Genomic DNA, 56,728 nt, shown 5'->3' on the forward strand with positions numbered 1-56,728 from the left:
CGGCACCGCCATGATCCCGATCGTGGACGCCGAGTAGAGCACCGTGCCCAGCGCGCCCGGGGTGAGGAAGGTGCTGGTGACCACGCTGAAGAAGGCGAACACCGCCACCGCGCCGACCAGCGCGCCCAGCTCCGGACGACCCATCAGCCGCCGCAGCGCGGACCGCGGCGCCAGCCGTTCGTCGTTGGCGGCCAGCACCTCGGGCCCGCTCAACGGGTGCCCCGGGCGACGTAGGCGGCGAGCGTCGGCGCGTCCTTCCCGGTCAGGATCTGCGGACCGGTCGCCACCGGGCTGCCGCCGCCGAGCACATTGAGGTTGTAGCGGTAGAGCCACAGCAGGTCGACGCCCTCGTAGCCCTGCAGATAGGGCTGCTGGTCGACGGCGAAGCCGATGGTCCCCGCCTTCAGCCCGCCGACCACCTGGGTGCTGAGGTCGAAGGTGTCCTCCTCGGTGCTGCCGGCCGCCCGGCCCGCCTCGGTGATGCCCTGCAGCGCGGTGGCGGCCAGCGGGGCGCTGAGGGTGAGCACGGTGTCGATCGAGCGGTCCGCCTGGAGCTTGGCGGAGATCGCCGCCTTGGCGTCGGGCAGGTCGGTGCCGTTCACGTAGAGCACCTGCCAGGCGCCGCCGAAGGCGGCCTTGGCACCGTTGCAGCGCTGCTCCTGGCCGACGTTGCCCTGCTCGTGGATCACACACAGGACGCTCTTGCGCCCGCGCTGCTTCAGTTCGGCGCCGGTGGCCCGGCCGGCCGTGGACTCGTCCTGGCCGACGTGGGTGAGCGCGCCGAACCTCGCCGCGAACTCCTCGCCGGAGTTGACGCTGACCACCGGGATCCCGGCCGCCTCGGCCTTGGCCAGCACCGCCTTCATGGCGTCGCCCTTGGCCAGGGTGACCAGCAGGCCGTCCACCTTCTGGTCGATCGCCGCCTGGACCAGCTGCACCTGGTTGGCGGTGTTGGCGTCGTTGGAGTAGACGAAGTTGATGTTGTCCTTGGCGGCGGCCTGCTGGGCGCCCTTGCGCACGGTGTCCCAGAAGGAGTCGCCGCTGCCCGCATGGGTGACCATGGCGAAGGTCCAGCGCGGGGTGCCCACCCCCGAGCCCCCGCCCCCGGAGGCCGCCGACCGCGCCGCCTGCTCGGCCCGCAGCCCGCCGGTGGCACTGCACCCGGCGAGGAGCAGGACCGCGGCCAGGGCTACGAACACGGGCAGGGGACGGCGCATGCTCCGAGTCTGCGGTGACGGACGGTCACCCGCCGCCGGGGTTGGCCCGGGCGGGTGACGTGACGTTCCGTCAGGAGAGCTCCAGGGCCAGGTAGAAGTCCACCCGGTCCTCCAGCTTGGAGAGGTCACGGCCGGTCAGTTCCTCGATCCGGCCGATCCGGTAGCGCAGCGTGTTGACGTGGACGTGCAGCGCTGCCGCGCACCGGGTCCAGGAGCCGTCGTAGCGGAGGAACGCCTCCAGCGTGCGGACCAGGTCGGCCTGGTGCTCCAGGTCGTAGCCGATCACCTTGTCCAGCAGCCGGCTGCGGAACGCCCGCCGGACCTCGTCCGGCACCGCGGCCAGCAGCAGCACGTGCGAGGCCAGCTCCTCCGGGCCGCTGACGCAGATCCGGCCGACCCGGGAGGCGGCGATGCGGCGGGCGTGCCTGGCCTCCTCCAGGGCGCCGCGCAGCCCGCCGGCCGAGGCGGCGGGGGCGCTGGCGCCCAGCGTCAGCCGTCCCTCGGCGCCGAGGCCGGCCTCCAGCGGGCCGAGCAGCTCCCGCAGCCGGTCGGCCATCGCGGTGCCGTCGACGGCCTCGGGCACCAGCAGGATCGCGCCGGCTCCGCCGCCGCCGATCAGGGCCCGGATGTCCGCCCCGGTCAGCGCCTCGACCAGGGCCTCGCGGACGGCTCCGTCCGGCAGCCCGACGCTCTCGGCGGAGACCACCACCCAGGACTCGGGGCTGCCGGTGTCGGAGTCGGCGCCCGGCTCCGCGGGGGACATCGCCATCGAGGCCTCCAGCGCCCGGCGCAGCTCCTCCGGCGGGGCGTCCCGCTGCAGCAGGGCGATCACCTCGTCGGCGAGCCGACTGCGCAGCCTGCGGCTCTCGTCCCGGCGCTCGCGCTCGGCGGAGGCCAGCCGGGCCAGGTTCTCGGCGAGCTGCTGCCGCTTGGGGGTCCATTCGGTGACATCGCCCTCGACCGCGAGCAGCCACTGGGCCAGCAGGCCGGTCCCGCCGCCGGCGACCGGCAGCACCGAGAATTGCCGTGCGCCGACCCGGGCCCGGACCGAGGGACCGGAGCGGCGGCGCTGGCCGTCCAGGTGGGCCCGGACCAGTTGCTCGCGTTCGGCCGGACTGAGCCGGTCGGGTGGTCCGGCCACCACCCGGCCGCTGGGGGTGAGCACCCAGCAGTCCAGGTCCAGGTCGCCGCCGAGCAGTTCCAGCACCGCGTCGAGGCCGGCCCCTCCGCTGGCCTGGACCAGCACCCGGTGCCGGTCCACCAGCGCGGACAGGTCGGCCGCCCGGTCGGCCGAGACCTGGCGCACCACGTACTCGGTGACCTGCGCGAACGCCACGTCGTCGGGCACCGCGAAGAGCGGCATCCGGTGCCGCTCGCAGGCGGCGACCAGGTCCTCGGGCACCGGGCCGACCTCGGCCTCGCCGGCCGCCAGGCCGACCGCCCCGGCGGCGGCGAGGCCGCGGACGAAGCGCTCGGAGTCGTCCGCGCCGCTGCGCCACAGCATGCCGGTGAGCACCAGCTCGCCGCCCTGCAGGTAGCGGCCCGGGTCGTGCAGGTCGGTGGTCACCACCCCGGAGACCACGCGGTCCAGCTCCTCCCGGCCCGCGAGCAGGCGCAGCCGGGGGGCGGCTGGGGCGAGCAGTGCTCCGATCCGCACGTGCGGTACCTCCGGGACGACCAAGTGTGGCAGGGGTGTTGCCGCACGTTACCCGAAGAATCCCTCAGCACGGCAACCCTCCGCGACCCGGGGGCCGCGGAGGGACGCGCGCTCCGGCACCGGCCGTCAGGCCACCAGTCCCCGCCGCACCAGCAGCGGCGCGATCTCCGGGGCCCGCCCCCGGAACGCGGCGAACGCGGCCATCGCATCGGTGCTGCCGCCCTTGGCGAGCAGCTCGCGGCGGAAGATCTCGCCGCTCTCGCGGACGGTCTTGCCGTTGCCCTTGAACCACTCCACGGTGTCCGCGTCCAGCACCTCGGACCAGATGTAGCCGTAGTACCCGGCGGCGTAGAAGCCGCCGGAGAAGATGTGCCCGAAGTACCCGGTGCGGTAGCGCGGCGGGATCTCGTCCATGGCCACCTGGTAGCGCTCCAGCGCCGCCGCCTCGAACGCCTGGGCGTCGCCCGGGTCGGTCCCGGCCGGAAGGGTGTGCCAGGCCCAGTCGAGCAGGGTCGCGGCCAGGTACTCGACGGTGCGGAAGCCCTCGCCGAAGTTGGCGGCCTCCTTCATCCGGGCCACCAGCTCGGCCGGCATCGGCTCGCCGGTGACATGGTGCTTGGCGTAGTTGCCGAGGACCAGCGGCCAGTCCGCCCACATCTCGTTCACCTGCGAGGGGTACTCCACGAAGTCGCGCGGTACCTCGGGCCCGGAGACCAGCGGGTAGCGGACGTCGGAGAACAGGCCGTGCAGGGCGTGGCCGAACTCGTGGAACAGGGTGGTGACCTCGTCCCAGGTCAGCAGGACCGGGTCGCCCGCCGGGGGCTTGGCGATGTTGAGGTTGTTGACCACCACCGGCAGCTGGCCGAGCAGGTGCGACTGCTTGACCAGCTCGTTCATCCAGGCGCCGCCGCGCTTGGACTCGCGGGCGTGGAAGTCGCCGATGAACAGGCCGATCGGGGTGCCGTCGGCGTCGCTGACCTCGAACACCCGGGCGTCCGGGTGGTAGGCGACCAGGTCGGGGCGCTCGGTGAAGCCGATCCCGTAGACCTGTCCCGCGGCGAAGAAGGCACCGTCCCGCAGCACCGCCTCCAGCTCCAGGTAGGGGCGCATCACCGAGCCGTCGAAGTCGAAGCGGGCCTTGCGGACCTTCTCCGACCAGTACTGCCAGTCGGCGGCCTCGATCGCGTCCACCCCGGCCTCGGCGGCCAGCGCCGCCGCCTCCCGGCGGGCGTTGGCGACGGCCGGGCCGACCAGGCGGCCCAGCATCTCGTCCACGGCGGCGGTGGTGCCCGCGGTCTGGTCGGCCACCTCGTAGGCGGCGTGGCTGGCGAAGCCGAGCAGCGCGGCGCGCTCGGCGCGCAGGGTGGCCATCCGGACGGCGAGCCCGCCGTTGGACTCGGTGCCGCGTCCGAGCGAGGCGGTCAGCAGCCGCCGCCGGACGGTGGGATCGTCCAAGCCGGCCAGCTCGGTCTGGTTGGAGAAGTTCTTCAGGCTGATCACGAATTTTCCGTCGTGGCCCAGCGCCCGGCCGTTCTCCTCGGCGGCGGCGATCGCGTCCGCGGAGAGCCCGGCCAGCTCGTCGGCGCTGTCCAGGATCAGCGCCGCCGCCCTGGTGTCGGCGAAGACGTTCTGCTCGAACTGGGTCTCCAGGGTCGCCAGCTCGCCGTTCAGCTCCCGCATCCGGGCCTGCTCGGCCTCGCCGAGCCGGGCCCCGGCCCGGACGAAGCGGGCGTGGTAGCGGGCCAGCAGGTAGTCCGACTCGGCGTCCAGCCGCAGTTCCTCGCGCTGCGCGTACAGCGCGTCCACCCGGGCGAACAGGGCGGGGTCCAGGTGGATGGCGTCGCGGTGGGCGGCCAGCCTGGGGCTGATCCCGGCCTCGATCTGCTGCACGCCGGGGGTGGTGTCGGAAGCGGACTGGTTGAAGAAGACCAGCGACACCCGCGCCAGCACCGCGCCCGAGCGTTCCAGTGCCTCGATGGTGTTTTCGAAGGTGGGCGGCTCGGGATCGGCGGCGATGGCCGCGACTTCGGCCAGCTGCTGCGCCATTCCGGCCTCGAAGGCCGGGAGGTAGTGCTCCTCGCGCAGGTCCGCGAAGGGCGGCAGTTCATAGGGGAGGGTGCTGGCGCTGAAGAAGGGGTTCTCGGTTGTCATCCGCCAGACACTACGCCCGGTGGTGTCACCGCATCGCGCGAATTTCCCGGCGGGTCTGCCGGATGACGCTCCGGTGAACGCGCAGCCTCTACTTGGAGAAAACTACAGCGCTCGCGGTCGCTCCGTACCAGGGGCTCATGCCATCAGTGACTGCCGACACACCCCCGGCCGATTGTGTACTGCTCACAACCCCGCACGACTGACAAAGGAGTCACCGCATGGAGTTCCTGCGGCCCGCCACTTGGGACGAGGCACTCGCGGCGAAGGCCGAGAACCCGTCCGCACTGCCGATCTCCGGCGGCACCGACGTGATGGTCGAGCTCAACTTCGACCGCCACCGCCCCTCCGCGCTGCTCGACCTGAACCGCATCACCGAGCTGACCACCTGGGAGTCCGGCAGCTACGAGGGCCAGCAGGGCGAGGTCATCCGCCTCGGCGCCGCCGTCCCGTACGCCAGGATCACCTCGGAGCTCGCGGGGCCGCTGCAGGGCCTGTCCATCGCGGGCAACACCGTCGGCTCGCCGCAGATCCGCAACCGCGGCACGGTGGCCGGCAACCTCGGCGGGGCCTCCCCCGCCGGTGACGCCCACCCGGCGCTGCTGGCGGCGGGCAAGGACGTGTTCGTCGAGGCCGCCTCGGTGCGCGGCACCCGGCTGATCGCCATCGACGACTTCTACGTCGGCGTCAAGCGCAACAGTCTGGAGCCGGACGAGCTGATCCGCGCCGTCCGCATCCCGGTCGCGTCAGGACCGCAGCAGTTCTCGAAGATCGGCACCCGCAACGCGATGGTCATCGCGGTCTGTGCCTTCGGCTTCGCGCTGCACCCGAAGAACGGCACGGTCGGCACCGGCATCGGCTCCGCGGCCCCCACCCCGCGCCGGGCCGCCGAGGCCGAGCAGTTCCTCGCGGACGAGCTGGCCGACCGCGGCCTGTGGCAGAGCGGCGGCCTGATCGGCCCCGCCGCCACCCAGCGCTTCGGCGAGCTGGTCGCCGCCGCCTCGTCCCCGATCGACGACGTCCGCGGCAGCGCCTCGTACCGCCGGCACGCGCTCGCGGTGATGGCCCGCCGCACCCTGACCTGGACCTGGAACGAGTACACGCAGTCCCTGAGGAGCGCAGCATGAGGGTGACCTTCAACGCCAACGGCCGCCAGGTCGAGGCCGACGACGTCTGGGAGGGCGAGAGCCTGCTCTACATGCTGCGCGAGCGGCTCGGCCTCCCCGGCTCCAAAAACGCCTGTGAACAGGGCGAATGCGGCTCCTGTACGGTCTATCTGGACGGCGCGCCGGTGTGCAGCTGCCTGGTCGCGGCGGGACAGGTGCAGGACCGCGAGGTCCGCACGGTCGAGGGCCTGGCCGACGAGGAGACCGGGCTCGACCCGGTGCAGCAGGCGTTCATCGACGCCGGGGCCGTCCAGTGCGGCTTCTGCACCCCGGGGCTGCTGGTGCAGACCCACGACCTGCTGGAGCGCGAGCCGCAGCCCAGCGACAACGACATCCGCGAGGCCCTGTCCGGCAACCTCTGCCGCTGCACCGGCTACGAGAAGATCATGGACGCCGTGCGTCTCGCCTCCGCCCGCAAGTGCCACGCCACGGAGGTGTCCCAGTGACCACCAGAACCATTCGCGGCGAGAAGAACCTCCAGGACATCACCACCGCCCACCCGGACGGCATCGGCGGCTCTCCGCTGCGCCCGGACGGCACGCTGAAGGTCAGGGGCGAGTTCGCCTACTCCTCCGACCTCTGGCACGAGGACATGCTGTGGGGCATGGCGCTGCGCTCGCCGCACGCCCACGCCCGGATCCTCTCGGTCGACATCTCCGAGGCGCTCACCCAGCCCGGCGTCTACGCCGTGCTCACCCACAAGGACATCCCCGGCAGCAAGTACTACGGCCTGGAGATCCAGGACCAGCCGGCCCTGGCCATCGACAAGGTGCGCTACCACGGCGAGGCGATCGCCATCGTCGCCGCGGACCACCCGGAGACCGCCCGCCGCGCCCTGGCCAAGATCAAGGTCGAGTACGAGGTGCTCCCGCCGATCACCACCGAGGAGCAGTGCCTCGACCCGGAGACGCACGGCTACGTCCACTCCCCCGAGGAGTACAAGGGCCACGCCTCCGGCAACATCGTGCACCAGCAGAAGGTCGTCTCCGGCCTCGGCGTGAACGAGGACGTGCGGGCCCTGGCCGATGTGGTCGTGGTCGGCGAGTACGAGGTCGGCATGCAGGACCAGGCCTTCCTCGGCCCGGAGTCCGGCCTGGCGGTGCCCGCCGAGGACGGCGGCATCGACCTCTACATCGCCACCCAGTGGCTGCACGTGGACCGGCAGCAGGTCGCCCCGGTGCTCGGGCTCCCCGAGAACAAGCTGCGGCTCACCCTGGCCGGCGTCGGCGGCGCCTTCGGCGGTCGCGAGGACCTGTCGATGCAGATCCACGCCTGCCTGCTGGCGCAGCGCACCGGAAAGCCCGTCAAGATCGTGTACTCCCGCGAGGAGTCCTTCTTCGGGCACGTGCACCGCCACCCGGCGAAGATGCGCTACGAGCACGGCGCCACCCGCGACGGCAAGCTCGTCTACATGGACGCCCGGATCGTCCTGGACGGCGGCGCCTACGCCTCGGCCTCCCCCGCCGTGGTCGGCAACGCCTCCTCGCTGAGCGTCGGCCCGTACGAGATCCCCAACGTCAATGTGCTCGCCGTCGCGCTCTACAGCAACAACCCGTCCTGCGGCGCGATGCGCGGCTTCGGCGCGGTGCAGGCCTGCTTCGCCTACGAGTCGCAGCTCGACAAGCTGGCCACGGAGCTCGGTATGGACCCGGTGGAGCTGCGGCAGCTGAACGCGGTCTCGCAGGGCTCGTTCCTGCCGACCGGTCAGATGATCGACGCCCCGGCCCCGGTGGCCGAGCTGCTGCAGAAGGTCAAGGACCTCCCGCTGCCGCCGGCCCTCGACACGACCCACCTGGACATCCGCGAGCTGCCCGGCGCGCTGTCCAACACCTCGCACGGCGAGGGCATCGTCCGCGGTGTCGGCTACGCGGTGGGCCTGAAGAACGTGGGCTTCTCCGAGGGCTTCGACGACTACTCCACCGCCCGGGTCCGGCTCGAGGTCATCGGCGGCGAGCCGGTGGCCATGGTGCACACCGCGATGGCCGAGGTCGGCCAGGGCGGCGTCACCGTGCACGGGCAGATCGCCAGGACCGAGCTGGGCGTCGAGCGGGTCACCATCCACCCGGCGAACACCGAGGTCGGCTCGGCCGGCTCCACCTCCGCCTCGCGGCAGACCTACATGACCGGCGGCGCGGTGAAGCTGGCCGCCGAGGCGGTCCGCAACGAGCTGTTCGCGCTGGGGCGTTCGCGCTACGGCTGGAGCTACAACGACCTCTCGCTGGTCGGCGGCAAGGTCGTCTCGGCCTCGGCCGGCGTACTGATCTCCATGGTCGACCTGCTCGGCGACAACGCCATCGACCTGACCCGCGAGCACCACCACCGGCCGACCGTCCCCTTCGACAAGGAGACCGGGCAGGGCTTCGGCCACGTCCAGTACACCTTCTGCGCGCACCGCGCGGTGGTGGACGTGGACGTGGAGCTGGGCCTGGTCAAGGTGGTCGAGCTGGCCGCCTGCCAGGACGTCGGCAAGGCGCTGAACCCGCTGTCGGTGATCGGCCAGATCCAGGGCGGATCCACCCAGGGCCTCGGCCTCGCGGTGATGGAGGAGATCATCACCAGGGACGGCAAGGTCAGGAACCCCTCCTTCACGGACTACCTGATCCCCACCATCCTGGACACCCCGCCGCAGCCGGTGGAGATCCTCGAACTGGCCGACCCCAACGCCCCGTACGGGCTGCGCGGTGTCGGCGAGGCGCCGACCCTGTCCTCCACCCCGGCCATCGTCTCGGCGATCCGCGCCGCGACCGGGCTCGCCCTGATGCGGGTGCCGGTCCGGCCCGAGCACATCACCGGGACCTGAGAGACCGTCATGAGACTTCCCCGGGGCAGCTGTCCAGTCTTCCCGCTTCAAGGCTGCCCCGGGGAGCACCAAAGAGATACCCACCGCAGCACCACGCACGACCGGATCCGCACCACGGCCGGTGCACCGCCCTCGCCGGGGCCGTACCGACCGACCAGCAAGTCAGCGAGCCGAACCGTCCCCTGCACTCCCTACCTGACGGGCCCCAGGACGGCCGCGAGCCCCACCCCAACCCCCTTTGAACCTTGGGAGTGGAACCCGTGACCCAGATCCCCACGGAATCCAGAGTTACCGCCGACGACGAGTCCTACTCGACCGAAGCGACCCCCGCACCGAAGAACGCGATGGACGCGTACTTCCGGATCAGCGCCCGTGGCTCGTCCATCGGCAATGAGATCCGAGGCGGCCTCACCACCTTCATGGCGATGGCCTACATCCTGCTGCTGAACCCGATCATCCTCTCGGTCGGCGACGTCAACGGGAACCATCTGAACGCGGGCCAGATCACCACGGCGACGGCACTCGCCGCCGCGGTGACCACCATCCTGCTCGGCGTGGTCGGCAACGCGCCGCTCGCCGCGGCGGCCGGGCTGAGCGTGTCCAACACGCTGGCCGCGGTGATGGCGCCACATGTCACCTGGCCGCAGGCGATGGGCCTCTGCGTCATCTACGGACTTCTGATCGTCATCATGGTCGTCAGCGGACTCCGCGAGATGATCATGAACGGGATACCGCTGGCCCTGAAGCACGCCATCACCATCGGCATCGGCCTGTTCATCGCGCTGATCGGCCTGGTGAACGCCGGCTTCGTGACCCGGGTCCCGGACGCCAACCACTCGGACACCCCGGTCCAGCTGGGCAGCATCGGCAACCTGGCCGGCTGGCCGGTGCTGATCTTCAGCATCACCCTGCTGTCGATCTTCGTGCTGCAGGTCCGCAAGGTCCGCGGCGCGATCCTGATCGGCATCGGCATCGGCACCGCGCTGTCGCTGATCGTCCAGGCCGCGCTGAACCTGCCCGCCTCCACCTGGGGCCTGTCCGTGCCCAAGTGGCCCGGCAACCCGGTCGCGGCCCCGAACTTCGGGCTCTTCGGCCATGTCGACCTGTTCGGCGCGTTCGGCAACAACGGCATGGGCGCGCTGAGCGCCGGCTTCGCGGTCTTCACCCTGGTCCTGGCCGGGTTCTTCGACGCCATGGCCACCATCATCGGCATCGGCACCGAGGCCGGGCTGGCCGACAAGCAGGGCCGGATGCCCGGCCTGTCCAAGGCCCTGTTCATCGACGGTGCGGGCGGCGCGATCGGCGGCCTGGCCGGCGCCTCGGGCCAGACCGTGTTCATCGAGTCGGCGACCGGCGTGGGCGACGGTGCGCGCACCGGCTTCTCCAGCGTGGTCACCGGCGGCGTGTTCGCGCTGATGCTGTTCTTCACCCCGCTGGCCGGCATGGTGCCCGGCCAGGTGGCCGCCGCCGCCCTGGTCGTCATCGGCTCGATGATGCTCTCGCAGGCCCGCCACATCGACTGGGCCGACCGCGAGGTTGCCATCCCGGCCTTCCTCACCATCGCGCTGATGCCGTTCACCTACTCCATCACCGCGGGTGTCGGAGCGGGCGTCATCTCCTACGTGGTCATCAAGGCCGGCGCGGGCAAATGGCGCGAACCGGGCATCCTGATGTGGGTGCTCAGTGTGGTGTTCGTGGTCTTCTTCGCCCTGCACCCGCTCAAGGACTGGCTCGGCATCCACTAGCCCGGCCCCCGCACCGCCCCCTCCACCCCTACGACCGCAACAACCGCACCGAAGGAGCAGCACCATGCAGGACATCGCCGAGCAGCTCAACGCCTGGCACGCTGCTGGACGCTCCTTCGCCGTGGCCAGCGTGGTGTCCGTCTCCGGGAGCGCCCCGCGCGACCCGGGGGCGGCCCTGGCCGTGGACACCGAGGGCGAGGCCGTCGGCAGCGTCTCCGGAGGCTGCGTGGAGGGGGCGGTGTACGAGCTGTGCCAGGAGGTGCTGGCCTCGGGCGAGCCGGTGCTGCACCGGTTCGGCTTCTCCGACGAGGACGCCTTCGCGGTCGGCCTGACCTGCGGCGGCATCATCGACGTCTTCGTCCAGCGGGTCGTCCCCGGCGCCTCGGACGGGCTGGACGCCGCGCTGGCGTTCATCCGCTCGGGCCAGCCAGTCGCCCTGCTCCGCGCCGTCTCAGGACCTGAGCCGCTGCTCGGCGCGTCCCTGGCCGTCACCGGCGACACCCACCACGGGACGCTGGGCCGTCCGGCGCTGGAGCAGGCCGCCGTGCTGCAGGCCAGGGCGATGCTCGACAGCGGCCGGACCGGGCAGTTCACGCTCACCCAGGACGGCCGCCCCTGCGACCCGTCCACCGGCACCGACCTGGTCGCCTTCTTCGTCGAGTCGCATGTCCCGGCCCCGCGCATGATCGTGTTCGGGGCGATCGACTTCGCCGCCGCGGTGGCCCGGATCGGCGGCTTCCTCGGCTACCACGTCACCGTCTGCGACGCCCGCCCGGTCTTCGCCACCCAGCGCCGCTTCCCCACCGCCGACCAGGTCGTGGTGGACTGGCCGCACCGCTACCTGGACGCGGAGACCGCCGCCGGACGCATCGACGGCCGCACCGCGCTGTGCGTACTGACCCACGACGCCAAGTTCGACCTCCCGCTGCTGGAACGCGCCCTGCGGATGCCGCTCGGCTTCGTCGGCGCCATGGGCTCCCGCCGCACCCACCAGGAACGCCTGGACCGGCTGCGCGAGGCCGGCCTGACCGAGGTGGAGCTGGCCCGACTGCGCTCCCCGATCGGCCTGGACCTCGGCGCCCGCACCCCGGAGGAGACCGCCGTCGCCGTCGCCGCCGAGATCACCGCCCACCGCCGCGGCGGCACCTGCCTCCCGCTGAGCGCCCACGGCGGCCCGATCCACCACGACCACCCGATCCGCGCCGAGGACCTCCCGCGCCGGATAGCCTGACCGGCGGGTGCACCGGGTGGCTCAGCAGGCTCCCGGCAGGCGCACCATGCGGACGTCGATCGGGTCCTCGCCCTCCACCGTGAAGCCGTGGCGCTCGTAGAGGCGGCGGGCGGCACTGCCCTGCACCACGTCCAGGCGCACGTTCAGATCCTCGGCATCGGCCTCGGCGAGCAGGGCGCGCAGCACGGCCGCGCCCAGGCCCCGGCCCTGGTGCCGCGGCGCGAGATAGAAGTGCTCCAGCCACAGGCCGTCCCCAACGGGCCGCACCGTGACGCAGCCGGCCAGTTCGCCGTCGACCTCGATCACCGAGGTGTACTCCGGCGAGAGCGAGTCCCGCAGCCGCTGCCTGACCCGGTGCTCGTCGAAGCGTCCCAGCCGCACCAGGTCCGCGCGCATCACTGTCGCACGCAGCTCCACCAGCGGCTCGACGTCGGCCGGCTGCACTGTGCGCAGCGCCCAGCCGGTGCCGGCCGGGCGTATCCGTTCCGCGGTACTTCCTTGATCAACCATGGCACGATTATGCCCATGCCGGCACCGCCCGCGGGGCCTGGGAACGGCCTCGCGGGCGTGCGTGCGGCTGTGTGCGGGCCTGGGATCAGGCCGGGTTGTCGGTGGACTCGATGATCGAGAAGACCGCGCCCCAGGGGTCGCGCAGCGCAGCCATCCGGCCGAAGGGCGTGTCCGCCGGGGGCATCAGCACGTCGGCGTTGCGCTTGACGGCGGCGTCGACCGTGCTGTCGGTGTCGTCCACGCAGAAGTAGGTCATCCAGTGCGAGGGCGTCCCGGCCGGGAACGGCGGGTCGGTCAGCTTGTTGAGGCCGCCGACCGGCCGCCCGCCGATCTGGAAGGTCTTGTACTCCATCTCGCCGGGCATCTCCTCGACGCCGACGCCGAAGGCCGCGCTGTAGAAGGCGCCGGCCGCGGCCGTGTCGCTGGAGTTGCACTCGTTCCAGGCCAGCGCGCCGGGCTCGTTGACCAGTTGGGCGCCGATGAAGTCCTTGTGCTCCCAGACGCCGAAGACCGCGCCGGACGGGTCCACCGCGACGGCCATCCGGCCGAGGGTCATCACGTCCATCGGCGGCATCATCACCTGGCCGCCGGCCTTGCCGATCTTCGCCATGGTGGCGTCGGCGTCGTCACTGGAGAGGTAGGTGGTCCAGACGGTGGGCGTGGACGGGTCCATGGTCGGGCCGATCCCCGCCACCGGGAGGCCGCGGAAGGTGCAGACGGCGTAGCCGCCGGTCTCGGGATCCCCGGGCTCGCCCTGCCAGCCGAGGAGATCGCGGTAGAAGTCGAGGGCGGCCTGCTGGTCGGGGACCATCAGGTCGACCCAACAAGGAGTGCCGGCGGTGTAGGGAGCGGTGATTTCAGGCATCGGTGCGAGCCTCCGGGGTCGAAGCGTGCGGACGGTCCCCCTGGAACCACTCTTCACCCTGGGAAGTCGTGTGGCTACCGGAATGGGCCAAACAGAGCGGGCCCCCGGCGCGACACTGCGCCGGGGGCCCGCTGGTCCTGTTCTCGGTACCGCTCCGCTACGCCTGGTCGGCGTTGCGGATCGCCTCAACGGCCGCCTGCAGCCGACGGCCGTAGTCCGCGTCGGCGGCGTGGAAGAACGGGAGGACCCGCTCGACCACGTCGTCCCGGCCGACCGAGCCGATGGAGCCGGCCAGGTTGGCGATCAGACGGTCCTGCTCGGCCGCCGACATCAGCCGGTAGAGCTCACCGGCCTGGAAGAAGTCGTCGTCCTTGGCGTGCGCCTCGGCGGCATGGGCGCCGGTCCAGCCCTGGACCGCGGTGGGGGCGGCCAGCGCCCGGTCGGTCTGCCGCGGCCCGTCGTAGGAGTTGGGCTCGTAGTTCTTGGCCCGGCCGGCCGGGTTGACCGCGCCGAGGCCGTCCCGGCCGTAGTTCTGCGCGGTGGTGGCCTTGGGGGCGTTGACCGCGAGCTGGGTGTGGTTGACGCCCAGCCGGTAGCGGTGCGCGTCCGCGTAGGCGAACAGCCGGCCCTGGAGCATCTTGTCGGGCGACGGGCCGATGCCGGGCACGAAGTTGTTGGGCGAGAAGGCGGCCTGCTCGACCTCGGCGAAGACGTTCTCCGGGTTGCGGTTCAGCACCAGCCGGCCGACCTTCTGCAGCGGGTAGTCCGCGTGCGGCCACACCTTGGTCAGGTCGAACGGGTTGAAGCGGTAGTCGGCGGCCTCGGCCACCGGCATCAGCTGCACATACACGGTCCAGGACGGGAACACCCCGCGCTCGATGGCCTGGTGCAGGTCGCGCTGGTGGCTGTCGGCGTCCTGGCCGACCAGCTCGGCGGCCTGGCCGGCGTCCAGGCTGCGGATCCCCTGGTTGGTCTTGAAGTGGTACTTCACCCAGTACGCGGCGCCGTCGGCGGCGACCCACTGGTAGGTGTGCGAGCCGTAGCCGTTCATGTGGCGGTAGGAGGCCGGGATGCCGCGGTCGCCGAACAGCCAGGTGATCTGGTGGAGGGACTCGGGCGAGTAGGACCAGTAGTCCCAGACGTTGTCCGCCTCCTGGAAGCCCGTGAACGGGTCGCGCTTCTGGGAGTGGATGAAGTCGGGGAACTTGATCGGGTCCTTGATGAAGAACACCGGGGTGTTGTTGCCGACGAGGTCGTAGTTGCCCTCCTCGGTGTAGAACTTCAGCGCGAAGCCGCGGGGGTCGCGCACCGCGTCGTTGGAACCGAGGTTCCCGGCGACGGTGGAGAAGCGCAGGAACACGTCCGTGCGCTTGCCGACGCTGTCCAGGAAGTCGGCCCGGGTGTACGGGGTGACGTCGTCGGTCACCTCGAAGTAGCCGTAGGCGCCGGAGCCGCGGGCGTGCACCACGCGCTCCGGGATGCGCTCGCGGTTGAACCGGGCGAGCTTCTCGATCAGCTGCTGGTCCTGGATCAGGACCGGGCCGCCGAGGCCCGCCTGCGCGGAGTTCTGGTTGTCGGCGACCGGTGCGCCGGACTCAGTGGTCAGGATTTTCGACATGGCGGTACCTCGGTGGTGGCTCGAAGGTGAAAATTGACTAGTAGTTTTTGGGAGGCAGCTGCTGGGCGGGCCGTCGTCTCAGACGCCCAGCAGCCGCCAGATCGCGGCCCCGCGGCGGGTGGTGTCCTTGCCGTCGGGGGTGTCCTGCGGCTGCAGCGCGTCCACTGCCGCATGCGCTGACGCAGCGTCAGCGAACGGGCGGGCAGCGGTCACTGACGCTGCCTCAGGCTCGGAGAGCCCGGCCTCGGCCAGAGCCTGCGCAGCCTCCGCGGCCGGGACCAGGTTCAGCCAGCGCAGCGCCAGCGCCGCCCGGCCGGACTCGGTGAGCCGTCCGGTGAGCCGCAGCCGGGCCACCCCGCCGTCCGGGAAGACATTGAGCCGGGCCGCGGTGACCGGGCGCTGCGGGACGACCCGCAGCCGGTGCCGGGTGTCGGGCTGCAGCCGGGTGCGCGGCAGCAGGTCGAACCACTCCCCTGCCTCGTCGCGGCCCGAGACCGAGGCCCAGCCGGGGCAGTTGGCGACGAAGTGGGTGGTGTCGACCTCGACCGCCAGCACCTCGCCGGTGCCCGCGAGGTCCAGCTCGACCCAGTCGTTGTCCTTGTTGCGGCGGCGCCGGGTCTCCCAGCCCTCCCCCATGACCGCGGCGCGGCCGAGCGAGTTGAGGTTGTGCGGCGAGGAGAAGTAGCGGTCGGACGCGCCGGTGGCGACGCCGCCGAACTCCTGGGCGGCCAGGTCGAAGGTGAGCCCGTCCAGGTCGCGCGGGTCGGCGACGACCTCGCCGTGGACCCGCAGCCGGGCCACCCCGCCGTCCGGCCAGATGTTCAGCCGGACGTGGGTGAAGCGCTGCTCGACCTGGACCGGGAACTCATGGGCGGTGTCGCCCTTGAGCGCGCTGCGCGGGACCAGTTCGGTCCACTCGGCGGCGGCGAGCTCCTCGGGCGAGGGGGTGCCGGGGACGGACGCGGCCTCGATCGAGGCGGTCTCCGGGTAGTTGCCGGTGAAGTGGGCGGTGTCGACCACCACGCCGCGTACCACGCCCGGCACCCCGAGCCGGACGATCGCCCAGTCGTGGTCGTTGTCGGTGGGGTGCGGCTCGTCGATGCCGGCGCCGCGGCGGCGGCGGGTCTCCCAGCCGTCCATGATCTGGCCCTTGTGCCCGAAGGTGTGCGGCCGGAACTCGGCGGGGGCCGCGACGATCAGGTTCTCCTTCTCGGCGAACAGCTCGTCGTTGGCGGCAACCACGCCGGCGCCGAGGGTGCGGGCGGCGAGGTTGACCAGCTCGGTGAAGGCGGCGTGGCTCGTGGTGTCGGTCATGCTTCTCCTCGGACGATCAGGCGGCCGAGCGGCTGGGCGTCAGCGTCAACGTTCACGACCCGGCCGCGAAGCCAGGTGGTGCGGACAGCGCCGGTCAGCGTGCGGCCTGCGTAAGGGGTGACGGGGTTGCGGTGGTGCAGGCCCTCGGGGTCGACGGTGAAATCGGCGTCGGGGTCGAAGGCGACCAGGTCGGCGTCCATGCCGGGCGCGATGGCGCCCTTCGTACAGAGGCCGGCCAGGGACGCAGGCCCGGCGCTCATCCAGCGGACCACGTCGGTGAGGGCGAAGCCGCGGGCGCGGGCCTCGGTCCAGATCGCGGGCAGGCCGAGCTGCAGCGAGGCGATGCCGCCCCAGGCGGCGGCGAAGTCGCCGTCGCCGCCGTAGCGGGCCAGGTGCTTGAGGTCCGGCGTGGACGGCGAGTGGTCCGAGACCACGGCGATGAACTCGCCGTCGGCCAGGGCCTGCCAGAGCAGGTCACGGTTGGTCTCGTCGCGGATCGGCGGGCAGCACTTGAACGCGGTGTCGCCGTCCGGGACCTGCTCGGCGGCGAGGGTGAGGTAGTGCGGGCAGGTCTCGGCGGTGACCTGGACGCCGTCGGCCCGGGCCTGCCGCAGCAGCGGCAGTACGGCGGCCGAGGAGACATGCAGGATGTGCACCCGGGCGCCGGTCCTGCGGGCGGTCTCCAGCAGCCCGGCCACCGCGGTGGCCTCGGCGTCGTCGGGACGGGAGGCGAGGAAGTCGGCGTAGTGCGGGCCCGGCTGCTGGGGCGCGGCGTCGAGGACGGCGGGGTCCTCGGCGTGGATGATCGCCAGGGCGTCGATCCGGGCCAGTTCGGTCAGCGCCTGCTCAAGTTGATCACCCGTCAGATGCGGGAACTCGTCCACCCCGGAGGGGGCGAGGAAGCTCTTGAAGCCGAAGACCCCGGCCCGGTGCAGCGGTTCCAGGTCACCGGTGTTGCCGGGGATCGCGCCGCCCCACAGCCCGACGTCGACGAAGATCCGGCCTTCGGCGGCCTTCCGCTTGGCGTCCAGGCCGTGCAGCGTGGTGGTCGGCGGGATGGAGTTCAGCGGCATGTCGATCACCGTGGTGACCCCGCCCGCCGCGGCGGCGCGGGTGGCGGTGGCGAAGCCCTCCCACTCGGTCCGGCCCGGCTCGTTCACATGGACGTGGCTGTCGACCAGGCCGGGCAGCAGCGCCAGGTCGCCGAGGTCGACCAGCTCGCCCCCGGTCGCGGCCCCGTGGGGCAGCACCTCGGCGATCTTCCCGTCCCTGACCACCACGTCGGCGGCACGCGAGCCGTCCGGGAGGACGGCGCTCCGGGAGCGGAACACGGTGTAGGACGGGGCGGTCAACAAAACCTCCGGGCTGGTGCGGCTGGGAAAGCCGCAGGCGGTGCGCTGCGACCGGAACAACCGGGCGGTTCGGACAGGGCGAGCCTAAGGCCGCCTTCAACAAAACGTCAACGTTTGCTTCGCTGCCGTGCTCACGGCCGCAGGAACTGCTCGGCGAGCCGTTCGCCCGCCAGCTCGGCGAGCTCTCCGGCCCGGGTGAGGCTCGCGCCCGGCTCCGCGTCCGGGCCCGCCAGCAGCTCCAGGGCGTAGGCGGCAGCGAAGCCGGCCCCGCGCCAGCCGGGCTCGTCCAGTTCCAGTCGGCCGGCCACGGCGGCTACCGGAACCCCCGCTCCGGTGGCCGCCGCGGCGACCCCGGCGGGGGCCTTGCCGTGCAGTGTCTGCACGTCCAGGCAGCCCTCACCGGTGACGACCAGGCGGGCTCCCCGCACCGCCCGGTCGAACCCGAGGAGGCCGAGCAGCAGCTCGATCCCCGGTTGCACCCGGGCCCCCAGCAGCGCCAGCGCGCCGAAGCCGAGGCCGCCGGCCGCGCCCGCCCCGGGGGTCTCCCGCAGGTCGGAACCGGTCAGCTTGGCGACCGCGTCGGCCCAGTGCTCCAGCGCTGCGTCCAGCTCGGCCACGTCCGCCGGGCTCGCGCCCTTCTGCGGGCCGTAGACGGCGGCGGCGCCGCGGGCGCCGAGCAGCGGGTTGTCGACATCGCTGGCGATCACCACCTCGACCCCGGCGAGGGTGGCCGGGAGCGTCCCCAGGTCGAGCCGGTCCAGCCGGCGCAGGGCGGCTCCGCCGGGGGCGAGCTCGGTGCCGTCGGCGTCGCGCAGGGTCGCGCCGAGGGCCTGGGCCATCCCGGCCCCGCCGTCGGTGCAGGCGACCCCGCCGAGGCCGAGCACGATCCTGGTGCAGCCCAACTCCAGCGCCCGGGCGATCAGTTGGCCGGTGCCGTAGCTGCCCGCCGTCAGCGCTGCCTTGACCCCGCCGGGGAGCAGGGTCAGGCCGCTGGCCTGCGCTGCTTCCACCACGGCGGTGCCGTCCTTGACCGCGATGGCGGCCTGCACCGGATCGCCGGTCGGACCGTCGACGGTGGTCTCCACCCGGGTGAAGCCGGCCGCCAGCGCGGCCAGCACGGTGCCCTCGCCGCCGTCGGCGACCGGGAGCAGCCGGACGTCGGTGCCCGGCGCTGCGCGGAGGATGCCGGCCGCGATCCGGGCGGCGGCCTCGGCGGCGGTGAGGCTGCCCTTGAACTTGTCAGGGGCGATGACCACATGACCGGTCGTGTGCTGCTGCGTCATCGCGTCTTCCCTACGTCGTGTGGCTCTGAACAGGTGTCCCTCCCGGCGATGCGGGCACGACCGGATCTTCCCATCATCGGGATGGGGTCACACCGCCGGGAGGAAGTTTGTGGAGCCGCGCTCAGCGCGACCTTGGTACCTCCCTGCGGCGGCGGGCACGACCGGAAGGATCTGCCGCCGCAGGGAGGAGCTGTGTCGGCCGTCAGGCCAGGGTGTTGAGCAGCGCGCTGGGGGCGTCCGACGCCTGCGCGGCGACCGGCTCCCACTCGTTCACCGCGTCGATGCCGGCGCCCGACATCGAGACATTGGTGACCCGCTCCAGGATGACCTCGACGATCACCGGGACCCGGAACTCCGCCGCGAGCTTCTTGGCCTGCTCGAAGGCCGCGCCCAGCTCGTTCGGGTCGAAGACCCGGATCGCCTTGCAGCCCAGGCCCTCGGCCACCTTGACGTGGTCCACGCCGTAGCCGTTGAGCTCGGGGGCGTTGACGTTCTCGAACGAGAGCTGGACGTGGTAGTCCATGTCGAAGGCCCGCTGCGCCTGGCGGATCAGGCCCAGGTAGGCGTTGTTCACCACGACGTGGACGTAGGGGATGTTGAACTGCGCGCCGACGGCCAGTTCCTCGATCATGAACTGGAAGTCGTAGTCGCCGGAGAGGGCGACCACGGTGCCGTCCGGGTCCGCCGTGGCGACACCCAGCGCGGCCGGCAGGGTCCAGCCCAGCGGGCCCGCCTGACCGGCGTTGATCCAGTTGCGCGGCCCGTAGACGTGCAGCATCTGCGCGGCCTGGATCTGCGACAGGCCGATGGTGGTGACGTACCGGGTGTCCCGGCCGAAGGCCTGGTTCATCTCCTGGTAGACCCGCTGCGGCTTGATCGGGACGTTGTCGAAGTCGGTCTTGCGCAGCAGCCGGCCCTTGCGCTCCTGGCAGCTCGCCGCCCAGGCGCCGCGGTCCGCGAGCAGGCCGGCCGCCTTGCGCTCCCGGGCCACCTCGACGAACAGTTCCAGCGCGGCCCTGGCGTCCGAGACGATCCCGTAGTCGGGGGCGAAGACCCGGCCGATCTGGGTCGGCTCGATGTCGACGTGGACGAAGGTGCGTCCGGCCGTGTAGGCGTCGAGGGTGTTGCCGGTGTGGCGGTTGGCCCAGCGGTTGCCGATGCCGAGGACGAAGTCCGACTCCAGCATGGTCGCGTTGCCGTAGCGGTGCGAGGTCTGCAGGCCGACCATGCCGGCCGCCAGCTCGTGGTCGTCCGGGATGCTGCCCCAGCCCATCAGGGTGGGGACCACCGGCACGCCGGTCAGCTCGGCGAACTCCACCAGCAGGTCCGCGGCGTCGGCGTTGATGACCCCGCCGCCCGCGATGATCAGCGGCTTCTCGGACGCGGCCAGTAGGTCGAGCGCCTTCTCGATCTGCGCCCGCGAGGCCGACGGCTTGTAGACCGGCAGCGGCTGGTACGTCTCGATGTCGAACTCGATCTCGGCCATCTGGACGTCGATCGGCAGGTCGATCAGCACCGGTCCCGGACGGCCCGAGCGCATCAGGTGGAACGCCTGCTGGAACGCGCCCGGCACCTGGGCCGGCTCCAGCACGGTCATCGCCATCTTGGTCAGCGGCTTGGCGATCGAGGTGATGTCGACCGCCTGGAAGTCCTCCTTGTGCAGCTTCGCCACCGGCGCCTGGCCGGTGATGCACAGGATCGGGATCGAGTCCGCGCTGGCCGAGTAGAGGCCGGTGATCATGTCGGTCCCGGCCGGGCCGCTGGTGCCGATGCAGACGCCGATGTTGCCGGCCTTGGCGCGGGTGTAGCCCTCCGCCATGTGCGAGGCGCCTTCGACGTGCCGGGCCAGGATGTGGGTCAGCCCGCCGTTGGTCCGCATCGCGGAGTAGAACGGGTTGATCGCGGCGCCCGGCAGGCCGAACAGGTGGGTGACGCCCTCGGCCTTGAGGATCTCAACGGCCGCCTGGGCTGCGGTCATACGTGCCATGTCAGTTGACCTTCCGTCCGGCGAGGCGCTCGACGCCGCGCAGCAGTGCCGAGTGGTCCAACGAGCCGTCGCCGTTGGCGCGGGCCGAGGCGACCAGCTGGGCGACCAGCGAGCCGACCGGCAGCGGGGCCTCGACGGCCCGGGCGGCGGCGGTGACGATGCCCATGTCTTTGTGGTGCAGGTCGATCCGAAAGCCCGGGGCGAACTGGCGGTCGACCATGTTGGCCTTCTTGCGGTTCAGCACGGTGGAACCGGCCAGGCCGCCGGCGAGCACGTCCAGCGCGGCCGGGAGGTCGACGCCGGCGTTCTCCAGGAACACCACGGCCTCGGCCACCACCTGGATGTTCACCGCGACGATCAGCTGGTTGGCCGCCTTGACGGTCTGTCCGGCACCGGCCGGGCCGACGTGGATGACCGTGGTGCCCAGCGCGTCGAACAGCGGCTTGGCCTCGGCGAAGTCCTCGGCGCCACCGCCGACCATGATGGACAGCACGGCCTCGATCGCCCCGGCCTCGCCACCGGAGACCGGGGCGTCCAGGGTGCGGATCCCCTTCTCCTGGGCGGCGGCGGCGACCTTGATCGAGGTCTGCGGGGTGATGCTGCTCATGTCGATCACCAGCGTGCCGGGCTTGGCGCTCTCCAGCACCCCGCCCTCGCCCAGGATCGCCTGCTCGACCTGCGGGTCGGCCGGGACCATGGTGATGACCACCTCGGCGTCGGCCACGGCCTCGGCGATGCTCCCGGCGGCGAGGCCGCCGTCGGCGACCAGCTTGTCGATGGCGTCCTGGGTCAGGTTGTAGCCGGTGACGGTGTGTCCTGCCCGGACCAGGTTGGCAGCCATCGGGCTGCCCATGATCCCGAGACCGATAAACGCGATCTTGCGCGAAGCGCTCATGCCGTAACTCCTCAATCAAGGCAAACGAAGTAGTTGCAGCCCCTCAGGGGCGCGGGGAACTAGCCCCGGCTGCTGCTGCGGAACTCACGGGGCAGCCACTCAAGGCTGTCGACACTCGCGACCCCCGCCTCCGGCTTGTACTCAAGACCGATCCGCCCGGTGTAGCCGACCGCGTCCAGTCGACCCGTCAGGTCCGCGAAATCGAGCTCCCCGGTCCCCGGCTGGTTCCGGGCCGGCGCGTCCGCGATCTGCACATGCCCGATCCGGTCCGCGTGGGTCTCGATGACCGCCGCCAGGTCCTCGCCGTTCCGCGCCAGGTGGTAGAGGTCGCAGAGGAAGTAGGTGTTGCCGAGGCCGGTCACCGCGTTCACCCGGTCCACCACCGCGACCGCGTCCTTGCTGGACAGCAGCCCGTACAGTGGCGCCTCCGGCGCGTTCAGCGCCTCGACCAGCAGGACCGCGCCGATGCCGTGGGTGGCGTGGGCCGCCAGCGCCAGGTTCTCGAGCGCCAGCTCGTCCTGCACCCGTACGTCCAGGCCCTCGACCCGGTTGCCGTAGAGCGCGTTCAGCGCCTTGCAGCCGAGCGAGTCGGCCAGGCCGACGGCGACCGCGATGTTGTCGCGGAACTGCTGGGACTCGGCCGGGCGCGACAGCAGCCCCTTGGAGCCCGCCGCCATGTTCCCGGCGTCGAAGTTGAGCCCGGTGAGCTGGACGCCGGCGTCGGTGAAGGCGCGGCGCAGGGCGTCGAGCTCGCGGTCGGGCGGGGTGGGTCCGTCCAGGGTCCACCACAGCTCGGCGGCGTCGAAGCCGGCCGCGGCCGCCGCGGCGGGGCGTTCGAGCAGCGGCAGCTCGGTGAAGAGGATCGAGAGGTTCACGGTCCAGCGCTGGTCGAGCCAGTTGCGTGCTGCGGCGGCGGTCATGCGGTCACCCATCCAATTCCACAATGCGGAAGCAAGTTTCTGCTTGATGGAACTATGACATGACGGCCCATTGGCCTGTCAAGAGCGCCCGCAACATTTTGTTGAAGTTGGACGAGCCCGCCGCCCCGCCGTCGGATACGCTGCGCGCGTGCGATTGAAGGTGGAGTTCACGACAGAGCCGTTTGCACTCGACGGCTTCCCCGACCATGCCAAGGCCGCCCGCCGCGCGGTGGACCAGGCCGGACTGACGGTCGACGTCGGCCCGTTCGGGACCAGCGCCGAGGGCATGGCCGCCGACGCCCTGGCCGCGGTCGCGCGGCTGCTCGAGGACGCCCTCGCCAACGGCGCGACCCGGATCTCGGTCCAGGTGAGCGCCCTGGGCGAGGACGGCCGACCGATAGCGGACCAGGAGGAGGCCGGATGACCGCCGTCGAGCATTCCGACCCGCACGCGGACCCGCTGCACCCGCTGGCCCACGCCATCAAGCCGCTGCTGGACGCGGTGGGCGCCAGCGCCGTCGCCCCGGCCGACGCCCGCCCGGACGATGTACTGCTGGAGTGGGACGACCAGCCGGCCGTGGCGGTCCGGCTGCCCGGCATGGAGAGCGCCATGGACCGGCTGCTCGGGGAGGTCCGCCGGCAGTTCGGCGGCGGCGAGCTGAGCGAGCTGGACCGGGCGAGCAAGCAGCGGGTGGTGGCCCAGTTGGAGGAGCGCGGCGCGTTCACCATCCGGCACGGGGTGGAGACGGTCGCGGCGGCGCTCGGCGTCAGCCGGTTCACCGTGTACAACTACCTGAACCGGCAGCAGGCGAGCAGCAAGGACTCCTAAAGTTCAACAAACTGTTGACGTGATGGAGTGCTGGGCCTAGCTTTTGGATGACACCCCCTCGTAGGAGGTCATTCGTGGCACGCTCTACCACCGCGCTCGCCCGGCTCAACGCCCTGGGCGACGCGGACCTCGACGCCCGGCTCGTCGAGATCTGCAGCTCCCCCGCCTGGGCGAAGCTGCTCCGCTCCGCCCGCCCCTGGGCCGACGACGACGCCGTGCACAGCGCCAACGCCGACGCGATGGCCGGGCTCGGCCCGGCCGACCTGGCCGACGCGATGGCCGGCCACGCCCGGATCGGGCAGCCCAAGGCCGGGGACGCCACCTCCCAGCGCGAGCAGTCCGGCGTCCATGGCGCGGACGACGCCCTGCTGGACGAACTCCAGCAGGCGAACGCCGACTACGAGGCCAGGTTCGGCCATGTCTTCCTGATCTGCGCCACCGGGCGCACCGCGGAGACCATGCTCGAAGCGCTCCGCGGCCGTATCGGCAACGATCCGCGCACCGAGCAGGAGATCGTCCGCGGCGAGCTGCGGAAGATCAACGACATCCGGATCGACCGCCTTCTGAACGAGGACTGACGGAGCATCATGACCTCCATCTCCACCCATGTGCTGAACACCAGCACCGGCCGCCCCGCCGAGGGCGTCCCGGTCGAACTGGCCCAGCGGCAGGCCACGGGCGGCTGGACCGTCCTCGGCAGTTCCAAGACCGACGCCGACGGCCGCTGCAAGGACCTGCCGGTGCCCGACAGCGCCGCGGGCACCGTGCTGCGGCTGACCTTCACCACCGAGGGCCCGTTCTTCCCCGAGGTGTCCATCGTCTTCGACGTGGACCCGGCCCAGGCCCACTACCACGTACCCCTGCTGCTGAACCCGTTCGGGTACTCCGTCTACCGAGGAAGCTAGAGAACCCATGGCTCACGTTCTTGGCCAGAACCAGTACGGAAAGGCGGAGACCCGTGTCGTCCGCATCTACCGTGACTCCACCCGCCACGAGATCAAGGACCTGAACGTCTCGGTCGCGCTCTCCGGCGACCTGGACGACGTCCACCTCACCGGCTCCAACGCCAACTGCCTGCCGACCGACACCACCAAGAACACGGTGTACGCGTTCGCCAAGGAGCACGGCATCGAGTCGGCGGAGGCGTTCGGCATCCACCTCGCGCGCCACTTCGTGGACAACAACGAGCCGATCCACCGGGCCCGGATCCGGATCGAGGAGTACACCTGGGACCGGATCCGCACCCCGGACAGCTCGGCCAGGTTCATAGGGTCCGAGGAGGTCGGCCACTCCTTCGTCCGCAACGGCGGCGAGATCCGCACCGCGCAGATCACCTATGACGGCAGCCGCTTCGAGGTCATCACCGGCCTCAAGGAGCTGACCGTGATGAACTCCACCAACTCGGAGTTCTGGGGCTACATCAAGGACAAGTACACCACCCTCAAGGAGGCGTACGACCGGATCCTGGCCACCCAGGTGACCGCCCGCTGGGCGCACTCCTGGAGCGGCGAGGAGACCCAGCCCAACTGGGAGCGCTCGTACACCCACGTACGCCGGCACCTGCTGGAGGCGTTCGCCGAGACCTACTCCTACTCGCTGCAGCAGACCCTGCACGCGATGGGCAGCCGGGTGCTGAACAACCGCGCCGAGATCGACGAGGTCCGGCTCGAACTGCCGAACAAGCACCACTTCCTGGTGGACCTGGAGCCCTTCGGCCTGAAGAACAACAACGAGGTCTACTTCGCGGCCGACCGGCCGTACGGTCTCATTGAGGGAACGGTTCACCGCGAAGGTGTCGTGCCGGTCATTCCCGTGGCATGATGCTCCGCTAAGACTGAGCCTTCTTAGGCTAAGACTGGCCCCAGGGATTCTCCCGCCGTCCCGCCCTGGGCAGCTCCACAGACGGCGGTTTCCCCAAACCGCTACCGTCGAGGAGCTGAATCCCATGAGCAACCTCCCCCCGTCCGCTGACGAGCGCATCGTCATCGAGAACGCGGCCATCGCCACCGTGGACGCCGCCGAGAACGAGTACAGCCGCGGCCATGTGGTGATCGCCGGCAACCGGATCGAGTCGGTCGGCGAAGGCCCCGCCCCGCAGTGGCTGCAGGGCGTCACCCGCCGGATCAACGCCGAGGGGCACCTGGTCACGCCGGGTCTGGTGAACACCCACCACCACTTCTACCAGTGGATCACCCGCGGTCTGGCGCAGGACAACATCCTGTTCGACTGGCTGGTGGCGCTCTACCCGACCTGGGCCCGGATCGACGCCAAGCTCGTCCACGCCGCCGCGCAGGGCTCGGCCGCCGCACTGCTGAAGTCCGGCTGTACCACGGCCAGCGACCACCACTACGTGTTCCCGCGGGGTGGCGGCGACATCCTCGGCGCCGAGATCGAGGCGGTGCAGGAGCTGGGCATGCGCTTCACCGCGCTGCGCGGCTCGATGGACCGCAGCAAGAAGGACGGCGGCCTGCCGCCGGACCACGCGGTGGAGAAGACCGAGGACATCCTGATCGCCTCGGAGGAGGCGGTGGACCGCTACCACGACGCCTCCTTCGACTCGATGCTGCACATCGCCATCGCGCCCTGCTCCCCGTTCTCGGTGAGCACCGAGCTGATGCGCGAGGCCGCGGTGCTCGCCCGCCGCAAGGGCGTACGGCTGCACACCCACGGCTCGGAGACGGCCGAGGAGGAGCAGTTCTGCAAGGAGCTGTTCGGGATGGGCCCGACCGACTACTTCGAGAGCACCGGCTGGCTCGGCGAGGACGTGTGGATGGCGCACTGCGTCCACATGAACGACTCCGACATCGCCAAGTTCGCCGAGACCGGCACCGGGGTGGCGCACTGCCCGTCCTCCAACGCCCGGCTCGCGGCGGGCATCGCCCGGGTGCCGGACATGCTGAAGGCCGGCGTCCCGGTCGGCCTGGGCGTGGACGGCACCGCCTCCAACGAGTCCGGCGAGCTGGGCACCGAGCTGCGCAACGCGCTGCTGATCAACCGGCTGCACGGCCGCCCGGACGCGCTGACCGGCCGTCAGGCGCTGCGGCTCGGCACCATGGGCGGCGCCCGGGTGCTCGGCCGGCAGGACCAGATCGGCTCGATCGAGGTCGGCAAGCTGGCCGACCTGGCGCTGTGGAAGGTCGACGGGATCATGCACTCCTCGATCGCCGACCCGGTCGCCGCGCTGACCTTCGGCGCGCTTCCGCCGCTGTCGCTGCTGCTGGTCAACGGCCGCCCGGTGGTCGAGAACGGCCACCTCACCACGGTGAACGAGGACCGGATCGCCAAGGCCGCGGCCGACGCGGCCAAGGAGCTGGCGTCCCGCTCCTGATCCACCCCGCACCCCCCTGAGCTCCGGGCGCCGCTGGACGGTGTGCCGCCCGGACTCCCCGGCGCGCCTCGCGCACCGGGGACCGCAGTCCCGGACCCACGGCGAGGGTCCGGGGCTGCGGCGTGCCCGGAGCCTCAGCCCTGCTGACCCTTGGCGAGCAGCGACCTGATGTGCAGCGAGGTGACCCCGCGCGCGGTCAGCACCTCCTTGACCGCACCCGGGCTGACCAGCAGGCCGAGCAGCAGGTGCTCGCTGCCGATGGCCTTGCTGCGCAGGTCGAGGGCCTGCCGCAGCGAGGTCTCCAGCGCCTTCTTCGCCTCCGGCCGCCAGGGCAGGTGACTGCCGAGGACCCGCTTGCGCCCCCGCCGGCCGCCGGACTCCGGCACCGCCGGCGCCAGCAGGGCGCCCTCGCCCCAGATCTCCTCGACCCGGTCGATGATCTCGTCCACCTCGATGCCGAGCCCGCGCAGCGCCTCCGCCTCGGCCCGGCCGATGCCGCCGCGGCGGCGGTAGTCGCGGCATTCCCGCAGCAGCGCCGGGTGCTGGTCGGGGCCGAGCCCCGACGCGGCCAGCAGCCGCACCGCGGTGCTGTCGGCCTGCGCGAGCAGCCCGGCCAGCAGGTGCTCCTCCCCCACCAGGGCGGCCCGGTCGGCCCGTGCGGCCTCGACCGCGTCGACGACCGCCTGCCGCGCTGTCGCGGTGAATCTCTCCATCATGGTCATCGCCCCCCGTGCTTCTTGTGTACGGCCTGCCTGCTGACGCCGAGTTCGGCCCCGATCTCCTGCCAGGACCAGCCCTGCGCCCGGGCGCTGCGGACCTGCAGCGCTTCCAGCGTCTCCAGCAGCCGGCGCAGGGCTGCCACCGCGCGGAGGCCGGTCCTGGGGTCCCGGCCGCCCGCCGCTTCCGCGAGAGTCGTCGCTTCGTTCATGATGTCAACGTACGTTGACAGCGGGCTTCTGTCAACCTGCATTGACAGAGGCCGGGCTCCCTCGCGACATACCAGCCGGTATGTTGAGAGGACGAAGTGTTACCCACTGGTAAGGAGCAGGTCATGCGGGCGATCCAGATCACCGAGTTCGGCGGCCCCGAGGTACTGCGGTCGGTCGAACTGCCCGATCCGGTGGCCAAGCCCGGACAGCTGCTGATCGACGTCGCCGCCGCCGGGGTGAACTTCGCGGACACCCACGCGGTCGAGGACTCCTACCTCTCCCGCAGCTCACTGCCGATGGTGCCCGGCGGCGAGGTGGTCGGCCGGACCGCGGACGGACGCCGCGTGGTCGCCCTCACCGCGACAGGCGGCTATGCCGAGAAGGCCGTGGCCTGGGAGAACATGGCACTGGACGTCCCCGACGGGGTCTCCGACGGCGCGGCGCTGGCGCTGGTGGTGCAGGGCCTCACCGCCTGGCACCTGCTGCGCACCTCGGGCCGGATGGCCCCCGGCGAGACCGTGGTGGTGCACGCGGCGGCCGGCGGCACCGGGTCGCTCGCGGTCCAGCTCGCCAAGCGCTTCGGCGCGGGCCGGGTGATCGCCACCGCGTCCAGCAAGGAGAAGCGGGACCTGGCGCTGGAGCTGGGCGCGGACGTGGCGGTCGAGGCCGAGGCGGAGGGCCTGAAGCAGCGGCTCGTCGACGCGAACGGCGGGGCCAAGGTCGACCTGGTGCTGGAGATGACCGGCGGCCCGGTCTTCGACGCCTCGCTCGCCGCGCTGGCGCCCTTCGGGCGGCTGGTGGCCTACGGGATGGCGTCCAGGACCGAGCCCCGGCCGATCAGCGCGGGGGCGCTGATGGCGCACTCCAGCGCCGTGGTCGGCTTCTGGCTGATGCACTGCGTGGGCAATCCCGCGCTGCACGCCGAGCCGATGGCGGAGCTGTTCCGGATGGTCGCCGCGGGCGAGCTGACGCCGCTGGTCGGCGAGGCCTACCCGCTGTCGCAGGCGGCCCGCGCCCACGAGGAGCTGCGCGCCCGCCGCACCACCGGCAAGCTGGTCCTGGACCCCAGCCGCTAGCGGTAGGGGTTCTGACGGACCGTCATCGGCGGCGGCCGAACTGCCGCTGAGCCCGGGCTAACCCGGTAGCGGCAGGAGTTCCACCTCGCCGACCGGCGCGCCGCCGCCCGGCGGGACCACCGCCAGCGCGTCGGCCAGGGCCGCGCCGAGCAGCAGCGACGGCGCGTCGTGGCCGACCGGCGCGGCCCGGCCGTGCGCGAGCCGGACCGGGACCAGCCGGGTGTCGACCGGGTGCGCCGGGACGGCGACGGCGAGCCGGGCGTAGCGCACCGGCCGCGGCCGGCCCGCGGCGAGGGCCTGGAGCAGCGGCCCGAGCAGGGTCAGCAGCGCGGCCATCGCGGCGAACGGGTTTCCGGGGAGGCCGACCGCGCAGCGGCCGTCCGGGAGCAGCGCGAGGAACTGCGGATGCCCCGGGCGGCAGCGCACCCCGGGGACCAGGATCCGCGCGCCGAGGGCGGCGAGGACCGGGCGGGCGTGGTCGGCGGCGCCGCGCGAGGTCGCGCCGGAGAGCAGCAGCACATCGGCGGTGGCGCCGCCGAGCCACTCCCGCAGCACCTCGGCGCCGTCCGGCAGCAGGTCGCGCCGGACCAGGGTTCCGCCGAGGGCGTCGACCAGGCCGGGCAGCATCGGCCCGACCGCGTCCCGGACCCGGCCGGGTCCCGGCAGCCCCGCGGTGCTCAGCTCGCTGCCGGTGACCGCGGCGGCGACCGAGGGCGGGAGCCGTACCGGCAGGGCGTCATGGCCGGTGGCGGCGGCGATCCCGAGCACCGCCGGGGTGACCGGGGTCCCTGCGGGGAGCAGCAGTTGGCCGGGCCGGCAGTCCTCCCCGCGGCGGCGGACGTGCCGTCCGGGGACGGCCGGGCCGCGCAGCAGGCCGTCCCGCCGGTGGGCGGCCTCGTACGGCAGCACGGCGGTCACCCCGGGCGGCAGGGCCGCGCCGGTGGCGACCTCGACCGCCGTGCCGGGCAGGACCGGCGGGTAGCTGCGGCGGTCGCCGGCCAGGATCCGGCCGTGCAGGGTCCAGGGGCCGGGGCCGGACACCGCGTAGCCGTCCATCGCGGAGACGTCCTGCACCGGGAGGGCGGCGCGGGCGTGCAGCGGCTCGGCGAGGGTCGACCCCAGCGCCTGACCCACCGTCACTTCGGTGGCCGGGAGCGGCTGCACCGCCGTGCCGGCGATGATGCGGGCCTCGGCCCAGGGCACGGCGGCGCCCTGGCGCCGGACCGGAACGGATCGGGTACTGGACTCCCTCTGACGCACGGCTTCCCCTTGTCCAGCTGCGGTGCTATACCTCGGATAACCCATACTGTATGCAATTATCCGAGAGGGGAAGACCCTTGACGAGACAACAGACAGCTCCACGGACGGCTCAGGCGGTCACCTACGTCAGGGACTGCTACGGCCGGCTGCACCGCGTCGGCGAGACCGACCGCGAACTGCCCGGCCCCGGCGGCCGACGGCTGGTGCTGTGGCTGGCCTGGGGCGCGATGCTGGGGGCGGGCGTGCTCCAGTACGGCTTCGCCCTCACCGCACTCCCCCTGCACGGAGCCCGCGGCACCTTCGCGGTGCTGGCCGTCTGGACGGTCTGCCAGGCCGCCGCGGTCCCCGTGGCGCACCTGCTGCGGGCCCGGCGGAAAGCCGAACCCGGCGGTCTTGTGCTGCTCGGCGGGGGCTGCTGCGCGGGCGCGCTGGCGATCGCCGCGGCCGTCGCCGAGTCCGCGAATCCGGCCGGGGCGGGCGGCAGTTCGGCCCTGCTGGTCGGCTACGGCCTGCTCGGCGGCACCGGTGCGGGGCTGGTGTACGCCGGCTGCACCGCGACCGCCGCGCGTTGGTACCCCGAACGCGCGCCCGCCGCGGTGGCGTTCGCCACCGGCGGCTACGCCTACGGGGCGGTGCTGCCGCTGCTCCTGCTGCTGGTGCTGGGCCTGCACGGATCCGCCGTCGCCCCGGTGCTCGGCGGCGTCGCCGGACTGAGCCTGCTCGCCGCGCTGGGCTGCGGCGCGCTGCTGCGGGACCCGCCCGAGCACTGGTGGCCGGCCGGCATCGACCCCCGGCAGTGGACCCTGGACCGGCACCTCAACCGCAGTCTGCGCCACAACCGCCCACCGCTGTGGGAGGCCGAACCCAGGCCGGGCGCCGGCAGCGGCACCTGGCGGCTGCTGTACGCGGCCACCGCGCTGACCTCGGCCGCGCTGCTGTTCGACCTGGGACGGCTGGCCGCCGACCTCGCCGCCGGTCCTGGCACGGTCGGGCTCTGGGCCTGCGCCGCCTTCGCGGCGGGCAGCGGCCTGGGACGCGGCGCGGTGGGAGCGCTGGCGGAACGGTTCGGCCGGGGGACGGTGCTCGCCACCGCACTGCTGCTGGGCGCGCTGGCCCAACCCGGCCTGGTCGGCGCCGGTCCGGCGGCGGCCGTCTGCTGCGCGGCGCTGGCCGGTGGCGGGACCGGCGGCTGCTACCCGGTCCTGGTCGGGCTGCTGCGCGGCTTCTACGGGCGGCACGGCGGCCAGCGGGCGTTTGCGCTGCTCTACACCGCCAAGGCGTTCGGCGGCGCGGCGGGCTGCGCCCTGGCCGCGTTCGTTCCGGGGACCGGCGGGACCGGGACCGCGGCGGCGGTGCTGCTGGCGGCGGCCCTGGCGGTCAGGGCGGCGCGGCGCCCGCGCCCACTGCTGCGGCTGCTCCCGGCGGCCCCGACGGTCACCAGCACCCGTACGAGCAGCGGGAGTTGAGGCATGGCGAGGAACACCGTACGGCGGCGGGTGCTGCGGATCAGGGACGACGGGACCGACTACCGTCCCGACACCCTGGCGGCCGAGGAGCCGATGGAGATCAGGGTGGGCGGGCGTCCGCTCACGGTGACCATGCGCACCCCCGGCGACGACTTCGACCTGGCCGTCGGCTTCCTGGTCAGCGAGGGGGTGCTGCACTCCGCCGCGGAGGTCGCCGGGATCCGCTACTGCGCCGGGGCGACCTCCGACGGCGGCAACAGCTACAACGTCGTCGACATCACCCTGGCCCGGGGCGTGCGACCGCCCGACGCCTCGTTGGAGCGCAACTTCTACACCACCTCCTCCTGCGGCCTGTGCGGAAAGGCCAGCCTGGACGCGGTCAGGACCACCGCCGCCTGGACCGTCGCCGAGGACCCGCTGCGGGTGCGGCCCGCGCTGCTGTCCGCCCTGCCCGAGCAACTGCGGGCGGCGCAGCGGGTGTTCGACAGCACCGGCGGGCTGCACGCGGCCGGGCTGTTCGACCCGGACGGGGTACTGCGCTGCCTGCGCGAGGACGTGGGCCGGCACAACGCGGTGGACAAGGTGATCGGCGACGCCCTGCGCAGCGGGCGGCTGCCGCTGCGCGGAAGCGTGCTGATGGTGAGCGGCCGGGCCTCGTTCGAGCTGGTGCAGAAGGCGGTGATGGCCGGGATCCCGGCGCTCGCGGCGGTGTCCGCACCCAGCTCACTGGCGGTGGACCTGGCGAACGAGACCGGACTGACCCTGGTCGGCTTCCTGCGCGGCAGCTCGATGAACGTCTACAGCGGCGTGGAACGGGTGCAGCGGAGCGGGCGGTTGCCGGTGGCCGAGCGGACGGCCACCGGCGGCTGACACCGGGTCAGCCCAGGACCGCCCGGAGCAGCCCGGCCGTCTCCGAGGGGGTGCGGCCGACCCGCACCCCCGCCGCCTCCAGCGCCTCGGCCTTGGCCTGGGCGGTGCCGGAGGAGCCGGAGACGATCGCCCCGGCATGGCCCATGGTCTTCCCCTCGGGCGCGGTGAACCCGGCCACATAACCGACCACCGGCTTGCTGACGAAGGACCGGATGTAGGCGGCGGCGCGCTCCTCGGCGTCGCCGCCGATCTCGCCGACCAGGATCACCGCGTCGGTGTCCGGGTCGTCCTCGAAGTCGTGCAGCGCGTCGATGTGGGTGGTCCCGATCACCGGGTCGCCGCCGATCCCGACGCAGGTGGAGAAGCCGAGGTCGCGCAGCTCGTACATCAGCTGGTAGGTGAGCGTGCCGGACTTGGAGACCAGGCCGATCCGCCCCGCCGTGGTGATGTCGGAGGGGATGATCCCGGCGTTGGCCCGCCCCGGGCTGATGATGCCGGGGCAGTTGGGGCCGATGATCCTGGTCCGGCCGCCCCGGGCCAGGCTGTGCGCCCAGAAGGCGGCGCTGTCGTGGACCGGGATGCCCTCGGTGATCACCACCACCAGCGGCACCGCGGCGTCGACCGCCTCCACCACCGCCGCGCGGGCGAAGCGCGGCGGGACGAACACCACGGTGGTGTCCGCGCCGGTCGCGGCGACCCCTTCGGCGACGCTGTCGAACACCGGCAGTACCCGGCCGCCCAGGTCGACGTCACGGCCGCCCTTGCCGGGGGTGACCCCGCCGACGACCTGCGTACCCGCGGCGAGCATCCGCAGCGTGTGCTTCCTGCCCTCGGTCCCGGTCATACCCTGGACCAGGACCTTGTTGTCTTCGGTGAGCCAGATGGCCATCGTGGGTGTTCCCTTCTCAGACCTGGGCAGCGAGGGTGAGCGCGGCAGCACGTTCCGCCGCGGCGTCCATGGAGTCGACCAGCTCGACCAGCGGCAGCGCGGCCTCGGCCAGGATCCGCCGCCCCAACTCGGCGTTGTTGCCGTCCAGTCGGACCACCAGCGGCTTGGTCAGGGCCGGCAGCGAGGCCAGCGCCTGGACGATGCCGTCGGCCACCGCGTCGCAGGCGGTGATGCCGCCGAAGACATTGACGAACACCGCCCGGACATCCGGGTCGCCGAGGATCACGTCCAGCCCGTCCGCCATCACCTGCGCGGACGCGCCCCCGCCGATGTCCAGGAAGTTCGCCGGACGGGCTCCGGCCCGGGCCACCACGTCCAGGGTGCTCATCACCAGACCCGCGCCGTTGCCGATGATGCCGACCCCGCCGTCGAGCTTGACGTAGTTCAGGCCCTTGGCCGCGGCCCTGGCCTCCAGCGGGTCGGCGCCGGCCGAGTCCCGGAAGGCCAGGTGGCCGGGCTGGCGGAAGCCGGCGTTCTCGTCCAGGGAGACCTTGCCGTCAAGCGCGACGATCTTGCCGTCACCGGTCTTGACCAGCGGGTTCACCTCGACCAGCAGGGCGTCCTCGGCGATGAAGACCTTCCACAGGCTCTTCAGCACCTCGACGATCTGGTCCGCGACGTCGGCCGGGAACTTCGCCGCCTCGACGATCTCCCTGGCCTTGGTCTCGGTGACGCCCTCGTTCGGATCCACCGCGACCCTGGCCAGCGCCTCGGGATTCTCGACCGCGACGACCTCGATCTCCACGCCGCCCTCGACCGAGGCCATCGCCAGGAAGGTGCGGTTGGTCCGGTCCAGCAGGAACGAGACGTAGTACTCGTCCTTGATGTCGGCCGTCTCGGCGAGCATCACCTTGTGGACCGTGTGGCCCTTGATGTCCATACCCAGGATCTGGCCGGCCTCGGCCACCGCGTCGTCCGGGTCGGAGGCCAGCTTCACGCCGCCGGCCTTACCCCGGCCACCGACCTTGACCTGCGCCTTGACCACGGCCCGGCCGCCCCAGCCGGCGGCGATCGCCCGCGCCTCCTCGGCCGTCCCGATCACCGCGCTGTCCAGTACCGGGACTCCGTGCTTCGCGAAGAGCTCCTTCGCCTGATATTCGAACAGGTCCATGTGCGTCCGCCCTCTGGTGGTGAGTCACGGAGCCCTGAGGGCTGCTGATAGCGCGTCGGATTACTTTCGTCCGTCCTCTGGACAGCCCGCCGCGACTGGGGCAACGATATGGCTACTCCATACGGTATGCAATCTACAGAGCAACCGGACGGCCCGTTGAGCACGAGGAGTTGACGATCTATGACCGACGCGACCATCTCTGGCGGCCACCTTGTCGCCAAGGCGCTCAAGGCCGAGGGCGTGGACGTGATCTTCACGCTCTGCGGCGGCCACATCATCGACATCTACGACGGCTGCGTGGACGAGGGCATCGCCGTGGTGGACGTGCGGCACGAGCAGGTGGCCGCGCACGCGGCCGACGGCTACGCCCGGATCACCGGGAAGCCCGGCGTCGCCGTGGTCACCGCGGGGCCGGGCACCACCGACGCCGTCACCGGTGTCGCCAACGCCTTCCGCGCCGAGAGCCCGATGCTGCTGATCGGCGGTCAGGGCGCGCTCAGCCAGCACAAGATGGGCTCGCTGCAGGACCTCCCGCACGTCGACATGATGACCCCGATCACCAAGTTCGCCGCCACCGTGCCGCACACCTCCCGCGCCGCCGACATGGTCTCGATGGCCTTCCGCGAGTGCTACAACGGCGCCCCCGGACCGTCCTTCCTGGAGATCCCGCGCGACATCCTGGACGCCAGGGTGCCGGTGGACAGCGCCGTGGTCCCGGTGGCCGGACGCTACCGGACGTCCACCCGCAGCGTCGGCGACCCCGCGTCGGTCGAGCGGCTGGCCGACCTGCTGTCCACCTCGGAGAAGCCCTGCGTGCTGCTCGGCACCCAGGTCTGGACGGCCAGGGCCACCGACGCGGCGGTGGACTTCGCCCGCACCCTCAACGTCCCGGTGTTCATGAACGGCGCGGGCCGCGGCACCCTGCCGCCCGGCGACCCGCACCACTTCCACCTGTCCCGGCGCTACGCCTTCAACAACGCCGACCTGATCATCATCGTCGGCACCCCCTTCGACTTCCGGATGGGCTACGGCCGCCGGCTGCCGCAGGGCGCCAAGGTGGTGCAGATCGACCTGGACTACCGCACCGTCGGCAAGAACCGGGACATCGACCTCGGGCTGGTCGGCGACCCCGGCGCGATCCTGGCCGCCACCGTGCAGGCCGCCTCCGGGCGGACCGGCGGGACCGGCGCCGCCAGCGTCGCCCGCAAGGCCTGGTTCGAGGAACTGCGGGCCCAGGAGGAGGAGGCGTACCGGAAGCGGCTGCCGCGGCAGCTCTCCGACGCCCACCCGATCCACCCGCTGCGGCTGGCCCACGAGATCAACGAGTTCCTGACCGAGGACTCGATCTACATCGGCGACGGCGGCGACATCGTCACCTTCTCCGGCGGCGTGGTGCAGCCCAAGTCGCCCGGTCACTGGATGGACCCGGGACCGCTCGGCACCCTCGGCGTGGGCATCCCGTTCGTGCTCGCCGCCAAGTACGCCCGCCCGGACCAGGAGGTGGTGGCGCTGTTCGGCGACGGCGCGTTCAGCCTCACCGGCTGGGACTTCGAGACCCTGGTCCGCTACAAGCTGCCGTTCGTCGGCGTCATCGGCAACAACTCCTCGATGAACCAGATCCGTTACGGCCAGGAGGCCAAGTACGGCAAGGAGCGCGGCCGGATCGGCAACACCCTCGGCGACGTCCGCTACGACGAGTTCGCCCGGATGCTCGGCGGCTACGGCGAGGAGGTCCGCGACCCGGCGGACATCGCCCCGGCGATGCGGCGGGCCCGGGAGTCGGGGCTGCCGTCGCTGATCAACGTCTGGGTGGACCCGGACGCCTACGCGCCGGGAACCATGAACCAGACCATGTACAAGTGAGCCGCCGTCAAGTGAATGTGCTTAGCCTACAAGGGAGTTGAGTGAGATGACCGAACTTCCCAAGGCCCTCGCCGGGGTCCGGGTGCTGGACCTGACCCACGTCCAGTCCGGCCCCTCCGCCACCCAGCTGCTGGCCTGGCTCGGCGCCGACGTGATCAAGCTGGAGGCCCCCGGCCGCGGCGACATCACCCGCAGCCAGCTGCGCGACGTCCCCGGCGCGGACAGCCTGTACTTCACCATGCTCAACTGCAACAAGCGCAGCATCACCCTGAACATGAAGACCGGCCAGGGCAAGCACATCTTCGAGCGCCTGGTCGCCGACTCCGACATCCTGGTCGAGAACTTCGGCCCCGGCGTGGTCGACCGCTTCGGCTACCCCTGGGAGACCCTGGAAGCGCTCAATCCGCGGCTCATCTACGCGAGCATCAAGGGATTCGGTCCCGGCCGCTACGCGGACTTCAAAGCCTACGAGGTCATCGCCCAGGCCATGGGCGGCTCGATGGCCACCACCGGGTTCGAGGAGGGGCCGCCGACCGCGACCGGGGCGCAGATCGGGGATTCCGGCACCGGGATCCACCTGGTCGCGGCGGTGCTGGCGGCGCTGTACCAGCGGACCGCGAGCGGACGCGGCCAGCGGGTGCAGGTGGCCATGCAGGAGGCGGTGCTGAACCTGTGCCGGGTGAAGCTCAGGGACCAGCAGCGGCTGGTGCACGGGCCGCTGCGGGAGTACCCCAACGAGCACTTCGGGGACGACGTCCCGCGCTCCGGCAACGCCTCCGGCGGCGGGCAGCCCGGGTGGGCGGTGCGCTGCGCCCCGGGCGGTCCCAACGACTACATCTATGTGATCGTCCAGCCTCAGGGCTGGCGTCCGCTGACCGAGCTGATCGGCCGGCCCGAGCTGGCCGAGGACGAGGGCTGGGCCACGCCCGAGGCCCGGCTGCCCAAGCTGGACAAGATGTTCGCGCTGGTCGAGGAGTGGACCGAGCGGCACAGCAAGTGGGAGGTGATGGACGCGCTGAACGCCCATGAGATCCCCTGCGGCCCGATCCTCTCCACCCGGGAGCTGATCGCCGATACCACCCTGGCCGAACTGGGCGCGGTGGTCGAGGTGGAGCACCCCGAGCGCGGCAGCTTCAAGACCGTCGGCTCCCCGCTGCGGCTCTCCGACTCCCCGGTCGACATCACCCGGCCCCCGCTGCTGGGCGAGCACAACAGCGAGGTGTACGGCGAACTCGGCTACACCGAGCAGCAGTTGTCGGGCCTGCGCGGCATCGGCGTCATCTAGCAGGCCGTCACTCAACAGGAGGAACGGGCCCATGGCTCAGCACGACTACGACCGCGCCGCAGTGCGCACCCTGATCGACCGGGTCCTCGCCGAGGGCCGCACCTCGCTCACCGCCCCCGAGGGCCGGCTCGCCTGCCAGGCGTACGGGATCGCCACCCCCGGCGAGGGCATCGCCGGCAGCGCGGAGGAGGCCGTCGCGCTGGCGTCCGGTTTCGGCTTCCCGGTGGTCCTGAAGATCGTCTCGCCGCAGATCCTGCACAAGACCGAGGCCGGCGGTGTGCTGCTGGGCCTGGACTCGGCCGAGGCGGTCCTGGCCGGGTACCACAGCATCCTCGCCAACGCCCGTGCCTACGACGCCGAGGCGGAGATCGTCGGGGTCCAGGTGCAGCAGCAGCTGCCGCCCGGACAGGAGGTGATCATCGGCGCGGTGACCGACCCCACCTTCGGCAAGGTGGTCGCCTTCGGCCTCGGCGGGGTGCTGGTGGAGGTGCTGAAGGACGTCACCTTCCGGCTCGCCCCGGCGACCGCCGCGGACGCCGGGTCGATGCTCGACTCCATCGCCGCCGCCGAGGTGCTGCGCGGGGTGCGCGGGGCCGCCGCGGTGGACCGGGACGCGCTGGCCGGACTGATCGTCAGGCTGTCCGACCTGGTCTCCGACTTCCCCGAGATCGCCGAGGCGGACCTCAACCCGGTGCTCGCCACCGCGAGCGGCGCGGTGGCCGCCGACATCCGGCTGATCCTGGACCCCTCCCCCGCGCCGGCCCGTCCGCAGCACTCCCGGGCGGACATCCTGGAGTCGATGGAGCGGCTGATGAAGCCGCGCGCGATCGCGGTGATCGGAGCCTCGGCCGAGCCGGGCAAGATCGGCAACTCGGTGATGCGCAACCTGGTCGACGGCGGCTTCGCCGGGGAGATCTACCCGGTCAACCCCAAGGCCGACGAGATCCTCGGCCGCAAGGCCTACCCGAGCGTCCTGGACGTGCCGGGCGAGGTGGACGTCGCCGTCTTCGCCGTCCCGGCCCGCTTCGTCCCGGCCGCGCTGGAGGAGGTCGGCCGCAAGGGCGCCGCGGCGGCCGTGCTGATCCCCTCCGGCTTCGCCGAGACCGGCGACCACGCGCTGCAGCAGCAGGTGGTGGACATCGCCGCGCGGTACGGGGTACGGATCCTCGGCCCCAACATCTACGGCTACTACTACACCGCCTCCGACCTCAGCGCGACTTTCTGCACCCCGTACGACGTCAAGGGCGGGGTCGCGCTCAGCTCGCAGAGCGGCGGGATCGGCATGGCCATCCTCGGCTTCAGCCGCACCACCAGGACCGGCGTCTCCGCCATCGTCGGCCTCGGCAACAAGGCCGACCTGGACGAGGACGACCTGCTCACCTTCTTCGCCCAGGACGACAACACCACGGCCATCGCCATGCACCTGGAGGACCTCAAGGACGGCCGGGCCTTCGTCGAGGCGGCCAGGGCGACCGTGCCGCACAAGCCGGTGGTGGTGCTCAAGGCCGGGCGCACCGCCCAGGGCACGATCGCGGCCGGCTCCCACACCGGGGCGCTGGCCGGGGACGACCGGGTCTACGACGACATCCTGCGCCAGGCCGGGGTGATCCGGGCCCCCGGCCTGCTGGAGATGCTGGAGTACGCCCGCTCGCTGCCGGTGCTGCCCACCCCGAAGGGCGACAATGTGGTGATCATCACCGGGGCCGGCGGCTCCGGGGTGCTGCTCTCCGACGCCTGCGTGGACGCCGGGCTGACGCTGATGCAGATCCCGCCGGACCTGGACGCCGCCTTCCGCGCCTTCATCCCGCCGTTCGGCGCGGCCGGCAACCCGATCGACATCACCGGCGGCGAGCCGCCGTCCACCTACGAGGCGACGATCCGGCTGGGTCTCGAGGACCCGCGGATCCACGCGCTGGTGCTCGGCTACTGGCACACCATCGTCACCCCGCCGATGGTGTTCGCTGAGCTCACCGCGCGCGTGGTGCGGGAGTTCCGGGACCGCGGCATCAACAAGCCGGTGGTCGCCTCCCTGGCCGGGGACACCGAGGTGGAGGAGGCTTCCGCGTACCTGTTCGACCACGGCATCGTGGCCTACCCCTACACCACCGAGAAGCCGGTGGCCGCGCTGGGCGCCAAGTACCGCTGGGCCCGCGCGGCCGGACTGCTGCCGGCCGGACCGCACTGACCGACCCACCCACCGACCCACCCACCCCGCTGTCCGGGATGCCGCCCCGGACGGGAACCGCGGCTCAGCCGCGTGCACGACGAAGAGAGCAAGGCCAGGGGGCGCAGGCCAATACTCTTCCAAGGTAAGGGGAATCCCCATGACCGCAGCACCAAGCGCGGCCCCAGCCGGGTACCGGGAGATCACCGACCGGAACGGCAGGGTCTACCGCGTCGGCGAGACCGACCGTCAGCTCCTCGGCCACTCCCGGAGACTGATGGTCTGGCTGCCCTGGGCCGCGATGATCGCCATCAGCGTCTCCGAGTACGCCTACGGTTCGGCCGAGGACACCCTGTCCAAGGCCCACGGGTGGACCTCCACCAACACCTTCTGGCTGCTCAGCATCTGGGTCGTGTTCCAGGCCGCGGTGGCCTTCCCGGCCGGCCGGCTGCGCGAGCGGGACGTCTTCTCGGCCCGCTCCGCCATGGTCACCGGCTCCGTCCTGGCCGCCGTCGGCATCCTCTCGCTGAGCCACGCGCCCAACCTGTTCCTGGCCTTCCTCGGCTTCGGCCTGATCGGCGGCTCCGGCTCCGGCCTGGTCTACGCGACCTGTATCAACATGGTCGGCAAGTGGTACCCGGAACGGCGCGGCGGCAAGACCGGCTTCGTCAACGGCGGCTTCGCCTACGGCTCGGTGCCGCTGATCTTCGTCTTCACCTACTGGTTCGACGCCGGCGACTACCACGCCGTGCTCGACGGCATCGGGCTCTACGTGGTGCTGCTGGTGGGCGTCTCCGGGCTGTTCTTCAAGGACCCGCCGAAGAACTGGTGGCCGTCCGACGTCGACCCGCTGGCCCTCACCGCGGACGGCGGCGGCAAGAACGCCGCGGCGCTCGCCAAGAACCCGCCCGCCGTGCGCCAGTACGGTCCGGCCGAGGCGATGCGGACCGGCATGCTGCCGCTGATGTGGGTCTGCCTGGTCGCCATCGCCGGGGTGTCCATCTTCGGCATCTCGTTCCAGGTCCCCTACGCCAAGCACCTGGGCTTCGGGCCGCTGGTCGCCGCGTCCTCGATGGGCGTGATGTCGGTGGTCAACGGCACCGGGCGCGGGGTCGTCGGCTGGCTGTCCGACCGGCTGGGACGCAAGCAGTCGCTCACCCTGGTGCTCGCGGTCGAGGGCATCGCCCAGTTCGGCGTGCTGTGGTCCGGTTCCTCGCACGACGAGGTGCTGTTCCTGTTCTTCGCCTTCCTCTCCGGCTTCGGCGGCGGAGCGTTCTACCCGCTGTTCGCGGCGCTGGTCCCGGACTACTTCGGGGAGAACAACACCGCCCAGAACTACGGCATCGTCTACAGCGCCAAGCTGGTCAGCGGCCTGGCCGGGGGCGGGCTCGGGGCGATGGCGATCGCCGCCTGGGGCTACGGCGGGGCCTATGTGCTGGCCGGGTTCATGGGCCTGGGCTCGGCCCTGCTCACCCTGCTGCTGCGGCAGCCGGGACGGCCGGGACGGGCCCGGCCGGTCCGGTCGCGGGTACGCGGCGGGGCCGAACCGGCCGTGGGCCGGCAGACCGGCTGAACCGCCACCACCCGGGGGTGCCGCCGCCGTACCGACGGCGGCGGCACCCCCTCCAGAGCTGCGCGCGGGTCTTCGACCATGGCGGGCCAGGGGCTGCGGCAGCCCCCACCCGCCGTCCGCGCGCACGGCGGCGGGGCCGGCCGGTGGGGTGCGCTCCCTGCTCCGGCCGGTCCCGTCCGCCCGTCGGTGCCGGTCCGTCAGCCGGCCGCCGCCTCGGTGGCCGCCGCGATCTGGATCCGGTAGAAGTCGGTGGTCCGCTCGGTGTGACTGCGCATCAGCCGCTCGGCCAGGTCGGCGTCCCCGTCCGCGATGGCCTGGATCAGGTCGGCGTGCTCGTGCCAGGCCTCCTTGCCGCGGGGGCGGGCGATCGGGGTGTAGTACCAGCGGACCCGCCGGTCCACCTGCCCGATCAGCTCGGACAGCACCTGGTTGCCGGACAGTTCGGTGATGAACCCGTGCAGCGCCGCGTTGGCCTCCACGATCCCGCGCGGTTCGTCGCCGGCCAGCGCCTTGATCCCGGCCTGCTGCAGCTCCCACAGCCGGGCCACGTCCTCCGGCGTCGCCTTCAGCGCCGCCCCGCGCGCCGAGTGCGTCTCCAGCACGGCGCGGACGCCCAGCAGTTGCCCGGCCTCCTCCTCGGTCGGGGTGTGCACGAACGCCCCCTGGGCCGGGCGCAGATCCACCCACCCCTCGGTCTGCAGCCGCTGCAGCGCCTCCCGCACCGGCTGCCGGCTGACCCCCAGGTGCTCGGCCAACTCGGCCTCCACCAGGTGCTGTCCGGCCGAGAGCGAGCCGTTGACGATCAGTTCGACCAGGGCCTCGTAGACGGCCTGCCGCAGTGGCGCCGGCCGGGTGACTCGGCGACTGGCGGCGGCGGTGAGTGCTTCGCGCATGTGAACTCCCCCGTAGGGTCCGGCCGTTGCGGGATCAAGGTCCCCCACCCGGGATATTCCCAGCATACAGATTCTTGTATGCAATCTACCGGGGAAGGTGACCGGAATCACGCGGCGCCTGGCTCTTTCGCCGGGGCAGCCACAGCGGCATACTGTATGCAATGTTACCCCTCAGGGGTCCGACTCCCATGAAGATCCAGGGGGCAGCCCCATATGAGCGACACCCATACCGGCCTGCGCGTCGCCGTCCTCGGCGCCGGGGCCATCGGCGCCTACGTCGGGGCCGCCCTGCACCGGGGCGGGAGCGAGGTCCACCTGGTGGCCCGGGGACCGCATCTGGCCGCACTGCAGGCGCACGGCGTCCGGGTGCTCAGCCCGCGCGGCGACTTCACCGCCCGGCCCGACGCCACCGACGACCCGGCCCGGATCGGCCCGGTGGACGTGGTGTTCCTCGGCCTCAAGGCCCAGCAGTACGCCGGCTGCGCCGCGCTGCTGCATCCGCTGCTCGGCCCGGACACCGCCGTGGTGGCCGCGCAGAACGGCATCCCCTGGTGGTACTTCCACGGTCTGGCCGGCCACCGGCTGCAGGGGCGGCGGCTGGAGACGGTGGACCCGGGCGGCGCGGTCAGCGCGGTGATCCCGGTGGAACGGGCGGTCGGCTGCGTGGTCTACTGCTCCACCGAGATCGCCGAGCCGGGGGTGATCCGGCACCTGGAGGGCACCCGCTTCTCCATTGGCGAGCCGGACGGCTCGGTCTCGGCCCGCTGCCAGGCGTTCAGCGCCGCGATGGTCGCCGGGGGCCTGAAGTGCCCGGTCGAGCCGGACCTGCGGCAGGACATCTGGATCAAGCTGATGGGCAATGTCGCCTTCAACCCGCTCAGTGCGCTGACCAGGGCGACCATGGTCCAGATCGCCGGCCATCCGGGAGCCCGCCGGCTGGTCGCCGCGATGATGGCGGAGACCCTGGAGATCGCCCAGGCCACCGGCGTCAAACCGGAGGTCTCGATCGAGCGGCGGATCGCCGGCGCCGAACGGGTCGGCCACCACAAGACCTCCATGCTCCAGGACCTGGAAGCCGGCAAGGAGTTGGAGCTCGACGCGATCATCGGCGCGGTCGTCGAGATCGCCGATCTGACCGGGGTGGCGGCCCCCACCCTGCGCGACGTCCACGCCGCCGCCGACCTGCTGGCCCGCACCTGCACCCACGTCCCCTCGAAGGGAGCACGTCGATGACCGACACCACCGTCCGCAGCCGCCGCAAGGGGCAGCGCGAGCCGTACACCCGGCTGACCCGGCCGCTGGTCCGGGAGGCCGGGGTACTGGTCCCGGCGAGCTGGGAGGAGGCGCTGACCCGCGCCGCCGAGGGCTTCCGGCACGGCGTGGCCGAGCGCGGCCCGGACTCCTTCGGGATGTTCTCCTGCGCCCGCTCCACCAACGAACTCAACTACCTGGCCCAGAAGTTCACCCGGGTCGTGATCGGCACCAACAATGTCGACTCCTGCAACCGCACCTGCCACGCCCCCAGCGTGGCCGGGCTCTCGCACGCCTTCGGCAGCGGCGGCGGGACCTCCTCCTACCAGGAGGTCGAGGAGAGCGACGTGATCGTGCTCTGGGGCTCCAACGCCCGTGAGGCGCACCCGATCTTCTTCCAGCACGTGCTGCGCGCGGTCCGCCGGGGCGCCCGGCTGTTCGTGGTGGACCCGCGCCGCACCTCCACCGCCCAGTGGGCCGAGCGGCACCTGCCGCTGAACGTCGGCACCGACATCCCGCTGGCCTACGGCATCGCCCGCGAGATCATCCACTCCGGCCTGGCCAACGAGGTGTTCATCGGCCGCGGCACCGAGGGCTACGCCGACTACGCCGCCGCCGCCGAGCCGTGGACTCTCGCCGAGACCGAGCGGGTCACCGGCGTCCCGGCCGCCCTGGTCACCGAGCTGGCACGGGCCTACGCCCGGGCCGACCGGGGCCAGTTGTGCTGGACCCTGGGCATCACCGAGCACCACAACGGCACCGACAATGTGCTCTCGCTGATCAACCTGGGGCTGCTCACCGGCCATGTCGGCCGCTACGGCTCCGGGCTGAACCCGCTGCGCGGGCAGAACAACGTCCAGGGCGGCGGCGACATGGGCGCCATCCCGAACCGGCTGCCCGGGTTCCAGGACATCCTCGACCCCGAGGTCCGGGCCAGGTACGGGCAGGCCTGGGGACGGGAGATCCAGCCCCGCTACGGCTGGAACCTCACCCAGATGCTGGACCGGATGGAGCGCGGCGACCTCACCTCCTGCTTCATCATCGGCGAGAACCCGGTGCAGTCCGAGGCCGACTGCCTGCACACGGTGAAGCGGCTCGGCAACCTGGACCACCTGGTGGTCCAGGACATCTTCCTGACCAAAACCGCCCAGCTGGCGGACGTGGTGCTGCCGGCCACCGCCGCCTGGTGCGAGACCGACGGCACCTTCACCAACAGCGAGCGCCGGGTGCAGCGGGTGCGCGCGGCGCTGCGTCCCCCGGCCGGGGCGCGCGACGACATCGCCATCCTCTGCGACCTGGCCCGACGGCTCGGCCACGACTGGCACTACACCCCCGAGCAGGCCTGGGACGAGATGCGGGCGCTGGCCCCCAACCACGCCGGGATCTCCTACGCCCGGCTGGAACAGCTGGGCGGAATCCAGTGGCCCTGCCCGAGCGAGGACTCCCTCGAACCCTCCTACCTGCACGCCAGGCTCTGGGAGCAGGACCCGGAGCGCCGCGGCCGTCCGGCGCCGTTCACGGTGCTTGAGCACCGGCCGCCGGTGGACCGGCTCAGTGAGGAGTACCCGCTGCGGCTCACCACCGGGCGCCGGCTGGACTCCTACAACACCGGGGTGCAGTCCGGCGGTTTCGACTCCCCGCTGCGCCGCGGCGAGACCCTCGACCTGCACCCGGTGGACGCGGAGGCGCTGGGCGTGGCCGAGGGCGAGGAGGTGCTGATCAGCTCCCGTCGCGGCGCGATCACCGCACCGGTGCGGCTGGACCGCGGGCTCAGCCCGGGGCTGGCCTTCATGACCTTCCACTTCCCGGACGAGGTGGACGTGAATGTGATCACCATCGAGGCCACCTGCCCGGTCGCCGGGACCGCCGAGTACAAGGCGGCGGCGATCCGGGTGGACCGGATCCCGGCCGCCGCCCCCGCCCTCATCAGCTGACAACCCCTCAGGAGCAGAGCATGGACCTGCACTTCTCCGGCGCGGTCGCCACCAGGGCCGAGCAGGACGCCGTCGACGCCGCGCTGGCGGCGGCGCCGCACGAACCGGGGGCCCCGGCGCACCGCCGGGATCTGCTGCTGCCCGCGCTGCACGCGGTGCAGAACCGGGTCGGCTGGATCAGCTCCGGCGCACTGGAGCACATCTGCCGCAGGCTGGAGCTGCCGCCCGCCTCGGCGTACGGGGTGGCCGGCTTCTACGCCCTGTTCTCGCTGCGGCCCCGGCCGGCCCGGGTGCTGCATGTCTGCACCGACCTGGCCTGCGCGGCCACGGGCGGGCGGGAGTTGCGCTCGGCGGTCGAGAACGCGCTCGGCCCGGCCGGTCCGGGCGCGGACGGGAGCGACGCCGACGCCGCCGGCGAGGACGCGGTGCAGTGGCTGCACAGCCCCTGCCTGGGCGTCTGCGAGCGGGCCCCGGCCGCACTGCTGGTGCAGGCCGGGGAGGTGGCCAGCGAGCAGGTGTTCGCCCCGGCCACCGCACCGGCGCTGCTCCGGGGCGCCCGGCTCGGCCCGGAGCCCGGCGCCGAGGCGGCCGAACCGCCCGTCGCCGGGTCCGTACCGCAGCGCGGCGACCCGGGGCTGCGGCTGCTGCGCCGGGTCGGCGTGGTGGACCCGACCAGCCTGGAGGCCTACCGCGCGGCGGGCGGCTTCACCGCGCTGCGCCGGGCGCTGGCGATCGGCCGGGCCGCGGTGGTCCGCGAGGTCACCGACGCGGGTCTCACCGGGCGCGGCGGCGCGGCCTTCCCGACCGGGCGCAAGTGGGCGGCCGCCGCCGCCCAGTCGGACACCCCGCACTACCTGGTCTGCAACGCCGACGAGAGCGAGCCGGGCACCTTCAAGGACCGGGTGCTGCTGGAGGGCGACCCCTATGCCGTGGTCGAGTCGATGGCCATCGCCGGGTTCGCCGCCGGCGCCGGCCGCGGCTACCTCTACCTGCGCGGTGAGTACCCGCGCGCCCTGCACCGGTTCGAGCACGCCGTCGCCGAGTCCCGCCGCCGCGGCTACCTGGGCCGGAGCGTGCTGGGCCGGGCCGGGTTCGACTTCGAGATCGAGGTGCGGCGCGGCGCGGGCGCCTACATCTGCGGCGAGGAGACCGCGATCTTCAACTCCATCGAGGGCTTCCGCGGCGAACCCAGGACCAAGCCGCCGTTCCCGGTGGAGCAGGGCCTGTTCGGCAAGCCCACCGTGGTCAACAACGTGGAGACGCTGGCCAATGTGCCGCTGGTGCTGGAACGGGGCGCGGCCGAGTACGCCAGGACCGGCACCGCGCAGTCCACCGGCACCAAGCTGTTCTGCCTCTCCGGGACCGTGCGCAGGCCGGGGGTGTACGAGGTGCCGTTCGGCCGCACCCTGCGCGAACTGCTGACCCTGGCCGGGGGTGTGCCGGAGGGCCGGGAACTGCGGGCGGTGCTGCTCGGCGGCGCGGCCGGCGGCTTCGTCCGCCCGGACGAGCTGGACCTGCCGCTCACCCTGGAGGACGCCCGCGCGGCCGGGACCACGCTGGGTTCGGGCGTGGTGCTGGTCCTGGACGACAGTGTCGACCTGCCGGCGATCCTGCTGCGGATCGCGGAGTTCTTCCGCGAGGAGTCCTGCGGCCAGTGCGTGCCCTGCCGGATCGGCACGGTCCGCCAGGACGAGGCACTGCGGCGGCTGGTGCGGCACCGTCAGCCGGATGACCTGCGACTGCTGCGCGAGGTCGGCCAGGTGATGCGGGACTCCTCCATCTGCGGTCTGGGCCAGACCGCCTGGAACGCCGTCGAATCGGCGCTGGACCGGCTCGGCCTGCTCGGCCCGGTCACCGTTCCCGCCACCGCCCCCGTCCCCGCTCCCGTCCGCACGGCCCCCGGAGGCGCCGCATGACCGCGATCGATCTCGGACTGCCGCGCCGCATGGTGGAGTTCACCCTGGACGGCGCCGCGGTCCGGGTCCCCGAAGGGGCGACCCTGCTGGAGGCCGTCCGGGCCGGGGGCGGCGACCTGCCGACGCTCTGCCACGGCGACACGCTCACCCCCGTCAACGTCTGCCGGCTGTGCATGGTCGAGGTGGAGGGCGCCCGGACCCTGGTCCCCGCCTGCTCCCGGGCCGCCGAGCCGGGGATGGTGGTGCACACCGACACCGAACGCCCCCGGCACAGCCGCAAGCTGGTGCTGGAACTGCTCGGCTCGGCCACCGACCTCTCCACCACTCCGCGGGTCAAGGAGTGGATGGCGGAGTCCGGCGCGGATCCGGACCGGTTCGGCCCGGAGGCCGCCACGGTCGCCCAGCCGGTCCTGGTCGACAACGACCTCTACGTCCGCGACTACGCCAAGTGCATCCTCTGCTACAAGTGCGTGGACGCCTGCGGCGACCAGTGGCAGAACAGCTTCGCCCTCACCGTCGCCGGACGCGGCTTCGACGCCCGCATCTCCACCGAGTACGCCGCGCCGCTGCCCGACTCGGCCTGCGTCTACTGCGGCAACTGCATCGAGGTCTGCCCGACCGGCGCGCTCAGCTTCAAGGCCGAGCACGACCGGCGCGAGGCCGGGACCTGGGACGAGGAGCAGCAGACCGCGACCACCACGGTCTGCACCTTCTGCGGCACCGGCTGCTCGCTGACCCTGCACGTCCAGGCCAATCAGATCGTCAAGGTCACGTCACCGCACGACAGTTCGGTCACCCGGGGCAACCTCTGCATCAAGGGCCGCTTCGGCTGGCAGCACGTCCAGCGCACCGATCCGCAGGAGTCCCAGGAGGCCACCGGATGAGCCGCTACGCCCTGAAGCCCGGCACCGCCTGGGCGCAGACCCGTGCCCGCGCCCTCGCCGCCGCACCCGAGGCCTTCCGCGAGGACCGGGTGCTCAATCTGCACGGCGGAATCTGGGTCCCGGACGGCCGGCCGGCTCCGGCCACTTCCCCGGTGGACGGGCGGAGCATCCTCGGCCCGCCGCTGCTGGACCTGGCCGACGCCCGCGCCGCCGTCGGCCAGGCCGTGGACCAGCACCGCGACTGGCGGCACACCCCGTTGTCCGAGCGCCGGGCCCGGGTCGGCGCGGCCCTGGACGAACTGACGGAGCACCGGGAGCTGCTGGCGCTGCTGCTGGTCTGGGAGATCGGCAAGCCCTGGCGGACCGCCCTGGCCGACGTGGACCGCTGCCTGGACGGGGTGCGCTGGTACGTGGAGCGGATCGAGGACATGCTCGACGGCCGCAGCCCGCTGCCCGGCCCGGTCTCCAACATCGCCAGCTGGAACTACCCGATGAGCGTGCTGCTGCACGCCATGCTGGTCCAGGTGCTGGCCGGGAACGCGGCCGTGGCCAAGACCCCCACCGACGGCGGCACCGCCTGCCTCACCCTGGCCTGCGCGATCGGCCTGCGGCACGGCCTGCCGCTGACGCTGCTCAGCGGCAGCGGATCGCTGCTCTCCCCCGCCCTGGTCAGCGACGACCGGCTCGGCTGCGTCAGCTTCGTCGGCGGGCGCGGCACCGGCAGCCGGGTCGCGGCGGCGCTGGCCGCCACCCGGCAGCGCCATGTGCTGGAGCAGGAGGGCCTGAACTGCTGGGGCGTCTGGGAGTTCAGCGACTGGCCGCTGCTGGCCGCGCAGGCAGCCAGGGCCTTCGAGTACGGCAAGCAGCGCTGTACCGCCTACCCCCGCTACGTGGTGCAGCGGGAGCTGTTCGACGACTTCCTGGCCGCCTACCTGCCGGCCGTGCGCTCGGTGTCCTTCGGCCATCCGCTGGCCGTGGCCGACCCGGCCGACCCGCTGCCCGAGCTCAGCTTCGGCCCGCTGATCAACGACGCCAAGGCCAAGGAGCTCGCGGACACCTTCGCCGACGCGGTGGCCCGGGGTGGAATCCCGCTGCACCGGGGAAAACTCTCCGAGGGACGCTTCCTCCCCGGCCAGGACACCTCCGCCTACCTTCCGCCGATGGCGCTGCTCTCGCCGCCGCCGTCCTCGCCGCTGCACCACTACGAGCCCTTCGGCCCGGTGGACACGGTGGTCCTGGTGGACACCGAGGCCGAGCTGCTGGCCGCGATGAACGCCAGCAACGGCGCCCTGACCGCCTCACTGGCCTGCGACGACGCCACCACCGCGGCGCGGCTCGCCAGACAGCTCCAGGCCTTCAAGGTCGGTCTCAACGCCCCGCGCTCGCGCGGGGACCGCGAGGAGCCGTTCGGCGGCCGGGGCGCCTCCTGGCACGGCGCGTTCGTCGGCGGAGAGCTGCTGGTCCAGGCCGTGACCGAGGGGCCACCGGGCGAGCGGCTGTATGGGAACTTCGCCGACTACGCACTGTATCCCCCGAGTTGACCGATCGTCAGAAAGGAAGACCGTGATCCTGCAGAGAGCCGCCCTCGCCCGGATCCTGGCCGGGGTGGAGCACCGCGCCCGCTTCCCCAGGGACACCGTCCACGCCCTCGGCCGGGCCGGGTTCCTCAGCCTCGGCGGGGAGCAGGCCGAGGAGGTGGTCGACCGGTTCGCGCCGGTCTGCCCCGCCACCGCGGCCGTGCTGCGCTCGCACTACGCCGCCGTCGCCCTGATCGGCGCCAACGGGGGTGCCTGGCTGCAGGCCGAGATCGCCGCGGGCCGACACCTCAGCACGGTGGCCCTGACCGACGACCCGGCCGACCCGGCCCGCTCGGCGGAGAGCGGCGGCGTGGTCCGGCTGAGCGGGCGGAAACTCGACGTGGTGGCGGCCGGGGAGGCCGACAGCTATGTCTGGTCGGCCCGGGGCGCCGACGGGGAGCCGGGGCTCTGGCTGGTCCCGGCCCAGGCCCGCGGCCTGCTGGTGCCCGCCGTTCCGGACGGATCCGGCCCGGCGGGCTGCGCCGGCAGCAGCGTCCGGGCGGACCCGGTACTGCTGCCGGCCTCGGTCTCGCTGCGGACGCTGTCCGCGGTCTGACGGTTGATCAGGCGGTGGTGACCGGGGAGGACCTCCCCAGGTGGTCCCCGGTCACCACCGCCGGCTTGTGTGTCGACTCAGCCCAGCAGGGCGTAGCCGGGCAGGGTCAGGAAGTCGACGAACTCGTCGGCCAGTGCCACCTGCTCGAACAGCTCGGCTGCCTCGGTCCAGCGCCCGGAGGCGTAGGCCGCGTCGCCCAACTCGGCGCGCAGCTCCGCCAGTTCGGTGGCGACCAGGCCGCGCACCAGGTCCGGGGTGACCTTGGCGCCAGTATCCAGCACAACGCCGTTGTAGATCCACTGCCAGATCTGCGAGCGCGAGATCTCGGCCGTCGCGGCGTCCTCCATCATATTGAAGATGCCGACCGCGCCGAGCCCGCGCAGCCAGGCCTCGATGTAGCGCACGCCGACCTGGACCGCGTTGTGCAGCCCGGCGGCGGTGCAACTCCCGCCCGCACCGGCGATGTCCAGCAGTTCCGCGGCGGTGACCTCCCCGGCCGGGACCACCTCCTTCTGGTTCGGGCGGTCGCCGAGCACGGCGTCGAAGGAGTCGCGGCAGATCGGCACCAGGTCCGGGTGGGCCACCCAGGAGCCGTCGAAGCCGTTCCCGGCCTCGCGCTCCTTGTCGGCGGTGACCTTCTCCATCGCGGCGGCGTTGACCGCCGGGTCGCGGCGGGAGGGGATGAACGCGGCCATCCCGCCGATGGCGTGGGCCCCGCGCCGGTGGCAGGTCTGCACCAGCAACTGGGCGTACGCGCGCATGAACGGCGAGGTCATGCCCACGGAGTTGCGGTCGGGGAGCACATAGCGCTCGCCCGCGTCCCGGAGGTTCTTGATGATGGAGAACAGGTAGTCCCAGCGCCCGGCGTTGAGCCCGGCCGCGTGGTCGCGCAGCTCGTAGAGGATCTCGTCCATCTCGAAGGCGGCGGTGATCGTCTCGATCAGGACGGTGGCCTTGACGGTGCCGTGCTCGATGCCGAGGGCCTGCTGCGCGTGGGTGAAGACCTCGTTCCAGAGCCGGGCCTCCAGGTGGCTCTCGGTCTTCGGGAGGTAGAAGTACGGGCCGGAGTTGGGGTCCTCCGGGCCGCGGGCGAGCAGCCGGGCGGCGTTGTGGAAGAAGTAGAGGCCGAAGTCGACGAACGCGCCGGCCACCGGGGCGCCGTCCACCAGCAGGTGCGCCTCGTCCAGGTGCCAGCCGCGCGGGCGGACCACCACGGTGGCCAGCTCGGCGTCGGGGCGCAGCGCGTAGGACTTGCCGGCCTCGCTGCTGAAGTCGATCCTGCGCTCGAAGGCGTCGATCAGGTTGATCTGGCCGTCGACGACGTTGTGCCAGGTCGGGGCGCTGGCGTCCTCGAAGTCGGCGAGCCAGACCTTGGCGCCGGAGTTGAGCGCGTTGACCACCATCTTGCGGTCGGTGGGCCCGGTGATCTCCACCCGGCGGTCCTGCAGCGCACGGGGAGCCGGGGCGACCTTCCAGTCCCCGGCGCGGACGGCGGCGGTCTCGGGGAGGAAGTCGAGGGTGCCCTCGGCGGCGATGCGGGCGCGGCGCTCCCGGCGCAGCGCCAGGAGTTCGCGGCGCCGGGGCTCGAAGCGGCGGTGCAGGTCGGCCACGAAGGCGAGGGCCTCGTCGGTGAGCACCTCCTCGCCCCGGTCGACCGGGAGGCCCGCGACCACGACGGAGTGGTCTGCGTCCTGCGATCCCTGCGGGTCCTGCGGTCCGGCCATGGTCCTTGGCTCCTTCAAGCTGGGGAGGTCACTTGATCAAAAGTCGTTCTCGACATCGTTGCGCTTCTGTAAGGTGGAGGCTAGTTTCCGCGATACAGAAATTCAACACTTTGTTGATGTTGCTCGCGGCACACCATACCCCTGCCTCGGCACGTCCCCCAGGAAGGTAGTCCTGTGGCCGCTCTCCCCGCACCGGTCGACGCCCCGGCAGCCGACCGCTCCGGCGGCGTCCAGTCCGTCGAACGCGCCTTCCAGCTGCTCGAAGTCCTCGCCGACGCAGGCGGGGTGAGCACCCTCAGCGATCTGGCGAGCGCCTCGGGACTGCCCATGCCGACCATCCACCGGCTGGTCCGCACCCTGGTCCAGCAAGGGTACGTACGGCAGGACACCGCCCGCCGCTACACCCTCGGCCCGCGGCTGATCCGGCTCGGCGAGACGGCCGGACGGCTGCTCGGCAGCTGGGCCCGGCCGTACCTGGCCGAGCTGATGGAGGCCACCGGCGAGACCGCGAACCTGGCGGTGCTGGAGGCCGGCGAGGTGGTCTACGTCGGCCAGGTGCCCTCCCGGCACTCGATGCGGATGTTCACCGAGGTCGGCCGGCGGGTCCAGCCGCACTGCACCGCGGTGGGCAAGATCCTGCTGGCGCAGCTGCCCCGGCCGGAGGCGGCGGCCGTGCTCGGCAGCGCCCCGCTGGCCGCGCACACCGAGCACACCGTCACCGAGCCCGCGCGGCTGCTGGCCCAGTTCGACGCGGTCAAGGCCGAGGGCTACGCGGTGGACGACCAGGAGCAGGAGATAGGAGTCCGCTGCATCGCCGTGCTGGTGCCCGGCGCGCCCACGCCGACCGCGCTGTCCATCTCCGGCCCGGAGGCGCGGGTGCAGGCGCTGGAGGCGCGGAGCGGGCACAGCAGGCTGATCCCGCAGATGCAGGAGATCGCCGCCCGGCTCGGCCACGCGCTGGCCAGCAGCGGCTGACGACCCGGCAGTCATCGCCGGTCGGCTGCAGGGTCAGCCGGACCAGCGGGCCCAGGCCTCCGGGGTGTCGATGTCGTCGGCCACGGCCACGTCCCCGCACTCCACCAGCGTGAGTTCGTCGGCCCGCGCCGTCAGCAGGGCGCGGGCGCCGGCGTCGCCGACCGCGCCGCGCGCCGCCTCGGTCCAGTGCTCGGCGCCGATCAGCACCGGGTGCCCGCGCCGTCCCCGGTAGGCCGCCGCGGCCAGCCGCGCGCCCTGCTGATGCGCCGTCAGCATCCGGGCCACCGCGGCCGGGGACACCCCGGGCGTGTCGACCAGCGAGACCAGCGCCGCGGGCGCGCCCGGCGGCAGCGCCTCCAGGCCGAGCCGCAGCGAGGAGCCCATGCCCGAGGCCCAGCCGGGGTTGCGGACCAGGGTGCAGCCGTCGAGCCCGGCCCCCGCCGCCACCTCGTCCGCGCCCGCGCCCAGCACCACGAACAGCTCGGTGCAGCCGCCCTCCCGGAGCACCGTGAGCGCGTGTTCGATCAGCGGTCGGCCCCGGTACGGCAGCAGTGCCTTCGGCCCCAGGCCGAGCCGGCGGCCACCGCCGGCGGCCAGCAGCAGGGCGACCGGGGCTCCGCGGGTCGCGGCGGTTGATGTCATGCCCCCAGTGTGGCCGGACCGCCCCGGCCCCGACCTTGTACGAAACTACAGCCCCGACCACGGGCGCGCCCCCGTTCACCGGGGCTTCACCCGCTGGACCGGCCCCGGCCCGGCCCGCTCTACTGGGCAGATGTCCAGCACCGCCGTCCAGCCGCTCACCGACCGCTTCGGCCGGGTCCACACCGATCTGCGGGTCTCGCTCACCGATCGCTGCAACCTCCGTTGCACCTACTGCATGCCGGAGGAGGGCCTGTCCTGGCTGCCGAAACCGGAGCTGCTGACCGACGACGAGGTGGTCCGCCTGGTGGACCTCGGCACCCGCCGGCTCGGCATCCGCTCGGTCCGGCTGACCGGCGGCGAGCCGCTGCTGCGGCGCGGCCTGCCCGGCCTGGTCGCCCGGCTGACCGCGCTGCCGCAGGCCCCCGAGCTGTCGCTGACCACCAATGGCATCGGCCTGGCCCGCAGCGCCGCCGCGCTGCGCCAGGCCGGCCTGCGCCGGGTCAATGTCAGCCTGGACACGCTGCGCCCCGAGCGCTACGCCGAGATCACCCGCCGGGACCGGCTGGCGGACGTGCTGCTCGGCCTGGCCGCCGCCCAGGCCGCCGGACTGGACCCGGTGAAGATCAACGCGGTGCCGGTGCGCGGCGTCAACGACGACGAGATCGCCGACCTGGCCGGCTTCGCCGCGGAGCACGGCTACCGGGTCCGCTTCATCGAGTCGATGCCGCTGGACGCCCAGGGCGCCTGGGACCGGGACCGGATGGTCAGCGCCGACGAGATCCTGGCCGCGCTCGGCGAGCGCTTCACCCTGGAGCCGCTGCCCCGCGCGGACAACGCCCCGGCCGAGGAGTGGCGCATCGCCGGAACGGACAGCCGGGTGGGCGTGATCGCCAGCGTCACCCGCCCGTTCTGCGGCGGCTGCGACCGGGTCCGGCTGACCGCGGACGGCCAGCTCCGCAACTGCCTGTTCGCCGCCGAGGAGTCCGACCTGCGCGCCCTGCTGCGCTCCGGCGCCGACGACGACGCGGTCGAGGCCGCCTGGCGCGGCTCGGTCGCCGGCAAGGGACCGGGCCACGCCATCAACAGCGCGGAGTTCCGCCGCCCGGACCGCCCGATGTCGGCCATCGGCGGCTGACCCGCCGCCGGGCTGCGCTTCCGGTCCGCGCTTCCGGTCCGCGAAAGAGACTCCCCGAACCGGCCGGGATCAGGGACGATGGGGGCACAGGTCGACGCTCCCAGCCGAACGGACGGTACGTGATGCCCGGTACGCCGCAGCCCGACAACACGGGCCAGCCCGTCGGCGACAGCTCCGACGGCACCCGCCCGGCCGCCCGGCCGGTGCGCTGTCCGTCCTGCCGCCGGGAGCACTCCTACCAGCCCACGCTGTTCCCCTGCACCTGCGGGGCCCAGCTCAAGATCCCGCTGCTGCGCGGCGGGATCCCGGTCCAGGTGCGCTTCCGCTCCTGGGAGGACGCCTGGCTGAGCATGCGCTGCCCGTCCTGCGGGCGCTCCGAGCAGTGGCCGCAGCCGGAGTTCACCTGCGACTGCGGGGCGCAGGTCCGGCTGCCGGTGGACACCGGCCGCCGGGCGGTGCCGGTGGCCCCGGCCGTGCCCGCGGTCCAGCCGCCGCGCGGCGCGCCGCCGGCCCGTCCCGCCTCGGCCGGACGGCCCCCGCTGCCGACGCCGGCCCCGGCGCCCCGGGCCCGCGCCGTGCCGCCGCGGCCTCCGTTCGTCCCGCACCCGGTCCGCACCTCGGACGACGCGATCCTGGCCGCCGCCCGCTACCTGGAGTGGCTGGGCTTCGGCGAGCTGGAGGTGTCCGACTCGCAGGACCGCGAGGGGGTCTGCCTGCTCGGCAGCACCGTGGTCGCCCAGGTCGACACCTGGACCGAGCCGGCCGACCTGCGCGCGGTCGAGTGCCTCTGGCTGAACACCCTGCACGCGGACGAGCTGCAGCCGGTGATGTTCACGCTGGCCGGCTACAACCAGGAGTCCCGCAACCGGGCCGACCAACTCCTGGTCGCCCTCTTCGAGTTGGATCTTGCCGGGGTGCCGCAGCCGGTGAACTCCGCCGCCCGCGAACTGCTGCGCACCGGCAGCCCCAGCTGACGGCCCATCAGCAGGTCAGTGCGAGCGGAAGGGCATCCCGCCAATCGCAACTGGTGTTGTAATTGATCTGGCGCGGCTCCCCGACCACGTGTTGGAATTCCGTCACCACCGGCCAGCTGTACGGAGGGGAGCCGTCCTTGTCGGACCATCGAACGGCGTCGGAGCAACGCACGGCCCGGATCGACGACGCACGCGACGGCTCGGCAGCGGAGGCTCCGCCGGACACGGTCTGGCTGCTGCGCTCGCGCGGCTGCTGGCAGGCCGCGGCGGCGCTGCTGGAACAGCAGGCCGCGCGGTCCCCCGAGGCCGCGCTGACCCGCGCCGAACTGCTGATCGAACGCAGTCTGTTCGAGGGCGACGGCTGGGGTGACGCCGAGAGCGCCCTGCGGCTGGCCGAGGGCGGGGCGCACAACGACACCGAACGGGCCGCCGCCGCCTGCGCCCGCGGCTACCTCGCCTATGTGGCGACCCTGCTGCGGGTGCACGACCGGCTGGACGAGGCCCAGGCCGCGCTCGGCCGGGCCTCGGCGATGCTGCCGCCCGGAGCGCCCGGACGGCCGCTGCTGGACTTCCGCCGCGGCCTGGTCGCCGAGAACCTGCTCAAGGACCCGGTGGCCGCCCGCACCGCCTACCGCCGCGCCCACGCCGGGGCCGAGCAGCAGCAGGACGACCTGCTGCTCTCCTACACCTGGCGGCACCTCGCCACCATCGCCCAGCAGGACGGCAACCTGGCCGGGGCCCGGCACGGCTTCGCCGAGTCGCTGCGGCTGCGCGAGCTGATCGGCTACGCCGTCGGCATCGCCCCCGCGCTCGCCTCGCTGGCGGACGTCTCGCCCACCCCGGAGGCGGCCCAGCTG

Annotated in this window: 49 protein-coding genes (2 of these 49 only partly in view); 28 read left to right on the forward strand and 21 right to left on the reverse strand. The window is 72.6% G+C overall.

The features are described from left to right. From ACEZDG_RS34795 to ACEZDG_RS34810, 4 genes are all read right to left on the reverse strand, one after another. Positions 1-144, reverse strand: the 5' end (the start) of a protein-coding gene (locus tag ACEZDG_RS34795; protein ID WP_380518177.1) for an ABC transporter permease. It extends 828 nt beyond the left edge of the window; only the first 144 of its 972 coding nucleotides appear in the window; it begins with the start codon at positions 142-144; its stop codon lies off the left edge, out of view. A 65-nt stretch (positions 145-209) separates the two neighbouring features. Next, positions 210-1,217 carry a sugar ABC transporter substrate-binding protein gene (locus ACEZDG_RS34800; RefSeq protein WP_380518024.1) on the reverse strand — a complete coding sequence of 336 codons (1,008 nt, stop codon included), beginning with the start codon at positions 1,215-1,217 and terminating at the stop codon, positions 210-212. Between the two features lie 70 nt (positions 1,218-1,287). Beyond that, complete coding sequence (locus ACEZDG_RS34805) at positions 1,288-2,874, reverse strand: PucR family transcriptional regulator (RefSeq protein WP_380518026.1); 1,587 nt, start codon at positions 2,872-2,874, stop codon at positions 1,288-1,290. Between the two features lie 126 nt (positions 2,875-3,000). Next, a complete protein-coding gene (locus tag ACEZDG_RS34810; protein ID WP_380518027.1) occupies positions 3,001-5,025 on the reverse strand; it encodes a M3 family metallopeptidase in 2,025 nt (674 codons plus the stop codon). Positions 5,026-5,243: 218 nt separating this feature from the next. Here ACEZDG_RS34810 and ACEZDG_RS34815 point away from each other — a divergent pair, with 218 nt between their 5' ends. The 5 genes from ACEZDG_RS34815 (at position 5,244) to ACEZDG_RS34835 (ending at position 11,964) form a co-directional block, all read left to right on the forward strand. Beyond that, positions 5,244-6,149: an FAD binding domain-containing protein gene (locus tag ACEZDG_RS34815; protein ID WP_380518030.1), complete on the forward strand. Its 906-nt coding sequence runs from the start codon at positions 5,244-5,246 to the stop codon at positions 6,147-6,149. After that, positions 6,146-6,634 carry a (2Fe-2S)-binding protein gene (locus ACEZDG_RS34820; protein WP_380518033.1) on the forward strand — a complete coding sequence of 163 codons (489 nt, stop codon included), beginning with the start codon at positions 6,146-6,148 and terminating at the stop codon, positions 6,632-6,634. The genes ACEZDG_RS34815 and ACEZDG_RS34820 overlap by 4 nt, the downstream gene beginning before the upstream one ends. Before the next feature lie 11 nt (positions 6,635-6,645). Further along, positions 6,646-8,988 (forward strand): xanthine dehydrogenase subunit D, encoded by a 2,343-nt coding sequence (pucD, locus tag ACEZDG_RS34825; protein WP_380518179.1) that lies wholly within the window; start codon positions 6,646-6,648, stop codon positions 8,986-8,988. A gap of 260 nt (positions 8,989-9,248) precedes the next feature. Further along, positions 9,249-10,733 carry an NCS2 family permease gene (locus tag ACEZDG_RS34830; protein WP_380518034.1) on the forward strand — a complete coding sequence of 495 codons (1,485 nt, stop codon included), beginning with the start codon at positions 9,249-9,251 and terminating at the stop codon, positions 10,731-10,733. A gap of 64 nt (positions 10,734-10,797) precedes the next feature. After that, positions 10,798-11,964 (forward strand): XdhC family protein, encoded by a 1,167-nt coding sequence (locus ACEZDG_RS34835; protein ID WP_380518036.1) that lies wholly within the window; start codon positions 10,798-10,800, stop codon positions 11,962-11,964. Between the two features lie 21 nt (positions 11,965-11,985). Here the strand turns inward: ACEZDG_RS34835 and ACEZDG_RS34840 are convergent, their stop codons facing one another. From ACEZDG_RS34840 to ACEZDG_RS34880, 9 genes are all read right to left on the reverse strand, one after another. Continuing rightward, entirely contained in the window at positions 11,986-12,474 is a 489-nt protein-coding gene (locus tag ACEZDG_RS34840) for a GNAT family N-acetyltransferase (RefSeq protein WP_380518038.1), read from the reverse strand. Between the two features lie 85 nt (positions 12,475-12,559). Beyond that, entirely contained in the window at positions 12,560-13,339 is a 780-nt protein-coding gene (locus ACEZDG_RS34845) for a VOC family protein (protein WP_380518040.1), read from the reverse strand. 157 nt (positions 13,340-13,496) lie between these two features. Beyond that, entirely contained in the window at positions 13,497-14,957 is a 1,461-nt protein-coding gene (locus ACEZDG_RS34850) for a catalase (protein WP_380518043.1), read from the reverse strand. 78 nt (positions 14,958-15,035) lie between these two features. Then, positions 15,036-16,271 carry an allantoicase gene (alc, locus tag ACEZDG_RS34855; RefSeq protein ID WP_380527376.1) on the reverse strand — a complete coding sequence of 412 codons (1,236 nt, stop codon included), beginning with the start codon at positions 16,269-16,271 and terminating at the stop codon, positions 15,036-15,038. After that, complete coding sequence (gene allB, locus ACEZDG_RS34860) at positions 16,268-17,623, reverse strand: allantoinase AllB (RefSeq protein WP_380518045.1); 1,356 nt, start codon at positions 17,621-17,623, stop codon at positions 16,268-16,270. The genes alc and allB overlap by 4 nt, the downstream gene beginning before the upstream one ends. A 131-nt stretch (positions 17,624-17,754) precedes the next feature. Further along, positions 17,755-18,906 carry a glycerate kinase gene (locus ACEZDG_RS34865; RefSeq protein WP_380518048.1) on the reverse strand — a complete coding sequence of 384 codons (1,152 nt, stop codon included), beginning with the start codon at positions 18,904-18,906 and terminating at the stop codon, positions 17,755-17,757. Between the two features lie 202 nt (positions 18,907-19,108). Next, the gene (gcl, locus tag ACEZDG_RS34870; protein ID WP_380518050.1) at positions 19,109-20,893 is read right to left on the reverse strand and encodes a glyoxylate carboligase; all 1,785 of its coding nucleotides are present in this window, start codon (positions 20,891-20,893) and stop codon (positions 19,109-19,111) included. A gap of 1 nt (position 20,894) precedes the next feature. Next, complete coding sequence (locus tag ACEZDG_RS34875; RefSeq protein ID WP_380518053.1) at positions 20,895-21,788, reverse strand: 2-hydroxy-3-oxopropionate reductase; 894 nt, start codon at positions 21,786-21,788, stop codon at positions 20,895-20,897. A gap of 59 nt (positions 21,789-21,847) precedes the next feature. Further along, positions 21,848-22,720 (reverse strand): TIM barrel protein, encoded by an 873-nt coding sequence (locus ACEZDG_RS34880; RefSeq protein ID WP_380518056.1) that lies wholly within the window; start codon positions 22,718-22,720, stop codon positions 21,848-21,850. Positions 22,721-22,856: 136 nt separating this feature from the next. Here ACEZDG_RS34880 and ACEZDG_RS34885 point away from each other — a divergent pair, with 136 nt between their 5' ends. The 6 genes from ACEZDG_RS34885 (at position 22,857) to ACEZDG_RS34910 (ending at position 26,864) form a co-directional block, all read left to right on the forward strand. Then, positions 22,857-23,132 (forward strand): thiamine-binding protein, encoded by a 276-nt coding sequence (locus ACEZDG_RS34885; RefSeq protein ID WP_380518059.1) that lies wholly within the window; start codon positions 22,857-22,859, stop codon positions 23,130-23,132. Beyond that, entirely contained in the window at positions 23,129-23,536 is a 408-nt protein-coding gene (locus tag ACEZDG_RS34890) for a helix-turn-helix domain-containing protein (protein ID WP_380518062.1), read from the forward strand. The genes ACEZDG_RS34885 and ACEZDG_RS34890 overlap by 4 nt, the downstream gene beginning before the upstream one ends. Positions 23,537-23,610: 74 nt before the next feature. Next, entirely contained in the window at positions 23,611-24,114 is a 504-nt protein-coding gene (uraD, locus tag ACEZDG_RS34895; protein WP_380518064.1) for a 2-oxo-4-hydroxy-4-carboxy-5-ureidoimidazoline decarboxylase, read from the forward strand. Between the two features lie 9 nt (positions 24,115-24,123). Beyond that, positions 24,124-24,441, forward strand: coding sequence for a hydroxyisourate hydrolase (uraH, locus tag ACEZDG_RS34900; RefSeq protein WP_380518066.1), 318 nt, complete (start codon positions 24,124-24,126; stop codon positions 24,439-24,441). A gap of 7 nt (positions 24,442-24,448) precedes the next feature. Further along, positions 24,449-25,357 (forward strand): factor-independent urate hydroxylase, encoded by a 909-nt coding sequence (pucL, locus tag ACEZDG_RS34905; protein WP_380518069.1) that lies wholly within the window; start codon positions 24,449-24,451, stop codon positions 25,355-25,357. A 124-nt stretch (positions 25,358-25,481) separates the two neighbouring features. Continuing rightward, entirely contained in the window at positions 25,482-26,864 is a 1,383-nt protein-coding gene (locus ACEZDG_RS34910; RefSeq protein ID WP_380518071.1) for an 8-oxoguanine deaminase, read from the forward strand. 134 nt (positions 26,865-26,998) lie between these two features. Here ACEZDG_RS34910 and ACEZDG_RS34915 read toward each other — a convergent pair whose 3' ends face one another. Beyond that, positions 26,999-27,586, reverse strand: a complete 588-nt coding sequence (locus tag ACEZDG_RS34915) for a Clp protease N-terminal domain-containing protein (RefSeq protein ID WP_380518074.1) — start codon at positions 27,584-27,586, stop codon at positions 26,999-27,001. Continuing rightward, the gene (locus ACEZDG_RS34920; RefSeq protein WP_380518077.1) at positions 27,583-27,792 is read right to left on the reverse strand and encodes a helix-turn-helix domain-containing protein; all 210 of its coding nucleotides are present in this window, start codon (positions 27,790-27,792) and stop codon (positions 27,583-27,585) included. The genes ACEZDG_RS34915 and ACEZDG_RS34920 overlap by 4 nt, the downstream gene beginning before the upstream one ends. A gap of 123 nt (positions 27,793-27,915) precedes the next feature. Between ACEZDG_RS34920 and ACEZDG_RS34925 the strand changes: the two genes are divergently transcribed. Beyond that, on the forward strand, positions 27,916-28,869 hold the full coding sequence (locus ACEZDG_RS34925; RefSeq protein WP_380518079.1) for a quinone oxidoreductase family protein: 954 nt from the start codon (positions 27,916-27,918) through the stop codon (positions 28,867-28,869). Between the two features lie 57 nt (positions 28,870-28,926). Here ACEZDG_RS34925 and ACEZDG_RS34930 read toward each other — a convergent pair whose 3' ends face one another. Continuing rightward, positions 28,927-30,129 carry a molybdopterin molybdotransferase MoeA gene (locus ACEZDG_RS34930; RefSeq protein ID WP_380518082.1) on the reverse strand — a complete coding sequence of 401 codons (1,203 nt, stop codon included), beginning with the start codon at positions 30,127-30,129 and terminating at the stop codon, positions 28,927-28,929. A gap of 77 nt (positions 30,130-30,206) precedes the next feature. Between ACEZDG_RS34930 and ACEZDG_RS34935 the strand changes: the two genes are divergently transcribed. Together ACEZDG_RS34935 and fdhD are read left to right on the forward strand one after the other, a co-directional pair. Further along, positions 30,207-31,595 (forward strand): hypothetical protein, encoded by a 1,389-nt coding sequence (locus tag ACEZDG_RS34935; RefSeq protein ID WP_380518084.1) that lies wholly within the window; start codon positions 30,207-30,209, stop codon positions 31,593-31,595. A 3-nt stretch (positions 31,596-31,598) separates the two neighbouring features. Beyond that, on the forward strand, positions 31,599-32,465 hold the full coding sequence (fdhD, locus tag ACEZDG_RS34940; protein WP_380518087.1) for a formate dehydrogenase accessory sulfurtransferase FdhD: 867 nt from the start codon (positions 31,599-31,601) through the stop codon (positions 32,463-32,465). A gap of 7 nt (positions 32,466-32,472) precedes the next feature. Here fdhD and sucD read toward each other — a convergent pair whose 3' ends face one another. Continuing rightward, entirely contained in the window at positions 32,473-33,354 is an 882-nt protein-coding gene (gene sucD / locus ACEZDG_RS34945) for a succinate--CoA ligase subunit alpha (RefSeq protein WP_380518090.1), read from the reverse strand. Between the two features lie 16 nt (positions 33,355-33,370). Continuing rightward, positions 33,371-34,525, reverse strand: coding sequence for an ADP-forming succinate--CoA ligase subunit beta (gene sucC, locus ACEZDG_RS34950; protein WP_380518093.1), 1,155 nt, complete (start codon positions 34,523-34,525; stop codon positions 33,371-33,373). Between the two features lie 180 nt (positions 34,526-34,705). Here sucC and ACEZDG_RS34955 point away from each other — a divergent pair, with 180 nt between their 5' ends. The 4 genes from ACEZDG_RS34955 to ACEZDG_RS34970 all read left to right on the forward strand — a co-directional run bounded on the left by ACEZDG_RS34955 (position 34,706) and on the right by ACEZDG_RS34970 (position 41,410). After that, on the forward strand, positions 34,706-36,388 hold the full coding sequence (locus ACEZDG_RS34955; RefSeq protein ID WP_380518096.1) for a thiamine pyrophosphate-binding protein: 1,683 nt from the start codon (positions 34,706-34,708) through the stop codon (positions 36,386-36,388). 46 nt (positions 36,389-36,434) lie between these two features. Further along, positions 36,435-37,673 (forward strand): formyl-CoA transferase, encoded by a 1,239-nt coding sequence (gene frc, locus ACEZDG_RS34960; protein WP_380518099.1) that lies wholly within the window; start codon positions 36,435-36,437, stop codon positions 37,671-37,673. Positions 37,674-37,704: 31 nt separating this feature from the next. Further along, positions 37,705-39,858, forward strand: coding sequence for an acetate--CoA ligase family protein (locus tag ACEZDG_RS34965; RefSeq protein WP_380518102.1), 2,154 nt, complete (start codon positions 37,705-37,707; stop codon positions 39,856-39,858). Between the two features lie 139 nt (positions 39,859-39,997). After that, positions 39,998-41,410 carry an OFA family MFS transporter gene (locus ACEZDG_RS34970; protein WP_380518105.1) on the forward strand — a complete coding sequence of 471 codons (1,413 nt, stop codon included), beginning with the start codon at positions 39,998-40,000 and terminating at the stop codon, positions 41,408-41,410. A 197-nt stretch (positions 41,411-41,607) separates the two neighbouring features. Here ACEZDG_RS34970 and ACEZDG_RS34975 read toward each other — a convergent pair whose 3' ends face one another. After that, a complete protein-coding gene (locus tag ACEZDG_RS34975; RefSeq protein ID WP_380518108.1) occupies positions 41,608-42,303 on the reverse strand; it encodes a GntR family transcriptional regulator in 696 nt (231 codons plus the stop codon). Between the two features lie 234 nt (positions 42,304-42,537). On the opposite strand from ACEZDG_RS34975, the gene ACEZDG_RS34980 reads away from it, so the two are divergent. The 6 genes from ACEZDG_RS34980 to ACEZDG_RS35005 are packed head-to-tail and all read left to right on the forward strand — an operon-like array spanning position 42,538 to position 50,421. Then, the gene (locus ACEZDG_RS34980; RefSeq protein ID WP_380518181.1) at positions 42,538-43,536 is read left to right on the forward strand and encodes a 2-dehydropantoate 2-reductase; all 999 of its coding nucleotides are present in this window, start codon (positions 42,538-42,540) and stop codon (positions 43,534-43,536) included. Beyond that, positions 43,533-45,488, forward strand: coding sequence for a molybdopterin oxidoreductase family protein (locus ACEZDG_RS34985; RefSeq protein WP_380518111.1), 1,956 nt, complete (start codon positions 43,533-43,535; stop codon positions 45,486-45,488). The genes ACEZDG_RS34980 and ACEZDG_RS34985 overlap by 4 nt, the downstream gene beginning before the upstream one ends. Positions 45,489-45,508: 20 nt before the next feature. After that, positions 45,509-47,404: an NAD(P)H-dependent oxidoreductase subunit E gene (locus ACEZDG_RS34990; RefSeq protein ID WP_380518114.1), complete on the forward strand. Its 1,896-nt coding sequence runs from the start codon at positions 45,509-45,511 to the stop codon at positions 47,402-47,404. Then, positions 47,401-48,288 (forward strand): 2Fe-2S iron-sulfur cluster-binding protein, encoded by an 888-nt coding sequence (locus ACEZDG_RS34995; protein WP_380518117.1) that lies wholly within the window; start codon positions 47,401-47,403, stop codon positions 48,286-48,288. The genes ACEZDG_RS34990 and ACEZDG_RS34995 overlap by 4 nt, the downstream gene beginning before the upstream one ends. Then, positions 48,285-49,829 carry an aldehyde dehydrogenase family protein gene (locus tag ACEZDG_RS35000; RefSeq protein ID WP_380518120.1) on the forward strand — a complete coding sequence of 515 codons (1,545 nt, stop codon included), beginning with the start codon at positions 48,285-48,287 and terminating at the stop codon, positions 49,827-49,829. Before ACEZDG_RS34995 ends, ACEZDG_RS35000 begins: the two co-directional genes overlap by 4 nt. 22 nt (positions 49,830-49,851) lie before the next feature. Further along, the gene (locus tag ACEZDG_RS35005; RefSeq protein WP_380518123.1) at positions 49,852-50,421 is read left to right on the forward strand and encodes an acyl-CoA dehydrogenase; all 570 of its coding nucleotides are present in this window, start codon (positions 49,852-49,854) and stop codon (positions 50,419-50,421) included. Positions 50,422-50,498: 77 nt separating this feature from the next. Here the strand turns inward: ACEZDG_RS35005 and aceB are convergent, their stop codons facing one another. Beyond that, positions 50,499-52,145 carry a malate synthase A gene (gene aceB, locus ACEZDG_RS35010; RefSeq protein ID WP_380518125.1) on the reverse strand — a complete coding sequence of 549 codons (1,647 nt, stop codon included), beginning with the start codon at positions 52,143-52,145 and terminating at the stop codon, positions 50,499-50,501. A gap of 174 nt (positions 52,146-52,319) precedes the next feature. On the opposite strand from aceB, the gene ACEZDG_RS35015 reads away from it, so the two are divergent. Further along, positions 52,320-53,120, forward strand: a complete 801-nt coding sequence (locus ACEZDG_RS35015) for an IclR family transcriptional regulator (protein WP_380518128.1) — start codon at positions 52,320-52,322, stop codon at positions 53,118-53,120. Positions 53,121-53,153: 33 nt separating this feature from the next. Here the strand turns inward: ACEZDG_RS35015 and ACEZDG_RS35020 are convergent, their stop codons facing one another. Next, complete coding sequence (locus tag ACEZDG_RS35020; protein ID WP_380518130.1) at positions 53,154-53,762, reverse strand: nucleotidyltransferase family protein; 609 nt, start codon at positions 53,760-53,762, stop codon at positions 53,154-53,156. 130 nt (positions 53,763-53,892) lie between these two features. On the opposite strand from ACEZDG_RS35020, the gene moaA reads away from it, so the two are divergent. The 3 genes from moaA to ACEZDG_RS35035 all read left to right on the forward strand — a co-directional run. Then, positions 53,893-54,897 (forward strand): GTP 3',8-cyclase MoaA, encoded by a 1,005-nt coding sequence (gene moaA / locus ACEZDG_RS35025; RefSeq protein ID WP_380518133.1) that lies wholly within the window; start codon positions 53,893-53,895, stop codon positions 54,895-54,897. A gap of 122 nt (positions 54,898-55,019) precedes the next feature. Then, positions 55,020-55,871: a hypothetical protein gene (locus ACEZDG_RS35030; RefSeq protein ID WP_380518135.1), complete on the forward strand. Its 852-nt coding sequence runs from the start codon at positions 55,020-55,022 to the stop codon at positions 55,869-55,871. 179 nt (positions 55,872-56,050) lie between these two features. Beyond that, a protein-coding gene (locus ACEZDG_RS35035; RefSeq protein ID WP_380518184.1) for a hypothetical protein crosses the window boundary here: on the forward strand, positions 56,051-56,728 show its 5' portion. The gene runs 99 nt beyond the window's last position; only the first 678 of its 777 coding nucleotides appear in the window; its start codon is at positions 56,051-56,053; its stop codon lies beyond the right edge, outside the window.

This window comes from Streptacidiphilus alkalitolerans (assembly GCF_042511045.1).
GTDB classification, from domain to species: domain Bacteria; phylum Actinomycetota; class Actinomycetes; order Streptomycetales; family Streptomycetaceae; genus Streptacidiphilus; species Streptacidiphilus alkalitolerans.

Bases quoted from the DNA above. Each gene is read 5' to 3' on its own strand.
- ACEZDG_RS34800 (WP_380518024.1), bottom strand. From the start codon at position 1,217: ATGCGCCGTCCCCTGCCCGTGTTCGTAGCCCTGGCCGCGGTCCTGCTC.
- ACEZDG_RS34810 (WP_380518027.1), bottom strand. From the start codon at position 5,025: ATGACAACCGAGAACCCCTTCTTCAGCGCCAGCACCCTCCCCTATGAA.
- ACEZDG_RS34815 (WP_380518030.1), top strand. From the start codon at position 5,244: ATGGAGTTCCTGCGGCCCGCCACTTGGGACGAGGCACTCGCGGCGAAG.
- ACEZDG_RS34820 (WP_380518033.1), top strand. From the start codon at position 6,146: ATGAGGGTGACCTTCAACGCCAACGGCCGCCAGGTCGAGGCCGACGAC.
- ACEZDG_RS34835 (WP_380518036.1), top strand. From the start codon at position 10,798: ATGCAGGACATCGCCGAGCAGCTCAACGCCTGGCACGCTGCTGGACGC.
- ACEZDG_RS34840 (WP_380518038.1), bottom strand. From the start codon at position 12,474: ATGGTTGATCAAGGAAGTACCGCGGAACGGATACGCCCGGCCGGCACC.
- ACEZDG_RS34845 (WP_380518040.1), bottom strand. From the start codon at position 13,339: ATGCCTGAAATCACCGCTCCCTACACCGCCGGCACTCCTTGTTGGGTC.
- ACEZDG_RS34850 (WP_380518043.1), bottom strand. From the start codon at position 14,957: ATGTCGAAAATCCTGACCACTGAGTCCGGCGCACCGGTCGCCGACAAC.
- alc (WP_380527376.1), bottom strand. From the start codon at position 16,271: ATGACCGACACCACGAGCCACGCCGCCTTCACCGAGCTGGTCAACCTC.
- ACEZDG_RS34865 (WP_380518048.1), bottom strand. From the start codon at position 18,906: ATGACGCAGCAGCACACGACCGGTCATGTGGTCATCGCCCCTGACAAG.
- gcl (WP_380518050.1), bottom strand. From the start codon at position 20,893: ATGGCACGTATGACCGCAGCCCAGGCGGCCGTTGAGATCCTCAAGGCC.
- ACEZDG_RS34875 (WP_380518053.1), bottom strand. From the start codon at position 21,788: ATGAGCGCTTCGCGCAAGATCGCGTTTATCGGTCTCGGGATCATGGGC.
- ACEZDG_RS34880 (WP_380518056.1), bottom strand. From the start codon at position 22,720: ATGGGTGACCGCATGACCGCCGCCGCAGCACGCAACTGGCTCGACCAG.
- ACEZDG_RS34890 (WP_380518062.1), top strand. From the start codon at position 23,129: ATGACCGCCGTCGAGCATTCCGACCCGCACGCGGACCCGCTGCACCCG.
- uraH (WP_380518066.1), top strand. From the start codon at position 24,124: ATGACCTCCATCTCCACCCATGTGCTGAACACCAGCACCGGCCGCCCC.
- pucL (WP_380518069.1), top strand. From the start codon at position 24,449: ATGGCTCACGTTCTTGGCCAGAACCAGTACGGAAAGGCGGAGACCCGT.
- ACEZDG_RS34910 (WP_380518071.1), top strand. From the start codon at position 25,482: ATGAGCAACCTCCCCCCGTCCGCTGACGAGCGCATCGTCATCGAGAAC.
- ACEZDG_RS34915 (WP_380518074.1), bottom strand. From the start codon at position 27,586: ATGACCATGATGGAGAGATTCACCGCGACAGCGCGGCAGGCGGTCGTC.
- ACEZDG_RS34920 (WP_380518077.1), bottom strand. From the start codon at position 27,792: ATGAACGAAGCGACGACTCTCGCGGAAGCGGCGGGCGGCCGGGACCCC.
- ACEZDG_RS34925 (WP_380518079.1), top strand. From the start codon at position 27,916: ATGCGGGCGATCCAGATCACCGAGTTCGGCGGCCCCGAGGTACTGCGG.
- fdhD (WP_380518087.1), top strand. From the start codon at position 31,599: ATGGCGAGGAACACCGTACGGCGGCGGGTGCTGCGGATCAGGGACGAC.
- sucD (WP_380518090.1), bottom strand. From the start codon at position 33,354: ATGGCCATCTGGCTCACCGAAGACAACAAGGTCCTGGTCCAGGGTATG.
- sucC (WP_380518093.1), bottom strand. From the start codon at position 34,525: ATGGACCTGTTCGAATATCAGGCGAAGGAGCTCTTCGCGAAGCACGGA.
- ACEZDG_RS34955 (WP_380518096.1), top strand. From the start codon at position 34,706: ATGACCGACGCGACCATCTCTGGCGGCCACCTTGTCGCCAAGGCGCTC.
- frc (WP_380518099.1), top strand. From the start codon at position 36,435: ATGACCGAACTTCCCAAGGCCCTCGCCGGGGTCCGGGTGCTGGACCTG.
- ACEZDG_RS34965 (WP_380518102.1), top strand. From the start codon at position 37,705: ATGGCTCAGCACGACTACGACCGCGCCGCAGTGCGCACCCTGATCGAC.
- ACEZDG_RS34970 (WP_380518105.1), top strand. From the start codon at position 39,998: ATGACCGCAGCACCAAGCGCGGCCCCAGCCGGGTACCGGGAGATCACC.
- ACEZDG_RS34975 (WP_380518108.1), bottom strand. From the start codon at position 42,303: ATGCGCGAAGCACTCACCGCCGCCGCCAGTCGCCGAGTCACCCGGCCG.
- ACEZDG_RS34985 (WP_380518111.1), top strand. From the start codon at position 43,533: ATGACCGACACCACCGTCCGCAGCCGCCGCAAGGGGCAGCGCGAGCCG.
- ACEZDG_RS34990 (WP_380518114.1), top strand. From the start codon at position 45,509: ATGGACCTGCACTTCTCCGGCGCGGTCGCCACCAGGGCCGAGCAGGAC.
- ACEZDG_RS34995 (WP_380518117.1), top strand. From the start codon at position 47,401: ATGACCGCGATCGATCTCGGACTGCCGCGCCGCATGGTGGAGTTCACC.
- ACEZDG_RS35000 (WP_380518120.1), top strand. From the start codon at position 48,285: ATGAGCCGCTACGCCCTGAAGCCCGGCACCGCCTGGGCGCAGACCCGT.
- aceB (WP_380518125.1), bottom strand. From the start codon at position 52,145: ATGGCCGGACCGCAGGACCCGCAGGGATCGCAGGACGCAGACCACTCC.
- ACEZDG_RS35020 (WP_380518130.1), bottom strand. From the start codon at position 53,762: ATGACATCAACCGCCGCGACCCGCGGAGCCCCGGTCGCCCTGCTGCTG.
- moaA (WP_380518133.1), top strand. From the start codon at position 53,893: ATGTCCAGCACCGCCGTCCAGCCGCTCACCGACCGCTTCGGCCGGGTC.
- ACEZDG_RS35030 (WP_380518135.1), top strand. From the start codon at position 55,020: ATGCCCGGTACGCCGCAGCCCGACAACACGGGCCAGCCCGTCGGCGAC.